The sequence below is a fragment of the Reichenbachiella sp. genome, assembly GCF_039944555.1.
In the GTDB taxonomy this organism is placed as follows: Bacteria; Bacteroidota; Bacteroidia; order Cytophagales; family Cyclobacteriaceae; genus Reichenbachiella.
The window spans coordinates 461,374-519,044 of sequence record NZ_JBDUYN010000012.1 but is presented as its reverse complement, the minus strand read 5'-3'; the positions used below and the strand labels follow the sequence as shown (position 1 = coordinate 519,044).

Below are 57,671 nucleotides of genomic sequence, written 5' to 3'. Positions count from 1 at the left end.
CGAGCTTAAAATTTGGCATTCAAAAGAAGGATTTGACCCAAATACCATTCAGAAATCATTTACGACCTTAAAAATAATTTTCAACCATTATTATGAGCGAAAAGAGGAATATAAAATTAATCTTTCCGACACTTTTAGAAATAAAGATTTTGGAAAAGTAAAAACTCACAGTTCACCGCCTCTGCCCCTCACTCCTCAGGAATTTGGTAAACTAATCGAATTTGAAAAATATAAGAAAGTCTATGGATTTTCCGATCCAAACAATATACTTCAAAAAGTCAACGATGCCTTTCTTTTTGGGTGTGCTACTGGCTTGAGGTTTTCAGATTTATTTCGTGTAAATGAAAATAATATTAAAGGTGGTATAATATATATTGAGCCTGTAAAAACTGAAACAACAAAGACTGAAAACCTTTGTAAAATCCCTTTGAATGAATACTCATCGTTCATTCTTGAAAAATACGATAATGACACTTCAAATTTGAAAATGTCGAGCCAACACTATAATCGACAATTAAAAAAACTGTTTGAATACTTAAAGTTTAATACAAAAATAAAAGTGAAGCATTATAAGGGGATAAATGAGCCAGAAGAGAAAGAGTATTTCAAATGGCAACTATTGTCTTCTCATAATGCTAGAGACACTTTTATCACCTTCGCCATCAAGGTGGGAATAGATATACCATCAATAATGGATATGACTGGGCATAGTTCGTATGAAGTCATGAAAAAGTATATCAAATTGGATGATATTCATTTAATTAAATCCATGAATAAATTTGAACATGCGAACATCAGCGAAGTGTTAGAACCAGAATTTATGAAAGAAGAAAAGGAGCGGAAAATCAAAAGCAAGGAGGTTAAAGAGCAAGTTGATAAAATGATGAAGCCTAATCCAAAATCATAATTTCTTACCTAACATTGGATTAATGCAATCAAACAATGGACAACAAGGTAAAAGATATAATCAGGCGGTATTCAGAAGTCTATAGGGATTTTGAATCTATTCAAAACAGCAGCAAAAAATTATTACCAACAGGTGATCAAAAAACAGGTGTAATAGCGGAATACTATGCAAAATGTTACATTGAACATATTTATCAGGTTATCGCTGAATATGCTAAACCTGGAGCTTTTTATGACATTAGCTATAAGACAAAAAAGGGAAGGCTAATTAGAGTACAGGTAAAAGGAGTATCGGCTTATTCAAAAACCAGAACGATAGCACCTCTTAATATCAGGAGTAAGAAGAAAACAGGTGCATTTGATGAATTGTTCTTAATTGATCTAGGCTTGGATTTTTTACCTATTGCATTTTACATCAATACGTTCGATCAAATAATTCAGCAGCTAAAAGATACAAAAAGAAAAAGGGTTCTAGGTTCTAAAATGAAAGATTTGAATAGCCAAAAAAGTAAAGGTTCTAGGATTTACGATTTTTCCAACAATAAAGTATTAGATTTAATTCAGGCGTTAGAATGAATCATATTGTTGATCAACCTTTAATTGATCACAGCTATTCGATTTGGAATCTGATATTCCAATCAGCATTTTTGAGACAGTTTTTTTAACTGATAAATTAGAAGGAGTATTAGTTTAATGAAACTAAACAACCAGGCTTAAAAAAATATCATGATAAATTTCGAAACTCCTAAGCATCATTGGAATTACTTTTTGGCAATTGAAAAAGACCTTGAAAATATCGCAAGATACATTGAGTTTTCAAATGAAAATCTCACGACCTACTCTATTGAATTGACACATATTTTACTCTCAGCCTCTTCAGAGGTTGATGTAATAATGAAGCAATTGTGTTATCTACTAGACTCCACTCAATCAGCAAACAATATAAATGATTACAAGAGTGTTATTCAAAAGCACTTGCCATCATTAATATCTGAGGAAGTTGTGATTGACAGATATGGTCTAACCTTGAAACCTTGGGATAATTGGTCAGGTGAAAACAATCCGATTTGGTGGAGAAGCTATAATAACGTAAAACATCAACGAAATGAACATTTCAATGAGGCTAACTTAAAAAACACAATTAACGCAGTTAGTGCATTATTGCTAACCGTAGTTTATTACTATAGGTTAACATTTTCTAAAGAAGGAGGCAATGAACTTACATTCAGAGAAACCACAAGAATGCTACAACCTGAAGCTAATTTTCTGAGAATAAATGCTGACTACTACTACCATAACTTAATTGGTTAAATAAGTATCATTTCACAGGACTATTAGGCAAACGAGAGATGGTGATAAGATCAATTATTCTGATTCGTTGAAAAGGACTTTAATAAGATTGATATGCTTGATTTGCTTTCCTTATTTAAAGAAAGACCTGTGAGCTGGCATGACGACTTTTCAGATACCGTTGTGATTGATATTAGCAAAGAATAATCAGTAAACAGGAATTTTCAATCCATTAATTCTGGATATAAGTCCGTAAAAACGGAATCAAAATCGAATAATTGAGATGGCATTAATGAATAGAACTTTTCTACCTTCTTTTGAAATGTGCCTTTCTTGTCCAATGGAATTAAAACTTCCCAAAGCCCATAATGCCTAAAGGCTATTTCAATGTATTCCCAATGTTCTTGGTGATGTTGGATAGCGTTGTTGGCAAATGCAATCCACTCCGTTTTTTTGTAATTAAATCCAATAATTTCACGGCATTTGGCTGATTCAATTATGTAAAGGAGAGCATAGTGCCTAAAAACAGCATCAATTAAATGTCTATTTTTCAACCTATTACAAAAGGTGTAAATAATCCAATCATTTGTACACTCAGTATTATCATTCACCCATTGGCGATATATCTGTTCATCTTCTTTCGTTAACTGATAGTTCCTTTGGAATAAACCCTTAACAGGTAAAGTTTTGTGCAATTCATTATTTAAAATGATTTTTTGAAAAGCTGTAAATCCGTTTTGATCAGTTTCATTTACATCAAATCCGATAGGAGTGCAATTCAAAAGGAAACGGATGAATGCCAAGCCATCATTTGTGGCATTACTGATCCATTGATGTAATGCAGGCTCTCCTTTATTTCTACCTTCTAAATCGAGTATCTCATTGAATCTAGCAATTTCGTAGTTATCTAATTCTGAAATCAATTCAAATGCAAGATCGAAATTTTGAGATTCTCTATTTTTTAATGTTTTTATTTCTTGAATTATTTGTTGGGATTTAAAGTCGGCTCGCCTACTCCTATTCTTTTTTTCTTCCTCAATCTTTTCCTTTTTAATCGCATCACTTACTCTTTTTTGATACTCTTCTTCCTTTTCCTTTTTAAGAGCAAAATTGAAATAGTAGACCTGGTAACATTCTTTATCAAAATTCAATTCTTTGAGTGAGATAGACCTTTTGAGCCATTTTGTACGAAGATCATTATCATCTGTTAAGAAAGGATATTTGTAGTCGCATTCAAGCTTGAATTCCTCTAACCCTTCATCCAGCTTAAAGAAATTTTCATAATGAGAAAGATATTTAATATCTCTTTCTAACTGTCGTTGGTTATGTAGATCGAAATTATCTAAAATCCATACTAGGTAAATTTCATGCTTTTTGTAGAACTCATATCTACTGAGTATGTATCGAAGTGACAGGTCTGATAGTTGAATTTCAAAGACTATCTCCTTATCATGGAATTTACAATAAACATCAGGTCTTCTTTTTTCACCATCTTTAATAATAAATTTATTGTCAACGGCAATGGATGAAGTAATAATGCCTTCCGTTTTGTATAATCTATCTGCGATTTTTTGTTTTAATTCTTTATGCCTTGGACTCTCTTTAGAGTACAAGATATTATTGAATTGTTCGATTTGCTCAGGAGTCAGATTACCATCTTTAAGTATGCAATAGTCCGAACCTATCTGATGTTTGAAGTGCAGCCGATCATACTTGCTGGTCGATACATTCAATTTTTGCTCACACTCACAACAATATAGCTCTACATCATTTTTATGAAATTGCCGCCTGACCGCAAACGCATCTTTCGGCTTTTCAAAAACCTCATCAGCTTTTAAGATTTCTCCTGAGAGTTTATCAAAAGCAATTTTTATTGAACGTTCAAAACGAGCCATATAATTCAATGTTGAGAATTTCTATTTTTCGGGTTTTTCTCAATGCTATTTGAATCTGCGTACAATTCCAATTCTCTGTATAATTTGAATGCATTTTGGTTGGTTTTTCAAAAGAACAAGATGTAAATTATATTGTATAACCAACCATTATGCCACTAAGAGCAATTATTGATAATCTAGAAGTAATATCAGTTGATCTTTCGTCTGAAGAATGGACTGAATTGAAAGCCCTCAAAAGGAATTCTTCAAAGACCATTATCCTACCATGCTGCAATCAGGAAGGTAACATGCGCACCTCAAAACTTGGGCTAAATCATTTCTATCACAGAGTCACAGACGGTTGTAATTACAAAGCTGAAAGCCCTCAGCATCTAAAGTCAAAGATGGAAATAATCAAAGCTTGCAAAAAGAACAATTGGAAAGCAATTCCTGAGTTTGCTGAGAAGGATTGGATAGCAGATGTCCTTGCTTGTAATGATGATAGAAGAATTGCGTTTGAAGTCCAATGGAGCAAACAAACGACCGATGAAACTCAGAGAAGGCAAGAAAGATATAAGGACAGCAATGTAAAAGGGTGCTGGTTTATGAAGACAATTCCTAAGGAACTTAGATATTGGGACAGGCATCCAAAACCTAGTCAAGAACTTCCAATTTTTAGAATTTATGAATCAGATAACAAGGTCTTAATGGTTGACCTTGAACTCGTACAACTTACGCTATTAGAATTTGTGGATTCTCTTTTTAATGGTAAAGTTAAGTTTTGTGAGGTGCATTCCACTCAACCCAGACAATCAATGAGTATTAAGTTTTACGAAAAAAGTTGCTGGAAATGCCACAAAGAACAACACTCTTATAATATAGATCGTGGACTAATCACGAAATGCGGAGATGAACTACATGTAGATTCTGACCTTTGGGATGGTGGTTCATTGGAAAAACACCCTTCAATTATTGAGGCTATAAAGAACTTTCAAAAAACAGAGCGAGGAAAGCACTTGAAGATTGGCGAGGTAAAAGGGAGGTATAGTAAAACAGCGAACGAAACGTATTTGTCATTTGGATGTTATTACTGTGATGCAATTTTTGGTGATTGGTTCAGGATGGAAGAGTCTTTGGAAACCCAGTATGACGATAACTTATTAACTTTTGAAACTGTTATTGAACTCGAATCTTTCAAAGATGACCACGAACACTGGTGTTATTCTGAAAGTAAAGATTTCTGCGGTGATAAATAGCAGTTTAGAAATTGAAACTTAATGTGTAAGACAAATAATAGCAAAAATGAGCTTGTTTGACCCTATAGAAAGAATTGGAATACACCGATCAGCTTTAATATTCTTAGAACAATTTGGATGGATAGAAAGAGAACAACCAATTTCTGATTTTGGGATAGATATGCATGTTGAAATTGTGGACAATGGTGTTCCGACAGGTCAAATATTTGCGATTCAAATTAAAAGCGGAAGTAGCTACTTTAAGGAAGAAACCCCTACTGGATATACATATAGAGGAAAAAACAGGCATTTGGAATATTGGATGAGCCAATCTCTTCCTGTTCTCATTCTTATCTATGAACCCAATTTCAATAGTGTCTTTTGGCAATTGGTAGATGCTACAAATATTGTTAAAACTGAAGAAGCTTGGAAGATGGAAATTCCAAAGAAACAATTGCTTGAAAAATCAAAGTCTGAACTTCGTAGAATTTATCATAACCCAAATCACTACATAATAATGCATGTAGGTGACAACTCTCATGCTGGTGCTAGGCGAGTTGAAGTCAAAATATTGGTTGAAAGTACACATGCACAAAGCAGAAATGCAATGAAAAAAATGATCCCAAAGGTCATCAAGAAATATAAGAAGAGTGATTATCACAGGAATGAAATAACAAAACAGCAATATGAAGAAAAAGATGCTGATGTAGTTTTCGTCTTTTTCTATGACAGCATTCAACATGTCGACAGGGGATTAACATTTTGTAGAGCAATATGGAATAACAGTGAGTGTGAATTCAAATTACACCCTTTTACTGCTGATGAAAAACTAGATGAGATCGAAATAAAATGGGATATGGAATTTTCTGCCATATCAAATCTTATTAATGATAATGAGTTTTCGAAGGGTGAGTATTTAGAAAAGGCAGATAAGGTTTTCAATAACATTAAAACACTTTTCATAGAGAGTGGTGAAAGTTTTGATAAATATGAAAAGAGCGGAAATTATATTGATCTATTAAAATTCATCGGCTCTAAGAGAACTCAATTTGAGCAATTGACCAGTAGTCCATTAGAAGAAGGGTTTCCTCCTTTGGAATGTCAGGAGTTAGATAATGTGATAAGAGAAGCAGAGGCATTGATTCACAATATATGGATCGTTTCAAATGATAAAAATAGAGATGAAAGCAATATCACGTATTTAATAAAATATTACCTTGGATTGGCTTCACCAAAAATTGCTCATTATGACTATGAGCTACAAAAAATAAAATAGTTTCCATAAAATATACCTTTCAAATTATGTACCTACCTTAAATAGTAGACCGTTCTTAGAACAGGTTATTTTGGCGACTAAGCAATATACTTGTGGAATTCAATCTTCTTAGTTAGTTTGCTAAAACTATCGAATTCAGCACTTGATAGCTCCGTTAGTGTTTTGAGAAAAGTATGAAAGTGTTGGCATTATAGGCTAATCACTGAAGCATAATACATGTTAGTTGACTGTAAACGAAGTGGAATATTTCTACGGTTGAAGTATTTTTTTCAGAAATTTGAGAATAGGTTCAAAACACATATTGACGACTTTGGCGTTAGCCATTGCTATTAACGTACAAGCATCTGATTACTACGTTGCTACGACTGATTTGAATATTAGAAGTGGAACTAGAGTCTCATTTCAAGTATTACATGTTCTTGAGAAGGGTGACACGGTATTAGTCCTAGATTCAATTAATTCAGTTTGGGCTAAAGTTCAATATAAAGATGTTGTGGGGTTCTCTTCAACAAAATACCTTCAGAAAATTGATTTTTTGGAGACGCCCAAAGTAGATAACAGCAACATTCCTTCAATTTCATCGATTGCATTTCTTGTCTTTTTAAGTGGTGTAATGATGTTGCTAATACTTGTGAATTCTTACAGAAACAAAACACTAGCATCTTTAATTTCATTATTCTACGGAGCTTTTGGCTTTCAAAAGTTCTACTTGGGGCAAACGAACAAAGGCATTCTGTCAGTTCTATTTTGTTGGACATTTATCCCAATGGTAATCGGGCTTTTCGATTTTATCAGTTTAGCGGCAATGAATAAAAGCACATTCAACTATAAATACAATAATGGGGTCGCAGGAAAGAAACAGACATTGAAAAAAGAGAACGAAATCGACAAAAATGACGCTGATTTTACTATAGAAATAAAACCCTCAAGTCTAACTGTGAAAAGAAGAGGTATCAATTTTGATGATACAATTATTGACGTGAGCTCAACTTCTTTTGATACTTCTATAGACCAATTGGAATTCTCAGAGGAAGATGACAAAGAAGTACCCCATTGGGATCATACATACATTTATTCTAATAGTGAAATTGAATATGCGAATAGAGAACAGAAAAAATTCTATCAGAATTTTCGCACCAAATTTTTAAAATTTGAAAAGACTGATATCCAGGGTTACACTAACTATGCATTCATACTCTACTTCGATTTACTTGAGGACTTTGAAAAACATCAGGATATTAAATTGCTTGAAAAACAATTTGAGCTTTTGGTCTCAATTTGCCCAGAAACGGGTCACTATGCTTTTGCATCTTTGACTGAAAAATTGAGAAGCCGTTCCGATCAATATTCAAATGATAGGTTGAAGGAGTTTCTAGAGCCGAGTTATCAATTTGAGCACGGATATTCACAGTACGATCCAGATCTGTATAAGTTAGGTAACAGATACAAAGACAAATTGAGTTTGAGTAAGCAGGAGATATCTTGGCTAAATAAATTTTATGATCCTACCAATGTGTTTACCTCAATTCAAGGCTGCTCAGTAGCAGTAATAAAATTGTATTTAAAAACTCTTAATCAATTGAACGACACGAATGGGTTTGGGGATTTGTCACTAAACGAAAACCTTGATGCACTTTTTAAAGAAGTTATTATTGAGGAAAAACTAAAATTTGATCCTCAATATGAAGTAGAGGATAGAGCCTATTCATTTCACAGAATGGAAGAAGCTGTTTTCCTATCTATTTTTAAACTTGTTGAAAATGAGGTTAGATTGAAATTTCGGCATAAAAGAAAGTTATCAATTGATTCGTTCTATCCGTATCATAATTCCACTCCAATATTTGAAAAGAGGTTTGCAGAGCCAATAAAGAAATGTCTTTCCGAAAACCTTGACACCATAGACAAACCCGATTCACAAACGGAAAGTGCACTTAACGCCTTAAACGTAACTCGGTGGAAGGATGAATTTTTGATTATTACCGATTCGTTTCATCCTGATAGGGTAGTACAATTCAGAAAGAAGGTTGGCAAATTATTAGATGTCAATAAAGACAATCCCAATATTGAGAAAATTCTGTATGAATCAGCTAAGTACATTGCAAAGTATAGCAAAGTTGACGCATTAAAATATTACGCTATGTATCACTTATCGAATTTTACAGTCAACAAGTTTTCCCCTAAAGAATTACCAAAATCAGTTAATAAAATTTTATTTGAAAAAGAGGGGCAGATTGCAGAGTTTAAGTTGGTAATAAAAGAGCTACTAAGAACTTCAAACACAAAAAAGGCTTTTGCCTCTCTTTCTCAATTCTATGTTCCAAAAAGAAAAATAATAGAACTAGACAAGACAGAAATCAAAAGGGTTGAAGAGAAACACGAAGGCACGGTGAATCTACTAAGTGAATATATGGAGGTCGAAGAGGTCGAAGAAAATGTTGAGATATTAAAAGAATCCAACTCGACTTATAGTTCTCAAATTATTCGAGGAATAGAAATGAACGAAATTCAAGAGGAGCTTGTAAAGAGGATAATTAGCAATTCATTTCAAATACATCAAGATGACGTAGCTGAGTTAGCCTTAGAAAATGGGATGTTTAAGAATCAATTAATCGATAGCATTAACGAGTTATGCTCAGAGTTATTAGAAGGAGAGGCTTTAATAGAGGAAGATGAGGAGAATTATATCATAGAAGAATCTTATTACAAAGAGATTGCATTGTAAGTTTAAAAAATTATGGCACTAAAAATTAAGGCAAAGGAGGCAACGTCAATAATAAATTCATTAGCAGGTGGAGTAGTTCCAAGGATTGGAGTACAACACATTACTGTTGGTAGAAAGCTAGAGATAGAGGCTTTTACTGCTGCCTTAGATGATGTTGTAAATGGGCACAGCATTGTGAAATTTTGGATAGGCGATTTTGGTTCTGGCAAATCCTTTATACTTCATTTGTTAAATACGGTTGCTACTAAACAAAAATTTGTAGTTTCCAATGCTGACTTTACTCCCGAAAATAGACTATATGCGAATGATGGTAAGGCAGTTGCATTATATAGTGCCATTATGGATAACGTTGCTATTCAAACTAAACCAGAAGGTGGGGCGCTTCCAACATTATTAGATAAATGGATAGAACAGGTAGTTTCCAAGACCGCTTTAGCTAACAACATATCAATTACGGAAATTAGGGAGGAGAGATATTTTGAGCTAATTCAAAGAAATATATCAGAGACTATAAATGAAGTTACAGATACAGGAGGATTTGATTTTGGAGTTGTAGTTATCAAGTACTATGAAGGCTACATTAAAAATGATGATCATCTTAGACGAAGCGCCTTAAAATGGCTTAAAGGTGAATATCGTACCAAGACTGAAGCTAGACAAGACCTAGGTGTAAGAGAGATTGTTAATGATCTGAATTACTACGATATGCTTAAAAACTTCTGTCGCCTTTTTGTAAGTATTGGGTACAGTGGTTTTATGATTAACCTAGATGAAGCAATTAACTTATATAAGATATCAACATCCACCATGAGGGCGAAAAATTACGAAAAAATTTTAACAATTTTCAATGACTGCTTTCAAGGAAAAGTTTCAAATCTGTTCATCAATTTCGCAGGAACAAAGGAATTTTTGGATAATGAGAGAAGAGGATTATTTAGCTATGATGCCTTGAAAACTAGGCTAGAAACAAATCGGTTTGAAACAACAGAGTATCGAGACTTAGCCCAACCAGTTATTAAACTTGTTCCACTTGACCATAATGAAATATTTGTATTGCTAAAGAAGTTAAAAGAAATTTTTGACTTCAATTTTAATATCAAATCAAATATCACAGAGCAAGATATCCATACTTTTATGGAGGAGATGTTCAATAAAAATGGTGCTGACGAATTTTTAACCCCACGTGAAGTAATTCGAGATTTTGTGAATATCCTTAGCATCCTGAGACAAAATCCAGATATTGATAAGTTAAAATTGATTTCTGAAATTGAAATTTCTGATGAAAGACCGAATGAAAGCGTTTTTGATTCTATAGAGGAGTTGTAATGTCTTACAACCTTTTATCCGAACCGATTCGAAGATACATTCGTAACAAGCGATGGGAGTCGTTACGCCCCATTCAGGCAGCTGCTATCTCTAAAATTATATCGACTGATAATAATTACATACTAGCATCTCGAACAGCATCAGGCAAGACAGAAGCAGCGTTTTTACCCATTTTATCAAAAACCGACTTCAATCAAGAAGGTGTGCAGATTTTATATATCTCTCCGCTAATTGCTCTCATAAACGATCAGTTCTTTAGGGTCGAAGAGCTTTGTAAGAATCTTGAAATTAAGGTTACTAAGTGGCACGGAGAAGCAAAGAAATCACTAAAAACGGACTTAATTAAAAACCCAAATGGGATTGTTCTTATAACCCCAGAATCAGTAGAAGCAATGTTGGTGGGTGCTCCTTATAATGCATTAAGGCTCTTCTCTAACCTAAAATATGTAGTCATAGATGAAATACATTCTTTTTTAGGAGTAGACCGAGGGCTTCATATGATGTCGCTATTGTACCGTGTCCAAGAATTGAATAAAAATAAAATTACAACCATTGGCTTATCGGCTACTATAGGAGATGATAATTATGAAGAGGTAAAAAGGATCACTGGTGATGTTTCTAATACCAAAGTGTTATTGGATAGAACGGCAAAAGAGACTACAGCCAAAATCAAATTCTATGACAATAAATCTAAAGATCTTTCATTAAACTTATTGAAGGACTTGTATAAGGAAACATGCGCTAACAAAGTCCTTATTTTCCCGAATAGCCGTGGTAGAGTCGAAGAAGTTGCTGTTAAGCTTCGCAAAATTTCTGATCGTGTTAAAGGTCATAAATTCTACTATGCACATCATTCATCAGTTGATAAACAAATCAGAGAAAACGTTGAACATTTCGCAAAAAACAATCAGAGATTTAACTTTTGCATATCATGCACTTCTACTTTGGAATTAGGCATTGACATTGGTACAGTAGATAAAATAGTTCAAATAGACTCAACGCACTCTGTTGCTTCATTAGTTCAAAGAATTGGGCGGAGTGGAAGAAGGGAAGGAGAAAAGAGTATAGTTAACATATATGCAACGAATCAATGGAGTTTTTTGCAGTCGTTGGCATGCTGGCAATTGTATAAATCAGGTTTTTTAGAACCAATTAAAACTGCCAAAGTTCCTTATGATATTTTATTGCACCAGATGCTTTCAATTGTAAAGCAGTCATCTGGATGTAAAAGAAATGTCTTAGTACAGAAGCTTAAAAATAATTTTGCTTTTGAGTCAATTGAATTGGAAAGTATTAATGAAATCCTTGACGAATTACTTTCATCAGACCACTTGGAACTTGTTCAGCATGAAATCATATTAGGTCTTGAAGGGGAAAATATCGTTAATTCAAGGGATTTTTATAGTGTATTCAAGACTGAACCCAATTACAATGTTCATAGTTCTGGAAAAAAAATTGGAGACATACCATTTTCTCCTCAAGTTATAGTTGGAGAAAACATCTTACTTGCAGCTAAAATTTGGAGGATCAAAGATGTAGATCACAAGACTGCGAAAATTGAAGTAATTCCAGCACAGGATGGAAAAAAACCAAAGTTCTTTGGAGGGGGTGGAAATATTCATCCAAAGGTTAGAATTGAAATGTTAAGAATTCTCAAGTCTGATGAATCATATTCCGAATTGGACGAAGCATGTAATCATGTTTTGGAAAAAATGAGACATGAATTTAAGGGGTTTCACATTGTCAATTATGAGCATGACCGACCTTTGATATTTAACGAGGGAAAAATCAATATCTATTCTTTTACAGGCACAAAAGTCAATAAGAGCATAATATTTTTGGCTAGATCATCTGGCTTTGAAATATTTATGGAGGATCGAAGTAGTTTTTTGGAGATTCACACTACAGATCTTCAGACATTTATTGAACGAATTAATGAAACATACTTGAATTTGGATTATCACCTCGAAAGTGAAATTAAAGAGAATGAAGCTCTGTTAGGATTCTCCAAATGGGGTCAGTACTTACCGTTGAAATACAAATGTGAGATTATAAAGGAAAGATTTTTCGATTTTGAATCAGCGATTTCATTTGTTAATAGTCTGAATATGGTAGTATGTCACTAGGCAAGAAAGAATGCAAGTATTGTGAAAATGAATATTCTGAAAACAAAGAACATGTTTTTCCTTATGGTTTAGGAGGAGAGAATATCTATGTAGATTTTGTTTGCAACAATTGCAATAATCTTTTTTCTCGTCTTGAAGGAGAGTTATACCAAAAATCGATAATCTCACTTATGAGAAGTGCTGAAGGAATCGAAGGCTACAAACCTACAAAAAGCAAACCTTCTCCATTGAAGGCTTCATTATGTTTAATCCTTGACAAGGAAAATGGAATAATTTATGAAGGTGGACAGTTTCAAGAATTTCAGATTTACTTGAGACCTCAAGTAATCGATATAGAAGGTAAGTATTATGCGGAAGGTAGTTCAAATAAAGACATTGAAAAATTAGCAAGGCAGTTCCATAAGTGGAAAAAAACCTCACTCCGAGCAATTAACGGAAGCAAAATTCAAAAAGGGTACGTCAAAGAGTACTTTGAGTGTGAAATGGAGGGGGGTGAGTTTGAAATTAAAAGTATTAAAGGAAGTCTTAAGGTTAAAAGTGAAATCCGAATTGATGTCTTGCCGAAATCGAATAATCTTCATGATATTCTAACAGCAAGATTATTTCTGGATGATCGTGATCCAAAGAACAATAGACTACGAATCAGGGCTCAAAGTGTTAAGCAAGCTATTGAATTTCTAAAAGGATTTTTAGATTTCACATCAGTTAAAAGAACGCTAAACTGTTATCCTCAAAAAAACCTCGATGATTCAATTATTACTATTGGATTAAATTGGGACGAATCAAAATTAGAAAGAGCATTAGCTAAAATTGGATTGAACTGCTTAATGCATTACTTCCCTGAATCTAGAAATAGTGATAAAATAAATAGTCTTTTAGAGTTTGTGTTTAGTGGCACTTCTCAAATGAAAGGTCAATTAATCAACAGAAACACTATAATAGACTCTAATCCAAAAACGCACAACTTATTATTTTTTCAAAGCAAAACGAATTTCAGTATAAGAATAAGCTTGTTCAATGGGTCGTTTACTTTCGTAATATCAATCCCTGAATTAGAATTGATTAAAGAAGGTACGTACAGGAGATTAGTAGTTGACTATAAAAACAGGATTAATAAATTCGAGGATCAAAGTGAATTTATTAATTCCTTCTCCCCAAGAGACAAAATGTACTAAAAGGGCAGTTTTATATCTTGTTGATTGCACCAAAAAATCGTTCGTTTATTTGGTGTAAAATTTACAATGGAGGATGGTATGTTTAGGAGACAGATTGCTACTCCTATTTATTTGGGGGACGATTGTTTGATAGATTCAATTTTTTTGTTGTATTCACGCAATACATACCCATCCGTCTTCCTCTTCTTCCTGTCCTTGCTACCAACTGGTCTACCCAATTTTTTTGTCTTACCAATTCTAGCCAGCGCAGATTTCGTTCGCTCTGAGATCAATGACCTTTCGAATTCGCTGAACGCTGAAAGAATGTGAAAGTGTAGTCGTCCCTGCGCAGTTGAAAAATCCAGGTTATCTGTCACACTGATAAAATCAATGTCTTTTTTGATCAGTTCATCAATTTCTAATAGTAATTCCCTGCTTGATCTTGCCCAACGATCCAACTTGTATATCAGGACTCCTTGGTATTCACGATCTCTTAGCTTCTTCAATAAGGCAGCTTTAATAGGTCGGGTTTTTCTACTGCTTTCCTCTTCATTATAAATGTCAAAATCCCAACCTTTAGACCTACAGTGATCAGTCAATATTACTACCTGATTTTCATTCGACTGGCGACCGTCATTGGTTGAAACTCGGCAGTATATAGCGTATTTTTTCATGTCTACATATTTACTTAATGTATTAAGTACAACGTAAAAAATGGTGTTTTGTTAATACATTAAGTAAGTTTGGTTGTGACAAATAAGAAAAGTACCAGATCGCAAGTTGACATCTCCCAATTTGATAAGGAGCAGTTGATCAAAATCGGTCAGCATGTTAAGAAACTGCGGGAAGCCACTGGTGATTCTTATGCGGTCTTTGCTGAGAAGTATGGCATTAATAGAATCAGTCAGTACCGAATTGAAAAAGGCGAGAATTTCCTTATGAATAATCTATTGAAGATATTGAAGGGGTTGGATATTACATTAGGAGACTTTTTTGCGACAATGCCGAAAACAAAATCAAATGCTTGAATGTATCGATAACTTCATCAATTGGTTCAAAAAGTATATTCTTAAAAGAAAATCTAGCACTGTGGAATTAAAAGAACTAAGAGAAAAATACTCCTACTTGATGAGAGCTGATTCTATTGAAGCTTCAAAAGAGGTATTGGATATTTTTCTGGAATACCTATTCCTAGTAATAAGAAAACATGCCAAAGACAAACTATCATCTCAAGCAGAAGCAGACGCTCAGATGGTTAATCAAATGATATTCACAAAAGCCAATAGTATAAAAAAAATACTTGAGGGTACTGAATATAAATCCAAAGATGGAGGTGTGCTAAACAAAATAATTGATCCAATTGTTGTTGCCTCAATGGTCAGGGCTGTTTATGAAACCGTTTGTATGTTTCATATTGTTTACACCAAACCTGCGACAAAACAAGAGCATGATTTGATATATAAGCTATGGGTTATTGGCGGATTAAAATATCGTCAAAATTTTCCAGTGAGCCAACCGAAAAATGTTAAAAAATTAGAATTCGAAGCTAAACAAATTGAGAACCTAGAATCTCAAATTGAATCATCCGAACTATTCAAATCTCTCATCGAAACTGATCAGATAAAGTTGAAGAAACAAATTAAAGCAAAAGAATACAAGATTTACTTTGAGGACAACAAACTTAAAATCGCTTATTGGAAAGATAGTTGGAAATTATTAGGAATTCGAAACGATCTATTCGAAGGCATTTACGCTGATCTTTCCCTTAAATCTCATCCTTCGTACGTATCAGTGTTTCAATTTGAACAAATGTTTAGCAAAGACACTGAAGCATATAAAAGGATAGTATGTACAAATATGAAGAACTGCTTGGCTTTGCTGAGCATATTTGTGGCAGACTATATAAAGCTTTTCCCAAATATTCTCAAGACTTACAATCAATTGGATACTATGAATCAACTAATGTTGGATTGTCACAATACTTTGTTCAGGGGTACAGAATTTTCAATCAATGATTCGTGGAAGAAATTAGGTTAAAGTTCAACCTTACAATTCCCTCAAATAATTCAACCTCAAAGGAGATTGGTTTATATCTTCAAACATGCCAATTCTATAGGTCATTTCCTCCATTTCGTAGGTATCCAAATTTAAGTAGACATGCGTAAAGATGGTGGCGTAATATCCTGTACCATGCCCTTGATGATCATCGATTTCGATGTTTTTATATTCAACAATTTCCTTCCTTTCAGCCAATTCGCCTTTAAGTAGCACCAGGGTATTGTTGTTGGCAAGGATATCGATTATTCTGTAAATGGCATTCGGTGAATCTGTAGCCATAGGTAGAAGCTTTGTAACTTTTTTGGATTGGATGTCATACTCATAGACACCTTCAAAATTGCCGAAATGGAATTTGGTATTTTCCTTGTTGAAGTATCCAATCTTGTATTGTGCAAAAACATTTCCATTGGTATATTGATCCAATCTAATTTCATCATACTTTAATGATTCATCATATACGGTTATGAGGTGATCATCTTTATCAACGGATAGTATTTTTAATAAAACATTCCCTCCCGTTACATTTCTCGTTTCAATTTTCTGACCAATACTTTTGCCATAGACAAGTACTAGTAGAAGTAAATATAATGGTTGATATTTCATCATTCAATCTCTAATGGTTGCAGCTTAAAATCTTCTTCATCAAGTCCGAAGGTCACATCATAGGTTTTACCAGCAATTGTAACAATGCCATAATCTAGAAATTGATTCCAATTCATACTCTTAGAAAATGATTTCTCACTTCCATTGGAATCTAGGATGTGATAAGCAAAACTCGGCTCATTCATTATGTCTTCTTGATAAGAGAGTCCTTTTACAATAAGTTTATATTCTCGGAAAGTGAAGTCTAACAATTGCGGTGCTTTGACATTTGTGTTCAACTGGGTTTTCAATATTTTTTGTTGTTTTAGTTCTCCAAAATTGTCAAAATTAGCTACTCCATATGAATCCAATCTTGGCTTGCCCCAACCAATAGAAGTATCTAAGTTTCGTATTTCAATACATTCGGCAGCGCATGGCAAAAGGACAACAAACCCAAATTTGGAAGGTCTGAAAGGCATTCGTTCTGCGTAGGTGTCTGGTTCTTTATAGCCGAGTGGAAGGAAGAAGATTTTTTCGTTTAGGACTTTTGATCCTATCTCATCAAATATTAAAAATTTGTACATCTCTTGTACTCCTGAAGCCTGTGAAACTTTGCCATAACCACCTTCTCCAAAGTGATACATTTGACGTGATGTGTTGAAATCATATTTGAACTTGAAGACCACCAGAATGTTATCGTTGGACAGCCTTTGGGTGTAGGGCACAGAATAACCATATGTATTTGCTTGCTTGAATTTTTTAAGATCATGATAGTTCGAACCTGTTGATTTACCATTCATGAACAATTTGAAATATAGGTATGCTATCTTGTCATAGCCAGAAGTGGCAAACCCTACGGCTACGCTCTTCCTTTGGTCTTGAACATCCTGATGCAGGTCAAAACAGTCAAATTCAATCCTTTGTTTTACCCCGCTAATGGTTGCTACTTCACTTCCCTCTAATTGGTCATTTAGCTGTGTTCTACGGGGTTTCTTTTCGTGATCCAGTTCGTAGACAGCAAAACTCTTTTGATGAAATTTACCCCTTAAAAGTGGGTATCTAAGTGAAAGTGTTTCGTGGTTTTGAAGGGCATATCTGTAAGGGTTATAATAAAAATAATTCTTCAACACTTCTTCCTGTCTTTGCGAGAGAAGCTGCTTCGTTAGAGCATCATAGTTGTAGTTTTTGAATAGCTCCTTTTTCTCATTTTTATACCTGAACACTTTATCTTTCTCAAAGGAAATTTCTAAGTACTCATGATCCTTTAATTCGGATGAAACGCTAACATAAGAATTAGCCTTGACCAAGGTAATCAGGGATGTATTTCCTCTGTTAAGGTCGATTTTCAGGTTGCTATAGCCAGATGCCTGGAGTTCATAGAATGAGGAATTGACTTTTAGGTAAATATTACCTCCGTATTGAGATTTTGTTACATAGATATACTCAGGTCTGACAAGCTCATTGTTATGATTTATGACTGACAATTTTGAATCATTTAAACTGCTGAACTTCCAATAGCCTTCATACCTCACTTTTAGTTTTCGGTTTGTCTCATTATAGAGACTAATAGGATCAAATTTCTTTTCTTGATAGTCATTAAACTTCTGAGCATTTAGAGTACTCTCAGAATGGAGGAAAAAGGATATTATAATAAATAAAGCAATTTTTCTTAGGTATTTAGAGAACATGGCTTGAAAAGTTTAGTACTAATTGGGCATACGCAATTATAAGCAAGTGTGGTCATAATCTATAGCACAATTTCGATTAAATGCTGATTGATTTGACCTTCAATGGCAATCAATCAAGAGTTATCTATAAAGTTCGGTAAACAAGTAAGGCGGCTTCGTGAAGCTCGTGGTTTGTCAAGTGCTGATGCCAGCAGATTACTTTTGATGGATAGAAGTAACTGGTCGAGAATTGAAACAGGCAAAACAAATATCACAATCAGTACGATGAATGAAATTTGCAAGAAATTGAACATTACTTTTCAAGAGTTATTTGAAGAATTCAATCATATAGATTAGTTTTCGATAGTCCTGTCGATGGTTACAAGAAGAAAATAAAGTGCGACTATAATTTTTTATAAAATTTTATAATCCTAAAATTTCAAATCGGCATATATAAATTATTAGTTCTGTTGCGCCCCATGCCTATACTACCCCCTCCCCATACCCCTCAGTCCAAAGGGGGGATACCCCGTACATCTCGTAAACTCCAAGCATCTGATTTCAGTACCTGTCTGACATTTGCCTTAATCCCTAATAAGTAGTCATACAACCAAACTATTTATTCATATATTTTTCGGCTACTTTATCAAGTAAATTCCTTATCAAGTAAGACAGAACTATACCATCCTTTTGAATTTCTTTTATTAAATGGGTGTGTTCATCGGTAATTCTTATGCTAATTCTATTTTTCATAATCGTCATACATTTTTATTATAAATACTGTTCAATGACCTCTAAATATATGCTAAGAAGTGTTTTTTTGAAATTTCCAATTGAAAAAGGGATTTTTAGGGCGTGTAAGGGGTGCAACAACCCTCTTGATAAAGGTTTTACCGTTTTAGCTTCTCAAACCCTCCTAATTATTGGTTCAAATTGAGAATTAATTCAACTAAAAAGTACAATAAAGTCGCATTACATGATATTTATGTATCATTTTTCCGAAAATGCTGACTAGTTTAAAAATTGAACATATCTAATAAAACAAACTTGAAAATCATTAGCTCATACTCATTTAAATTGGCTCTCTAGATCTCAATATCATGCTTATATTATCAGAATTCGAGACTTTTATTTTTAATTAAAACAATTGGCTCTTGAATAGTCTTAATTAAAAATATATAGTTGTATTATTCTAATATTAGAATCGTTTTAGGGCATATTAATTACATGTATATATTATTATTTTAATTTACGTTCGGTAACAAATAGTTAAAAACAACGTATAGACATGCAAGGCTCTGTGCACTGTTTAGACGAAATAGTAATTGAGCACATAAGAAATAAATGGCAGGGATAATCCTTGCCATTTGTCGTTTAAGGAGTTCTAAAATTTTTAATTAAAAAAAGTATGAAAAAAGAAGAGAATCAATTCATTATCGTTCCATTTTCAATTGTCGGAGATGAGAATTTAGGCGCTAACGAAAAATTGTTATACGGGTTACTTTTAAGCTATTCAAAGCAACAGGGTTATTGCTTTGCAAGTAACGCACACTTGGCAGAAAAAGTCAACCTTGGAACAAGTACAATTTCATCTCTAATCAGCTCGCTGGTTAAGAAGAAATATTTGAAGCGAAAATTAATCTATCATGAAGGGTCAAAAGAGGTTAAACAAAGACATTTGACCGTTGAAAAATCTGGTGCTCAAGTGGACGATATAGGTAGTGAATTAAAACAAAAGGGTAATCATGAGAAGGCTAGCCCTAGTCATATTCCCGTTTCGGGTACTGCTTCAAAAGTACTGGGTACTCTCGATAGAGTACAAGGTGATCTGCAGTCAGCCAAGATAATAGATAACAATAATAGAGAATTAGAATTAGAAAATAGAAATAGAAAAGAAATAATAGAAACTAAAAATACCTCTTCTAATCAATTGAACTCTTTAGTTGAAGGCAATTATTCAGATGTAGAAATTGAGAAATATTTTAATAATGATTTATTTCAACTGTATTGGGTAAATGCACAAAAAACGGGTCATAGTAACGGTTTTTTAAAAAAGGAAGAACTTCTCAATGTAGAATTACATGAGAGGGCTTATCATGAATCCTTCAAACATTTTGATAGGATTAAAAAAACTGTAAATGAAAAAATGCAAAACAATATGTCATGAGAAGTACACATATAGAAATAGATAATATTGAAAATTCACTTTCAATGATTTCAACATTAATGATTATTGAAGATGAGAATATCAATATAGATTATCTACATCTCATCATATCCAAAGCATCAGAAATTGATTACAAAGAAAGAATTAGTATAAAAATTCCTTCTATTAAGGATTACTTTTTTGATGAAAATAATTTGATAATATTGACAGAAGAAACTGAATATAATCCAAAGTTCTGGATAGCTTTTGTCCTTCTTATTCATGTGGATTCCAATATCAAATTACTAATCCAGGATAAAGAACTAGAACAAAATTCAGTCTTCAATTTTTGTTTGGATGAAGTAAATGGTCAATATGGATTCTCTTGCGCAGGTGATTTTTCTACTGATGATTTCGACTACTTTTCCGAAATAGGAAAAATGAAATATCTGTATCATAACTTAAGAAAGATGCAGTTCAAATTAGAAGAATCAATAGCCCAATTGACAAAATTACGTCCTAACGAAAATTAATAGTTCTTATCTAAGAAGAAATTAATTTGTCTTAAATTTCAGAAATTACATAATTCGAAAAATTGGTTTTATTTTGGCTAGGTCACAAAACCCTTTAAGCTCGTCTTTTGACAAATTATTGGGAGTTCTAGTAAGTGGTACTCTTCCTAATATTGATTTGAAATCATTTGTAGTTATTACAGGAGGTTCAATGTTTAAGGTAATCGAATTGAATAAAGATTTAGCGATTATAAAAGTTGACCATCTTTCAGATTTTTGTTGATATTCTGAATTCCATTTTTCAACTATTCTGTCTCCAATTATTTTTTGCTTGTTAGCAGGTTTGTTCCAATAATCCAACATGTTTTTTTTGGATGTATATCGTGATTTGGTCATGTCAAATGTTTTGGGAGGATTACCCTTGACCATGCAATTATTTGGTATCAACTCATTTTGACTGTCATACCACATTTTACCCAAGTAATGCGTGTCACACCTTTTCTTGACTTTTAATATAGACACTAATCTATATTCCGAATTTGTTTCATCACTTTTCAGTGCCATGTAAACAACTACGTCATTTGGGTAGAGTTTAGTGGCAAATGAATCCTGTCGACACAATGAACTAATAGAAGGGTATTTGTTTTCTAAATCTGGTTCACGTCTGCACGAGCCATCTATATAGGGGTTAAGGTGATACTTCTTAATTGCCTCCCTACCAAATAAATTAGAACATAACGGTTGATATGAGTTCAATTTTATTTTACCAACGACACCAAAATTTGCTTCCTTCATAATCAAATGTCATTTTGCGTCTTTCTCAAATTCTATTAAGGGCTTCAAAAGGGTATATATTCCGTATTCAGGCGCAATAGAATTATTACCACAGCTAAACTCAAGATTAAATATTGATTCGGTCAAAGCGTTGTTGTGAAATCTAAATAAATTCATCAAAGCAGTTTTGATTCTACTTTTTTCTTTTTCCGAAGACTTAGCTTATCAAGCCTTGAAGTATTCGCACATTGCTCTTTTCCCCATTTTACTCAATACGGTTATAAAACATACAACAAACGAAGTTATAACTCCGATTTCAACATTACCCACTTTAGTAGCTATTGCAGCAGAAACACCAGTAATCAAAACATTTATATTCCCACCAATCGTAGATCGCTCTTTCTTGTAGTAATCTGATTCGGTACACATAAATTCATAGAACTCCTTTTTGATCAATTCGACAAGTTTCAAGCTTTTCCCCTTATTAGCAACATGCCTTTCATGCGCCTTTTCAATCATATTCTCAGCTTCATCATCTGCGCAAGCATATATAGCTGGTGGGTTTACAATGTAAGAGTACATTTCATCAGTGATTTTCTGATTTTGTTTTAAAGCAGGAGCAATAACCAATTGCAGGACTGAGTAACCGTATGCTCCTATATCCAGATCACCTAAGTTTATATCATCTACATTTATTTCCATATCAACAAGATAGAAATTTAACCCATTGAATGGGATTTCTTGCACTCCTAAAAGAAACTGGTACTGTAATTAAGTTGTTGATAACTTTCATATATACCAAGCTGGTAATCTGAATGATATAACTACCTTTATAGTACATGGAGTTCCTAAAAGACATATCTATCAATTTGATTTCTGATGCAATCTGGGCGTTGGGAGGAGCTGCCATTTACCACTTTATCATTTTAAAAAAAATCTAATTTTTGGTCTTGACTTTTAATATAAAGTTTCACTTAAAGATTAAGTCCTCTCAGATCCCCATTTTCTTTAAAAAGTACAATGCCCTCTGAATGTACTTTTAACTTATTCACATTTGAACTTTCACCTGAGGTGACAAAGAGATATTTATATTTTGTGAATTCTAAGTCCAAACACAAAATCACACTCCCATCAATTGCGAACTAGAAATCAACATTAATTAGGAGCTAAAATTCAATTTTCATAACTTTAATTCCATGCTATTTTCTACAAAGTTAGTTGATGAAGTCTGGGATCATTTAAGTGATTTGAAAATCAAATCGACCGAATTGACTAATGAAAAGGATGTTGAAAACATAATTGCTGATAGTCTTCGGTCTGAATTTGAGGATGTGCAACAACAATTCCATGTCGGAGGATATTTAGGTCTGAAAGTAGACATAGATATTAAGGAAGAAGTGGGTATTGAACTTAAGCTTGCAAAAGACCTTGATACTGCGGATAAAATTCATAGGTTATTTGGTCAAGCTATCTACTATGATAATCGCAAGTACGTTGGAAATCTCATTGTTCTTATCGCAGGAACAAAATCTGAAAGAGATAGTCCAATGCTAAAGGAAGTGATGAACTTCTTAGAAGACATCAAAATACCATCTTTGTTTTTGAAAACGAAAGGAAAAGCCTAACGCCAAAGTCTGATTATAGTGGTTGGGTTAGTATTAATTAACAGTTGTTATGGGCGCAGAATTGATCCGTGGGATTGATAAATCAAGTGGAAAGGTCAAACACATTGATGAAGTACCTAATGGATTGAAATGCAATTGCAAATGTCCAGATGAGAACTGCCTCGAAGACCTTATAGCTGTTAACGGTGGTGAAAGAAGAGAGCACCATTTCAGGCACTCTGTTGATACTAATTGTTTGGGTGAGCAAGAGAGTGCCCTTCACTTAATGGCAAAGCAGATAATAGCGGAAAGCAACGAGCTTCTTATTCAAGTAAAAGAGTACTTCTCATATTCAAAATCAATTATTGAAAAACCACTTGAAGGGGTAATTGTAGATGTCCAGATCGAAAATCAAGACGAGGTTATTTGGTTAGTTGAAATTGCTGTGACTCATTTTGTTGACAATGAGAAGTTAGAAAAACTTCAAAGACTAAACCTAAATGTGTTGGAAATTGATCTTAAAGATATAGATCGTAGGATAAAAACTGAGAAACTCAAAGATGTCGTCCTTATCAATTTAAATAATCGTGAAATATTGTTGCGTGAATCCAGTGACAAAGTTGTATCTAATGAGAATGAATCAATATTTAGTTGGACAATCGGTTTGCTTTTAATGATTTGGGGAGGATGCAAAGCTCTTAAAGCATATAAAGCAGGAAAAATTAATCGAAAATATGGAATAAAGCCTCGAAGACGATCTAAACATTCGAGAAGACCTAACAGATAGTAGAGAGTATTTTGGTACTTACATTGGTACTATCTACAAAAAAACCTTCCATACATAATGTATGGAAGGTTTCTGGTCGGAATGACAGGATTTGAACCTGCGACCCCCACGTCCCTAACGTGGTGCGCTACCGGACTGCGCCACATCCCGAATTGGGTGGCAAATTTAAGTAAAAATTCAGGTGTTTATCAAAACACATCTTAAATTCTATAAGATAGTTTTATGCTTTTCTTTTAACGATCATTTCACGCAAACAAAAGCTGACTCCAGGATATGCAAACGCCCCTGCGTATTGGAAACCACCACTTGATAAATGCGGTTGTAGATGCTTTCGTCAAATGAACCCATCTCTTCTCCTACCAACAGACCTGCTAAGACTGCGGTCGTATTGCTATGCCCTACCACCAGAACATCTTGCCTTCGGTCGAGCAACAATTCGGCAAAGTCTTTCAGCGCTCTGGGATCATACATTTTTAACTCCATCCCTTTGGCACTCGCGGTGGGTTGAGCGGTGTCTCTCGTTCTGGTATAATCCGTGCTATAGATTGATGCCAAGTTTACCTGTCTTAAAAAACCTGCGAGGCTTTCAGCTCGCTGCTGACCACAAGGTGTGAGCGAAGGGTCTTTTGATCCGTCAGCCGATACCTGCTTCTCGGCGTGTCTGACTAAGTAAATAGTGAATATTTGATTGTCTTCCTGGGCATAAGAGCCAAACCCAGTAGCCATGAAGAGAAAGATAATTACATAATATTTCATCCGTTAAAGCTACTGGATTCTTTGAACTTCTTTTGGTTAAAACTCTAGCCGGTAGCTCAATATCGGTATCAGCCCGATCTGATTATCTGCCACGACTTGCTGTAGCCCACCATCGTAGACCTCACCTCCATAGTTGAATCTGTTGGTCATGTTCTGGATATCCAAACGCCACTCTGTGGTAGTCCTGGGTCTGTTTTTCCTATAGCTGATCTGCACATCCATTCTGAAGTACTCTCGCACCCTGTCTGCATAAATTCTGCTATAGTCCAACCTCTCTCTGCTATCAACTATCGACTGTTCCAAATCTATGGGAATATTACGCTGGTTTCCGGCATAGGAAATCTTTGTACTCAGACCGACGATATTGTTCTTTCCATTTTTGCCCACTTTCCACTCTTTGCCTCCCAAGACATGAAAATTGAAATTGCCATTGAAACGACTGTCGCGTTCGATACCATCACCTCCTTTGTACTTAGATTCGAAGAGTGCGCCATTAACCATGAAATAATAATTGCGAGAGAACTTTTTGTCCAGTGTCATTTCTATTCCATAGTTGGTAGCGGTGCCTTCGTTTACCAAAGGAATGGTGGCGTATTCATCGGTAGAATTGATGGAGGAATACCAGCCGAAGGTAGGATCCGGAGATACCGGAATATTATACAGATGCTGGTAGTAGATTTCTGTTTTGAAATACAAACTCGGACTGAGTACGCGATCGTAGCCCAGCACATAGTGATTGGTTTTGGCCATTCCCAAATCAGGATTGTTATCCACCGTAGTACCGTCAGAATTAATATGATTGCCCAGGTAGTATTCCAATGATTCTATGCGGCTGTGCACACCAAAACCGGCCGTGATCGATTGATTTTCGCGAAACTGCCATTTCAGACTTGATCGGGGTTCATAAGACTCCTCACCGGTAAAACTGAACCTGAAGTAATGCAATCCATTCACAAGACTCAATTGTTCATTGATGCGGAATTTCCATGATAAAAACGCTTGCTGAGTACCTGAAGCCCCTTCATCATTGAAGGATACAAGGTCTACAAATGGCTCGGTTCTCTTAATGTCGTGATCCAATTCCGTAAAATTGTAATCCAACCGGCTGATCGTAACTCCTGCTTCTAACAGATGCTGTGAATTGAATTTTTTGTTAAATACCACCGCACCTCGGGTGTAGCTCTTTTTGAAGGATTCTTTATTAAAAAAATCTACCGTGTCCCGGTTGTTTTCAAATTTTACGAATTCATCATTTGACACTTCTGTTGCAGATACGGAAAACGTGGTCTTGATAAAGGTATTCTTATTGATCACATAATCATTCGAAATACCCACCACTCCCATGTTGTACTTTTCTTCATCATCCGCATTCCTAAAACCCTGGGTGTATTTGCTCAGTCCTCCCATACCAAATAGGGAGAAGGTTCCCAGCGATCGGGTAGGAAGGTTAACCTTTAGTGCTAAATCCTGAAAGGTGTTTTTTTCATTTTCTCCCAACTCTATTATTCCCAAATCACCCAACATGCCGAGAGTCGAATACCTGTAGTTGAACAAATATGAGCTCCCCATTTCTTTACTTATGGGTCCTTCAGAAGAAAAGTCCAGACCGAGCAAACCTGCTTGAATAGTGTGTTCAGCCTTTTCGTTGTTGCCTTTTCTTAAGTTGATATCAAACACTCCTGAGAGCGCATTTCCATATGCCGGTGCAAATGCTCCGGTATAAAAATCAGATCTGGAAATAACCTGCGTACTGAACATACTGATACCTCCGGAAGAAGCTCCTTCGCTTGAAAAGTGATTAGGGTTTGGGATTTCAACCCCTTCCATTCTCCACAAGATTCCTCTGGGTGTATTCCCGCGAATGATGATTTCATTAGAACCATCATCCGTGCCCATAACCCCCGCAAAAGAGGAGGCCAGTCTCATCGGGTCACCGATGCTGATGGGATAGCGCTTGGTTTCTTCTACCGTAAAAGAACGGCCACTGATTATGCCCATCTCATTGAGCGGTTGGGAACCAATACCTACAGCGCTCACTACGATTTCTTCCATTTTGATCACGGACTCCACAAGCTCTGCGTCTAGAATTAACTCCTTACCTGAACCAAGCAATGCATTAGGGATAATGCCTTCTTCATATCCTAAATAATTATAGCGAAGCGTCTTGCGTCCTACCTTCACGTTAGGAATCCGATATCTCCCCTGCTCATCTGTAGTCGCCCCTTGAAGAGGGAATGAACCTACCACTATAACTGTGGCTCCAAAAATGGGTTGCTGGCTATCTTTATCACGTATGGTTCCCCTAATCGTCTGGGTGAGTTCATTGTATTTCAATACAATATTGTTATTCACAATCTCATACGTGACCGGCATATATTTAAACACCTCGTCCAGCGCTGTCCAAAAAGAAATGTTTTGTTCTTTCAGTGTTACTTTTTCATCCAAGGGAATGGTATTAGAACTGTAGGAAAACGTGTAGTCCGATTGTTGTTCGAAATACTCCAGCACCTTGGCCAAAGACAGTTCATGAAAAAAAGTATTGATTTTGATCTCTTGCTTCTCTTGAGCTACCAGTCCTGTACCAGATAGTAGATACAGGAAAATCAGGCAATAAAACTTATTCATTGTTCTTTTGATTTGAGTTTTTTAAGATTTTGACTAATTGGCTGGAGAGCACCCCTCTCCTTGTATGGTATAGCTGTTGTTTTCTTTTGTAAAGGATACGCTCGCCGAAATTGAGATAACTTTCAAGACCTCGTTAAGACTGGGTTCTTTGAACTCTCCCGTAAATCGGCAGTTTTTTATTTTATCATTGGCCATGAAAATATCCACGTTAAAGTATTCCTGCAGGTCGGCAAATACCTTGTCCAAAGGAGCGTCATCAAATTTTAATGTTTTAGAATGCCATGCCAATGCGTTGTATTCATCAGTATCGAGTGCTAGCAAATTGCTCTCCTTAGTAAAGTTGGCTGCCATTCCCTTAGTCAGTATCAATTCTGCTTGTTCGGTCGAGAAAGAAACCTTGCCGCTTACTACGTATATTTCTACATGAGGCTCCTTTTCTATAGCCTTGATGTTGAAAGAAGTACCTAATACGCGAGTGGTAGCTTTATCAGTTTGAATGATGAATGGACGCGTTTCATCTCTGGCAATTTCAAAAAAGGCCTCTCCTTTGAGTTTCACATTTCTTTGTTCCTCATTAAAATCTCCATCTATCGTCAGCAGCGAGGATTCGTTTAGTCTGATTCGACTGCTATCAGCCAATACCACCCATTTCGTTTCTCCTTCAAAAGTGGCGTAATAGAAGGGCTCCGATTTCCCGAATTCTCTAAATAAGAAACCCAAACCAATGGTGAGAATAACCATAGCTGCAAGACGATAGGCAAAGTGAACCCAACGAACCGTCTTTGGTTCGTGATCAGATTTCAATTGTGAAAATTTCTCCCAGGCTGTCTGGGGATCATTCTCATATTTGAGTCTCAACTGGCCACTGACGTTCCAGTGTCTTTCCAGCTCTTGAAAAGCTTTGTTTTGATCAGGCTGATCAGCCAGGTAGTTGGTCAGTTCAAGTTCTTCTTCGGGCGTAATTGTACCCGATAACCGCTTCGCACTAAGGTCAAAAAATTTCTGATCGTTCATGTCTTTTTACTGTTGGATTCAGCTTAAAGACGTACGAATTATAAAAACACGTAGTAATTAGAAAATAAAATTTGACGGCTGGTCAATGAGGTAGTATCCGATCAATATTCCCCATCCCAAAAATTCGATGAAATAATGTCTAAGGTCGGTTCTGAATAATTTTAAGGCATTGGATATCTGTGTTTCTACAGTTCTGATAGATACATCCAGATGTTCGGCTATTTCAGGATTCGTAAGGCCTTCGAACCGGCTGAGTGAAAAAACCAAACGGCATTTTGGGCTGAGCTGAGCCACTGCACGCTCGATGGCCACTCGCATTTCTTCGCTTTGAGAACCGTTATCAGCGGCGTGATCAACAAATTCCAGGGGAATATATTCTTCTCCCAGATTGTCGTCTTTCTTAAGCGTGTCCAGTGCGCCATTTCGGGCCATTTGTGCTATGTAGGCCTTGGGGTTGTTGAGATCGCTTAGTTGGTTTCGTTTATCCCATAGTTTTAGAAACACATTTTGCGCCACGTCTTCTGCAGCATCCTGATTTTTTAGAATATAGATAGCCGTACGGTGAGCTACCGAGTAATATTCAAAATAGAGTCGTTTAAAATTTTCATCCGATATGTCCTGATCAGGATTGAGAGACATTGGTTTGCTAGATATTTAGGGCAAAAATCACGAAAAACAAATTCAACATCAACGCAGACACCAAATTTAATCGCATAGTATGTCTGAAGTCAGCCTGATAGATATCCTTCCTGACCTTTACAAACCAATAGCTGAAATACAGGCACACAGGAGACAAAAGTGCGACAAACAAGAGACCAATCTGAATGGAAAAGGTTTCCTTAAAGTATAGGAAAAATCCTACACTTGAAACTAAAAAAAATAGCCCGGTAAAATAAAAGGTACCCCTCACACCCAAGGTTAAACTCAGGGTGATATCTCCTCTTCTCATATCTTCGTCATGTTGATAAATTTGTGTCATCGGATAGCTTCCTAACAATAGTAATGAACTAAGTAAGGCAGGAGATTGCCAGCTCCACTCAAAAAGTGAAGCAATGGTAATGTCCAGCACTCCGTATACCGTCATCAAAAAAGTGAAATATCCCTGAAATACACCTACCGCAAGCCAACCCAGTATTGGGCGCCTTTTTAATCGAACGATCGGATGGCTATATGCCTTAGAGGCCAAGCCATAAATCAAAAGCATCGCGCTAAACTTCCAGTCGACCAATAAACCTAAAAGCAAGGCGGCACTATCAAGTATGAGCGCCCACCTATACAAATTCTTTGTGGTAGCAGGAGGGTGCTCCAATCCTCCGATACTCTCTTCGTCTTTGTCGAAATAAGAGTTATAACCATTGCTTGCCGGATATAACAAGAAATGCAAAACGAAAAAAACCAGGCCCAACCTCATCCAATTCTCGGGTTGCGCGACTGCAACTCCAAAAAGAAAAACAGGCAGGAGATAAAATGAAAACGGAAATCTGAGGTGGAGAAAAGTCGATTTTTTCATTGAAAAGGCATAATTCAACAATTTACCAAAAAAGGAAGGAATACAATTCTGATTCAAACATTTTATTAAATCGTTCGAATCGATAAAAATTTCTTATTTTCAGGTTCAGAAAATGGGAGCCTTCATTACAGCTATAGGAACAGCCAATCCGGCAAATCGATATGCGCAAAAAGATCTTGCGCAGTTTATGTGTGAGCATTTGGCACTAAGTCAACCCGAGCAAAAAAAACTCCAGGTCCTTTACCGAGCTACTGGTATCAACCATAGATATTCGGTTTTAGATGATTATAAAAAGAAACCGGGCTCATTTACCTTCTATCCAAACCAACCGGAAAATGAGTTCTTTCCAAGTACGCAAAAACGAATGCTCACTTATCGTGAGAAAGCCCTGCCGTTAGCTATTTCTGCTGTTACCGAATGTCTCGGAGGCAAGCATCAATTGTCAGAATTTACACATTTGATAACAGTCAGCTGTACAGGCATGTATGCCCCCGGACTGGATGTAGACCTGGTGAAAGCACTCAATCTTTCAGCTGACATTCGTCGCAACAGCCTCAACTTCATGGGGTGTTATGCCGCAATGAATGCCATCGGGATAAGTAAAGAAATTTGCAATAATCAACCTGAGGCTAAAGTGCTCATCGTTAGTGTCGAGTTGTGCAGCCTGCACCTTCAAAAAGAATTTACCGAAGATAATCTGCTTGCACATTCTTTATTTGCAGACGGTGCTGCAGCAGTTGTCATCTCAGGAGAAGAAAATGCCAGTCATCCCTCTCTGGAAATTGTATCTTCAGCCAGTCAGCTCCTAATGAATGGAAAAAATGACATGGCCTGGCAGATAGGAGACTTTGGCTTCCAAATGGCACTAACAGCCTATGTGCCAAAAATAATAGAAGGCGGTATTCAACAACTTGCTACGAAGTTGTTTCATAAGACTAACTTGAAAATAGCCGACATAGATGCTTTCGCCATTCACCCGGGTGGCAAAAAAATCCTGGAAGCCATAGAAAACGAATTAGGAATATCCAAAGAGCAAAACTGTGCAGCCTATGAAACTCTCAAAAACTATGGAAATATGTCTTCACCGACTGTTCTATTCGTTTTGAAAAAAGTTTGGTCTGAACTCAAAACTCAACCAAACAAAAAAATCCTGTCTTTTGCTTTTGGACCCGGGCTCACACTTGAAAGCTTATTATTTAAAACCACCTAATCTATGCTCAGTTTTCTCAATCAGCGTTCGCTAAAAGAAGAAATTATGGACGATTTCTTCTGTCAGGGCGAAGTGGTGGATCAAACCTTACATGAAATTCATCAAATTAACACCTATCTGGGCGGTGACCAACTCTCACTCAACGGAGTCAAAAAATTAATCGCAAAGGGCCCACAAGAAAAATATAGTCTTGTAGATCTGGGTTGCGGAGGAGGAGATACACTCAAATTATTTGCCAGATGGGGGAAAAAACACAAGCACAATCTGCAGCTGACAGGAATAGATGCCAATGAGTACATAATAGATTACGCTAAAAAAAACTGCAGAAAATACTCCAATGTCAATCTCATTTCTGATAACATACTGAGTGACACTTTTAGAAATCAAAAGTATGATATAGCACATGCCAGCCTATTTCTTCACCACCTGCAGGAAGAAGAAATCATAGAATTGCTTAGACAGTTGATCGGTCAGGTTGATGTAGGTATTGTCATCAACGACTTGCACAGACACTGGGTGTCTTATTTATTTACCAAGCACTTAATCACCCGTTGGTCCAAATCAGAAATGGTTAAATACGATTCTGTACTATCTGTCGAGCGGTCTTTTGTAAGAGAGGAACTCGAACGGTATTTGAATTTAGCCGGGATTGTAAATTATGCACTTAGCTGGCGATGGGCCTATCGCTGGGAGCTGATCATTTGGAAATAGATTATTTCTTAATCCAACGCACTTTTTTATCAATGGCTTTGCGTTTGCCTTTTGGCCATTTGCCCTGCTTGGGCATACCTATATATAAGAATCCCATCAATAAATCTTTTTCGCCAAGATCGAAAAAAGAATTTGCCTTCTTATCATATGTTACCCCACCGGTACTCCAATAACAACCCACACCATGGGCAGTTGCCGTCAAATGCATATTTTGTACCGCTGCCGCAACAGCCGCTATTTCCTCCATTTTGGGTATGGACTTATTTCTCTTCATCCCAATGGAGATGATATGTGAGCACATCAGAGGTTTGGACTTCAACTTTTTTATTTTTTCCTTATCAGGATTTTTACCCGCTGACTTCAAATAGCGCTCAGCCTGATAGTTGGCAAACACTTCAATGCCTTCATCACAGAATATGGTAAATCTCCATGGCTCCGTCATCTTATGCGTAGGGGCCCAATTAGCATTTTCAAGCATTTCAGTAATCACCTCATCTGCCACTCGTTCTCCGGAATAATTCTTCGGAAATACTGATCTACGATTTTTGATTAGTTCAGATATTTGTGCTACGTCGTAAGTCATTGGTTCAAAATTGGGATGTAACGCTGGCGTAAACTACGCTATCAACTTCCGGTTGCAGATAAATCTGATCCAACCTCTGCTGCCAAACCAACCTTATAGAATCGAAGGTGGCCATATGTGTTTCCAATATTGGCTCCGAAGGAGGAAGCTCAACCTTAAGCGCATCAACTTGTACTCCATTTTTCCAAAATCTGTAGCACAGATGAGGCCCATTAGCCAGGCCTGTCGAGCCCACAAAACCGATGGTTTGTCCTCTTTTCACCTTTCCACCATATTTTATACCACGAGCTATTTTCGACATATGAAGGTATTGAGTGGCTATATTTCCATTATGCTGTATTTTCACAAAATTACCATTGAATCGATGATACTTCGCAGCGATTATTTTTCCGTCAGCCACAGCGCGAATGGGTGTACCGCGAGGAGCTGCATAGTCCGTACCCAAATGGGCCTTGTACCTTTTTTGTACCGGATGATATCTACGGCCTGTGTATCTGGAGCTAATTCTGGTAAAACTTAACGGTGCCTTCAAAAACTCCCTTCTTAGACTCTGTCCCTTTTCATTGAAGTAGTCCCCTCCACTGCCCTGATCAAATCGAAAGCCATAAAAGGAATCACCCACGTGCTGAAAATAGGCCGCTTTAATTTCACCTATTCCGACCAGCTCCTCATCTACATATTGCTCCTCATAAATAAGTTTGTAATTATCACCTTTCTGAATTCCAAAGAAGTCCACTTGCCAGGCAAATACATCAACCAATTTATTTACCAAATCTGCGTGGCCTCCCGATTCAAGCATATCCACGTACAGCGAGGTATTAATTTCACCCGCCATTTCAGTCTCCTTCAGCACGATTTCCTTACTTGCCTGGTACATGTTTACGGAATCCTGAAAATCTATTACAACATAATCAATCGCATTGGGTCTGTAAATAAAATGCGTAGCTTCCTTCAGGCTATCACCTTTGTAAAGCATAGAATAGGGCTTGCCTGAAACGAATTTTCTTACATCAAAAACAGTCTTGGACTGTTTGGCGACCTGATGGATCTTTTCGTAGGGAACGTTGAATGGTTTAAGGATATCAGCCAGGTTTTGATTCCTTTTAATTTTCCCCTCCTCAATCTGAAGTGAGTCTACTATTATTCCGAAGTATTTCTTTGGAATATAAGCCTGAACAGTGTCCTGCTCAGGAGGTAATTCTACCAGCTCAGCCTTGGATATTGGCTGATATAAAAAAGCGAAATAAATCGATGCGGGTATAATACCTGCAAACAACACTATTCCCCAACCCCACTTCTTCAAAAACTGCATGCTATTTTGTTTTTCACTTTCTGTTCAAAAATTCTGCCTTGGCTTCATCTAAAAACGCGACAAAATTAGCAATTTTTAAGTCATATGCCTTAATCGGAGGAATAAGCTCTCCTTCCATGTCTAGAATTACATAGTAGGGCTGTGCATTATTATTGAATTTGGTAATTTGAAAATCAGCGTTTTGCTTACCAATCGATTTTTTAATTTTTTGATCGTAACTCGATTTGTACCATGCCGATTCAGGCAACTCAGTTTTATCGTCCACATAAAGTGCCACTACGACAAAATCCTCTTTCAATCTTTTAAGTACCTGCGGATCCGACCAAACCCTCGCTTCCATTTCTCTACAGTTCACACAACCATGACCTGTAAAATCAATAAACAGGGGCTTATTCTGTTCTTTGGCGCAAGCCAATGCCTGATCATAATCGAAATATCCTTGTATCCCATGTGGCAGGTGAAGAAAATCCGCATACTTGGGTGCCTCACAGATCGAATTATCTTCTTGAACGTACTGACCCTTCGCTGTCAAATCAAAATCTAAGGTTGTCTGCGGTGGCAAGTAGCCTGACAAGGCCTTAAGCGGTGCACCAAACATTCCCGGGATCAAATAGACCACGAACGAAAAAGTAAGAATCGCTAACATCAGTCCTCCAACCGTCGTTTTCTCTGATTGACTGTCATGCGGTAGATTGATTTTACCCAAAAGATAAAAGCCCATCAAAGTAAAAATCACAATCCATACGGCTAAGTAGATTTCTCTATCCAAAAGGTTCCAGTGATAGGCCTGGTCAGCAATACTCAAAAATTTGAACGCAAAGGCAAGCTCCAAAAAGCCTAATACCACTTTCACGCTATTCAGCCACCCACCAGATTTTGGAAGATTATTCATCAAGCTTGGGAATAGCGCAAATACCGTAAATGGTAACGCAAAGGCCAAAGAAAAGGCAAACATGCCTAGTACCGGCTTGAGAATTAGTCCACCAGCAGACTCAACCAGAATGGTACCCACCAATGGGCCCGTGCAAGAAAAAGATACCAGCACCAAAGTAAAGGCCATAAAGAAGACACCAACCAATCCACCTTTATCGGCTTGCTTGTCGATGTTGTTTACAAACTTGCTTGGAAGTGTTATTTCGAATAGCCCTAAAAAGGAAAGAGCGAATATGACAAAGACAGCAAAGAAAATCACGTTAGGAATCCAATTCGTTGCCAATTCATTCGCAGTTTCAGGCCCCATAAACGGTGCCAGGAGAGAGCCAATCAATGTATAAATGATAATGATAGACAAACCGTACAAGACACCCAACCCTTTTGATTTTTTGCCGGTAAAAAAACTTACCGTCATGGGAATCATGGGAAACACGCATGGAGTGAATATGGCAGCTAAGCCTGCAATAAAGGCTGCAATCATAAATGCCAATAAACTGTACGGATCATTAACTCCTCTTTGTTTGAGGATGCCGCCCTCGACAACTTCTGTCTTTGAATCACTTGTTGAATCTGATGATTTCTCTACTTTCTGCCCTCCTGAAGAAAGTAACTTCCCGAAATCAAACTCATCATCGAATGGAATGCACTTGCCATCAACATCGGTGCATACCTGATAAGCATAACTACCTTTGATCTCAGGATTCTGGCTCAGAATCTTAATTTTCTGTATGAATTTTGCCGTATGTCTAAAATAGGTATATTCTCCCTCCCAGAGCTCATCGTACTTCTTCTTTGCCCCGATTGGAGCAAGTGAATCTATAAGTTCGTAACTGGAATCCGGAATGAATTCAAACTCTGTGACCATTGGTCCCAGGTCAGGGTCGAAATCTGTTGAATACAAATACCAATCCTCATCTATCTTAACATTAAAGATGAGGTCAACTGTTTCCCCAACCTGGGCGGAAGGATTGGACACTTCTATAGACCATGTAGCAGGCTTTAATATCTGTGTCCAACCTTGGGTACCTACGAGAACAAGTACAATTGCAATTAATTTCTTCATTTCTTTAATTGTGTTATCAAATCATGTAATCGCAATTAGTACCAGAAAGGTTCAAATTACCCTACAATCCGAAGGATTGTTTTACCTGATCCACGTAATCTAACTTTTCCCAGGTGAAAGTTTCTACCTCTTGAGTAGTGTTGCCAGCCGGACTTGTAAAAGAAACTGATTTTACCTCAGGAGTACGACCCATGTGGCCGTAGGCAGCCGTTTCCGAATAAATCGGATTCATTAGTTTCAATCTTTTGATCAATGCCGCTGGACGCATGTCAAAGATCTCTGAGATTTTACTAGCGATTTCTCCGTCTATCATATCCACTTTTGCAGTTCCATAAGTATTTACAAAAATACCCATTGGCTCTGCTACTCCTATGGCATAAGAAACCTGCACTAAGATTTCGTCTGCAACACCAGCTGCTACAAGGTTCTTTGCAATATGTCTGGTCGCGTAGGCCGCAGACCTGTCAACCTTTGAAGGGTCTTTGCCTGAAAATGCTCCTCCTCCATGTGCACCTTTTCCACCGTAGGTATCCACAATGATTTTTCTTCCTGTCAAACCTGTGTCACCGTGTGGTCCGCCTATCACAAATTTACCAGTTGGATTGATATGATATTTTATGTCTTCGTTGAATAATGCCTGAATTTCCGGTTTCAGTTGAGCTACAACTCTAGGAACTAAAATTTTTACGATGTCTTCTTTGATTTTAGCTAGCATAGCTGATTCCTCGTCAAAATCATCATGTTGAGTTGAAACGACAATCGCGTCAATTCTCACTGGCTTGTTATCGTCATTATATTCGATAGTTACCTGTGACTTCGCATCTGGTCTCAAGTATTTGATTGCCTCATCTTCTTTCCTCAGTTTCGCAAGTTCTATCAACAACATATGCGAAAGCTGAAGCGCCAAGGGCATATAGTTTTCAGTTTCGTTAGTCGCATAGCCAAACATCATTCCCTGGTCACCGGCACCTTGCTCTTCTTCATTGGCCCTTTCTACTCCCTGATTGATATCCGGAGATTGTTCATGAATCGCAGATATCACGCCACATGAGTTTCCATCAAACTGATATTCTCCTTTGGTATAGCCAATTCGGTTAATTACCTCCCGTGCCACATTTTGAACATCCACATAGGAGTTTGTTTTTACCTCACCGCTCAATACTGTTAAACCAGTAGTAACTAAAGTTTCACAGGCTACTTTTGATTGATTATCAAATGCTAGAAAATGATCTAACAGCGCGTCAGAAATTTGATCAGCTACTTTATCTGGGTGTCCTTCGGATACAGATTCCGAGGTGAATAAATATGGCATATTGTATGTGTTTTCTAATTTTAAGTCGGCAAATTTAGGATAAATGATTTGTTTCCAAAAATAAGACTCTTTTGGTCACGCATAAAGAGAAAAAATAGTTGGTGTTTTGTGCAGGTTTATTTTTTCTTTTCTCCAATCAGCTATCATTTTAGTGGAAATAAACTCTTCATCTCCTGTAATGCCTTTGGCCACAGAAAGTAAAGTGTTGGGATGGCAAGCTTTTAGCAGATGTTCATATAATTTTTGATTGCGATAAGGTGTGTCCATAAAAATTTGTGTCTGGCGCAAACGAATGGCAGATTCTTCCATGACCTTAATCTTTCGCTCTCGATCCATTTTATCAATCGGCACATAACCATGAAAAACAAAAGATTGACCATTAAATCCCGAACCCATCAAGGCAAGAAAAATTGAAGACGGCCCACTTAGTGGCACCACCCTTATGCCCTGGCCATGGGCGACTGAAGCAGCCACTGCACCTGGGTCCGCTATTCCCGGACATCCCGATTCGGACAGAATTCCAATATTTTTTCCTTTCGCCTTATCGAAATACTCTTTCACTAGCTCAGGTTTGGTTTTTCTGTCAAGGATGTCAAATTCTAAATCTTCGATGACCAATCCCAATCTCAACTTACTAATGTATCGCCGCGCTGTACGAACATTTTCTACTAAGAAATAGTCTAATGATTTGATTACATGTTTGACCTGATCACTAATGACAGTTTGTTCTGTATTATCAGCAATGACCATTGGTACCATGTACAATTTTGTTTCACTCATACCAGAAAGTTAGTTACTAACTCATAAAAGCGCTGAGGATTCTCGGCATGAAGCCAATGCCCTGCATTTTCAACAGTCACCAAATTAGCATTCGAAAATATTTCTTCAATATCTTCCCAGTCTTCATCTGGAATATAACCAGAACTTCCGCCTCGGATAAACAAAGTTTCCGTCTCGATGGGCAAGTGGTAAATCAACGGTTTTCCCACTTCATTTATTTTTTTTGTCAAAACGGGTAAATTCATTTTCCAATCAAAACCATCAAATGTTCTCTTTAGGTTTTTCAAGAGAAAAACTCTTGTGCTCGCAAATTCAACATATTTCGACAATATTTCATCTGCATCCTGTCTCGAGTCAATTTTATCTATTGGTATTTCTTGTAATCCCCTTAGAATCTGATCGTGGTGAACTGGGTATGCTTTCGGACCGATGTCAGCAACGATTAATTTATCAATCTGCTGAGGATAAAATGCTGCATACTGCATTACCGTTTTTCCACCCATAGAGTGTCCTAACAAGATCGGGTCTTCTAATTTTAAATGATCTATTAACTGTTCCAAGTCGGCCACCATTACTTCGTAGCCGAACTCATTCGAGTGAAAAGATTTACCGTGATTTCGCTGATCTATTAATATAACGTCAAAGTTTTCTGAGAACTTTTTGGCAAGCGTTAGCCAATTGTCCAACGAACCGAGAAAGCCATGAAGAATGATTAAAGGTTGTCCCTCACCAAACCGTTTATAGTTCAGGGTTTCCATTTATTTCAATTGTCTTCTATACATCTGAATGGCATTTTCAAGGCCGAGATAAAGCGCATCACATACTAAAGCGTGACCGATTGACACTTCGTCCAAAAAAGGCAACTGGTCTTTTAGATATTTGAGATTATTAAGATCCAAATCGTGACCAGCATTGACTCCAAGACCTAAATCCTTGGCTAAAAGGCCCGTATTTGCATACGCCCTAACTGCCTCTTCCTTGCCCGTGAAATAGCCACTCGCAAATGCCTCAGTGTACAATTCTATCCGATCTGCTCCAACCTTCGCTGCTCCTTCTATTCTTTCTGGTAATGGGTCTATAAAAATAGAGACTCGAACTCCCGCGGCTTTGATTCTGTCGATTGTTTCCTTTAAAAATGCGTCGTGAGCAATTGTATCCCATCCTGCGTTAGAAGTTAATACCTCAGGTGAGTCCGGAACCAAAGTGGCTTGTGCTGGCTTCACTTCTTCTATAATTCTCAAATATCGCTCGTCGGGGTATCCTTCAATATTATATTCTGTGGTCACCACTTCCTTCAATTCATAAACATCCTGAGTAGTGATATGTCTTTCGTCTGGCCTGGGATGCACGGTGATCCCTTGGGCTCCAAATTTCTCACAATCTTTAGCCACCTGAATTAGGTCAGGATTGTTACCCCCTCGGGCGTTTCGGATGGTAGCGAATTTATTTACGTTTACGCTCAATTTTGTCATACGTCCTATTACGTGCCTTTTGTAACTTAGGCTATTCATTGGGTTAGAATTCTTTCTGATTAAATTTGCCGCAAAAATAATCAATTCACTGATTAAAGAAACGAAGAATATGAGCTTGAAAGACCAAATAAATGAGGACATCAAATCAGCCATGCTGGCCAAAGAAAAAGAAAAATTAACTGCCCTGAGAGCAATTAAATCCATGATTCTTCTAGCTGAGACTGAAAAAGGAGCTAGTGAGGATATTTCTGAAGATGCTGAAATGAAGCTTTTGATGAAGGCAGCCAAGCAACGAAAGGATTCCGTTGATTTATTTCGCGAACAAGGAAGAGATGATTTGGCTGATAAAGAACAAGGTGAATTGGAGGTAATTAGTCAATACTTACCGAAGCAGCTTTCTGAAGATGAACTGAAAGCCGAATTACAAAAAGTAATTGATCAGGTTGGGGCCTCCGGTCCGCAGGACATGGGAAAGGTGATGGGCATGGCTACAAAAGCCCTGGCAGGAAAAGCCGACGGTAAAACAATCTCTGCCATGGTCAAAACTTTGCTTACCTAAGGTGAATACCATTGATATCATCATTCTGATTTTCTTGTTAATTGGCGCCTATACCGGTTTCAAGAGAGGCATGCTAATGGAGGTAATTTCACTGCTTGCATTTTTTGTTGCCTTAATAGCTGGTATCAAGTTATTAGATTGGGGTATTTCGTTGTTATCGGATTACATTGAAGGTTATGATTCGTTACTTCCCATTATAGCCTTCAGCATTATATTTATTGGCATAATAATAGGCCTAAATTTGGTTGGCAAAGCCGTTAAGAAAATTTTGGACTTGACCCTATTAGGAAGTCTTGATGATGTAATTGGAAGTTTGATGGGTATTATAAAGTGGGCACTCTTTATTAGTATTTTTCTTTGGATATTTGAGTCGTTTGGAGGAAGTATTAGCCAAGATACTGTCAGTGATAGTATCTTGTATGAGCCAATTGCATCCTTTGCTCCAAAATTATTCGATGTCTTTTCCGGATTGTTCCCTTATTTTATGGACTTTTTCGAACAATCTAAAGAATTAGTAAATCAACAAGAACTTAAGGTTTGATTCGTTAGAATTTAATATATTATACCTAATATTAGTGAAACTATAATTACAGTATGTTGCAAGTACCCAATATCATAGAAGAAGGAGAATTCAAGTACATAGAAGAGGGCGAAGGAAAAGTCATGCTCTTGCTTCATGGCCTATTTGGTGCTTTGAGTAATTGGGAAGCCGTGGTGGACAAATTTTCGAATCAATTCAAAGTAGTAATTCCAATGCTACCTATTTATGATCTTCCAGTTCGAGAGACCGGATTGACAAAATTGACAGAGTTTTGCGAATCTTTTATTGACCACAAGGGTTATAATAATTTTGATATTATGGGTAATTCTCTTGGAGGTCATGTAGCTCTTATGTACGTTTTGAAACATCCGGAAAAAGTAGACAGAATGATATTAACAGGAAGTTCTGGCCTTTTTGAAAATTCAATGGGGGGATCCTATCCAAAACGGGGTAACTACTCGTACATAGAAGAGAAAGTACGGTACACTTTTTACGACCCAAATACAGCCACTAAGGAATATATAGATGAAATTTTTGAAACCACCAATGACATTCCAAAGTGCCTGAGAATAATAGCTATGGCAAAGTCGGCGCAGCGAAATAATCTTTCTGAGGAATTATCCAAAATTAAAAACGAGACCCTATTAATATGGGGGCTCAATGATACAATAACGCCGCCTAGGGTAGGCCATGACTTCAACCGGCTCATAAAAAATTCAACTTTGCGCTTCATTGATGAGTGCTGCCATGCACCTATGATGGAGCAGCCTGATAAGTTTAACGAAATTCTAGACGAATTTTTAAATCAAACAGTCGCAGTATGAGAGCAAAGGATTTAATCAATTATACGATACCACCTTTAAAACCTGACGATAGTATTGAAAAAGCACAGTCATGGATGGCTGAATTTCATGTGCATGAACTTCCAATCGTCCAAAAAGGTAAATTCTTAGGCTTTTTTAATGAGAATTTGCTTTTCGACCACTTTACTGGTGCACAAAAAATTGAGGACTACCAATTTATGGGCACAGGACTATATGTAGATCAAAACGAGCACTACTATGAGCTACTCAAAAAAGCTTATGAAGCAGGTTCAAATCTTGTAGCCGTTCTGGACGAAAATGAAAGTTATCTTGGGGCGGTTACAATTCAAGACGTCGTTGAAGCATTTTCTAAAATGTCCTCAATAAACAGCCCCGGTACTATTATTGTCCTTTCCATGCCTCAGACCGACTATTCTATGACAGAACTTAGCAGAATCATAGAATCTGAAGGTGGGAAGATATTAAGTAGCTTTATTGAAAATCACGAACAACAGCCTGGGAAAATTCGGGTTACAATCAAATTGAATCTTGAAAACGGATCAGCAATTATATCCGCATTAGAGCGATTTGGGTATACAATTAGTTCTATCTTTGGAAAGGGGGACGAGGAGCTAGTCGAAAAAGAAAGACTAGACACACTTCTCAGATATCTCAAAGTTTAAATCCAGGTAACACATGAGAATAGCGCTGCATGGAAGGAGGTTCTCGAAAGAGTCTTTCCCATATGTTCAAACCATTGCAAAAAAATTGCTCAATCTGGGCCATGAAATTTATATTACCGATGTATGTGCCAAAGAGAATCAATCAGAGACGAAAGATTTCTTAGCAGCTTATCCGCAGATAAGTATCCTCGAAAATCTAGACCCGATAGACTTCTTCTTTAGTCTTGGGGGAGATGGCACATTGCTAGAGACTGTGTCTTTAGTAGGCCCTTTGGAAATTCCTATTTTAGGGATTAACCTAGGGACGATGGGATTTTTAGCAACCACGGCCAAAAACGATATTGAAAGTGCATTAAACCTTTTTTTTGATAGCCAATATGAACTGGAAGAACGCTCATTACTTCATCTTAAAAGTAATACCCAGTTATTCAAAGATCAGAACTTTGCACTTAATGAAGTAGCAATACTCAAACGAGATACTTCATCAATGATTATTGTTAGATGCTACATCGACGGAGAATTCGTTAACACTTATTGGGCTGACGGCCTTATGGTATCTACTCCTACAGGCTCAACGGGATACTCACTTAGCTGCGGTGGACCTCTTGTGCTTTCACAGTCAGCCAGTTTTATTATTACACCAGTTAGCCCTCATAACCTTAATGTACGCCCTCTTGTGGTGTCGGACAACAGTGAAATATCTTTTGAAATTGAGGGCAAGGGTCGATCATTTTTAATCTCTCTTGATTCCCGTTCACACACTGTAAATAGCACCGTCAAAATATCTTTGACAAAGGCAAGTTTTTCGGCAAAACTTGTAAAGATTTCCGGTTCTAGTTTTTTCGATACACTTAGGAATAAGCTAAATTGGGGTCAAGACGTTAGGAATTAGAAGTTAAAAGCAATAATTTTAGCGTTCAAATAAATTGCGCCTAAGTATATTATAAAAGATTTTTGGTCGTTTGATTATTGGAAATGCGTAAATATTTACTGACTTCATTTATTCTGGTGCTGTTCTTTGCATGTGTAACTGACTCCTATGGCCAGAAGAGACGCTATGGGTACAATAAGAACCGTAATAAAAAGTATTCAAATTATAGTGGTGGAAGAACGAGCTACAAAGGTGTAGGAAATACGAAATATTGGACTGCAGGTTTTAGCCTCAATGCCATGAACTATTTTGGTGACCTTGCTCCGACGCCTAAAAAACTAAGTACAGATTTGAGTTTCACTCGTGCCGGTTTTGGCATCACTGGCTCACGGATGATTTATCCGGGCATATTCCTTCGGTTAGGTTATAACTTTGGTTCAATAAAGGGTGATGACTTTAGCGCAGCGGATGCTTCTTCTGATGACGCAAGTACTAGAGGCAGATACCTTCGTAATCTGCATTTTAAAAATAATATCCATGAGCTCTCTTTGGGTTTCGAAGCCGATCTTATACCTAATAATGGAGGTGCGCGAGGAAGATTCCCTATCAACCCGTACATGTTTGTTGGAGTTGCGGTTTTTAGTCATGCACCCAAGGCTAAAGCACCAGCCACAGACCAAGCTGGTAATGCACTTGAGCAAGCTGGGGAATGGGTTGACCTAAGATCTTTAGGAACAGAAGGTCAGCAATTGGATACCTTGGGACTCAAACCTTATTCAAAATTCAACCTTGCCATACCAATAGGAGCTGGAGTAAAAGTTCGACTTCCTGGCAATTTTGATTTAAATTTTGAGGTTGGCTTAAGAAAATTATTTACCGATTACATTGATGATGTAAGCAACGCTTACGTTGATTTTGATTTATTCACTGACCCTCTAGCACGCGCCATGTCCGAAAGGGGGGCCGAGGCTACGAGTGCTTCAACAGGTCAAGATAGAGGGCTAAATCTGACCAATGGTGGAGGTGATATTGCAATTACTGGACCATATACACACGGGTCTGGCTATGGTCCTGGGGTGGAAAACTCAAGAGGCGGGTCATCCGACAAGGATATGTATTTGGTCACCCAACTTAGGATTGTATATATATTTGATCAAAAAGGTGTGACCCGAGGCAAATTCAGATAAATCTTTCTATTTGAACAACTCACCACTACATATTGTATATAAAAAATTGCCGATTCTATCGGCTTTTCTTTTAATACAAACTTTGTGTTTAGGGCAAAAAACTGAATACGGAGTTGCAATTGGAGGTGTAAGCTATGCAGGCGATTTATACAGAGGTTATGAATTGTTTAATCAAAGCCTAGGTGTTCAAGGTCTCTATAGAATAAACTTTGAAAAAGATGTGAGTTTTAAATTGGCCTTACTCTATGGTAAAGTATCAGGAGACGATAGCAAACCATTCGATGCTCTTGGAGTAATTCGAAATGCTTCCTTTAGTAGATCTTTTGTGGAAGCCTCGGCCACTTTTGAATATCACTTTTTAGATTACAAAAACCAAAACTCCACAATCAAGTGGACCCCTTATTTCTTTGCAGGGTTTGGATTAACTAAATTTCTTAATCTTGATGAGCAAAATGACAATTTTAGTAGCATCCAGCCAGTGCTTCCTTTTGGCGGTGGCATTAAGCATTTAGTTGGCAAACAGTTCAGTGTCGCTGTCGAGTTTGGAGCTCGAAAGACTTTTTTTGACAAACTTGATGGGATATCAGATGGAGATGTATTCGACAAAACCAACACTCAGTTTGGTAATCCCAACGACAAAGATTGGTATCATTTTTTTGGGATTTCACTCTCCTACTTGATATATAAAATACCCTGCCAGTATAAGTATGTTCCTAACAATTCCCTGTACAAATAATTAAATCCAGCATAAATTCCTTTTGACTAAAAAAAAGCACAAATTTGCGGTTTGGTTTTGGCTAAAAGCCAGCAAGAGGGCATGAAAGAGAAGATTGATCCAGCAAAAATTCCAGCACATATAGCCGTAATAATGGACGGCAACGGGCGATGGGCAAAGAAACGAGGGGCAGCTAGGCTGTTCGGTCATAAGAACGCCATTAAGGCTGTCCGCGATGTAACGGAAGGTTGCGCTGAACTTGGGGTTAAGAATCTTACATTGTATGCTTTTTCAACAGAAAATTGGAATAGACCGAAGCTGGAAGTAGAAGGACTTATGTCACTTTTAGTTTCCACAATTAAAAAAGAAATTCCAACGTTGGTGAAAAACAATATTCGCTTGCAACCAATAGGTGATATTGAGCATTTACCAATTGACGCGCAAAAAAACCTTCAGCTGGGTGTGAAGCAAACAGAACAAAATACAGGTATGATTCTGTCTCTTGCTCTCAATTATGGAGGTAAGTGGGAAATCAGCCATGCGGTTAAAAAGCTGATTAATGAAATAGAGGAAACTAAGGTTGAAGTTGATACAATAAGTATTGACTTCATAAACAAGTACATAGATGAGCACACCACACCCGAGGTAGAGTTAATGATCCGAACAAGTGGTGAGCATCGAATTAGTAATTTTTTATTGTGGCAAGCCGCATATGCGGAGCTGCATTTTACAGAAACGCTTTGGCCAGATTTCAGAAAAGAACATTTATACCATGCCATTTTAGACTTTCAAAACAGAGAAAGGCGACTTGGCATGACCAGTGAACAACTGATTCAAAAATAGACTAAGGCAATAGATACTACATCAGGAAAAAATGATGAAATCCAAAATACTTTTACTTTTTCTTTGCATCTCAACCGCTGCTGTTGGCCAGATTAGATTTGGGAATCAGAGCAAAACGTCTTCAAACAACGTTAATATCAGCTACTCCAATCCTCAAGAATTCACTATTGCGGACATAGAAGTCGAAGGAGCCGAATTTCTTGACAAAATTGCATTAATCTCCATTTCGGGATTAAAAGTGGGGGATAAAATTAAGATTCCTGGAGATGATATTACCGCAGCGATAAAAAAGCTCTGGAAGCAGGGACTCATAGGTGATATTCAAATTTATGCATCAAAAGTAGTAGGAGAAGACGTTTATCTTACCATTTCTCTTGCAGAAAGGCCTCGGTTAAGTCGATTTGAATTCACAGGAATCACTAAGAGCCAGGAATCAGATATAAGAGAGAAGATCAACCTCATCAGAGGAAGAGTAATGACCGATGCAATAAGAAAAAATGCAGAACTCACAATAAAAAAATACTTCTACGAAAAAGGTTATCTAAATACTGAAGTTGATATTAAATACAAGAAGGACACCACGATTCACAATAGCGTTCTCTTAGACGTACAGATTGACAAAAATCGAAAGGTGAAAATCAGAGATGTGAATTTTGTTGGTAACGAGCACTATTCTGTTACCAAATTAAAAAGCAAAATGAAAAACTCAGGCGAAAGACCACGGTTTAAACTCCTTGGTGCCGCGGTTGCAACAGCTTCTAGCGTCTTCGGACCAAAAGACGATCGAGTTCAACTTCTAGATGACAGTATTCGTCATAATGTGTCTAAATCTCTAATCGAAATCATTAATGAGAATGTAAAACTAAATGTTTTCAAATCTTCCAAATTCGTTAAGGAAAAGTACATTGAAGACAAAGAGACCCTTCTCCAATTTTATAATTCCAAGGGATATCGAGATGCTGAAATACTAAAGGATACAATCGTGTTTGCCGATCACAAATCGGTTGATATTAATATCAAGGTAAATCCAGGTAGACAATATTACTTCAGAAACATCAACTGGGTAGGTAATTTCATCCACTCTGACGAAACTCTGGATCAGATACTAGCCATTGAAAAGGGGGATATTTATAACCTTGAATTGGTTGATAAAAAATTGAACTTCAACCCCAATGGCCCAGACATAAGCTCTCTATATATGGATAATGGCTATTTATTCTTTAGCGTCACACCCGTAGAAGTGAAAATAGATGGTGACTCGGTAGATTTAGAGATGAGAATCTATGAAGGTGCTCAGGCAACCATCAGAAAAGTATATGTTACCGGGAATGATAGGACTAATGATCATGTAATTATGCGTGAGCTCCGCACTTTACCGGGCCAAAAATTTAGCAGAGCTGAACTCATTAGAACGCAAAGAGAACTTTCACAATTAGGATATTTTGACCCTGAGCAAGTCAATCCGAAACCATTACCCAATCCAATCGACGAAACAGTAGACATTGAGTGGGAACTGGTGGAGAGGCCAAGCGATCAAATTGAGCTCTCTGGGGGATGGGGAGGAACCTTTGGTTTCGTCGGCACCTTGGGTCTTACATTCAATAACTTCTCATTAAGAAATATTCCTCATTTTGATAAATGGCGACCCCTGCCTGTTGGAGATGGACAAAAACTTTCATTGAGGCTCCAGGCCAATGGAAAAAGATACCAGAGCTATTCTGTTAGCTTCTCTGAGCCTTGGCTTGGAGGCAAAAAGCCCAACTCTTTCGGAGTGAGTTTCAACTACTCAATCCAACGATTGATCAACTTCGCAACAGATGTAACAACAGGATCTTTACAGGTTCTCGGTGCAACGGTTAGTTTAGGAAGAAGGGTGAAGTGGCCTGATGATTATTTTACACTAAGTAATTCTATTTCCTATTTGAGGTATAATCTTTTCAACTATGGAAACACTTTAGGTTTCAGCACCGGAACAGCCAATAACTTTACATTTAATACAACTTTGGCCAGAAATAGTGTTGACAATCCAATGTATCCAAGATCCGGATCTTCAGTTTCTCTAAGTCTTGCCCTCACACCACCTTGGTCTTTGTGGAATGACGTTGATTATGAAACGGCTGAGAATAGTGAAAAATACGAATTTGTAGAGTACCACAAATGGATGTTTGATGCCAAGTACTACATGCAGTTGGCAGGAGATTTAGTCCTTGCTGCCCGAGCACATATGGGATTTATGGGATCCTATCAAGATAATGTAGGAGTTGGTCCTTTCGAAAGATTTCAACTAGGCGGTGATGGGTTAACAGGGACAAACTTTTTGCTTGGTAATGATGTAATCGGGCTGAGAGGATACGATAACAACTCAATTACACCATATGATCCTTTAACAAACATCACTGGAGGCAACATTTACAATAAGTTCGTGATGGAACTAAGATACCCTATATCCCTCAACCCATCTGCCACCATTTATTTACTTGGCTTCTCAGAAGCAGGCAACAACTGGAATGGCTTTGACAACTTCAACCCCAATAAATTGTATAAGTCGTCCGGATTTGGAGTAAGAATCTTCATGCCCGCATTTGGGTTGTTAGGTATAGATTGGGGTTATGGATATGACAAACTTCCTGGAGCGACATCGAACCCAGGTGGCCAAATTCATTTCTCTATTGGTCAACAATTGAGATAAAACAATAATATTGGACAAGATTATTCGAAATAATAAAGTGCATAGCCTAATTTTAGTGGTATGAATATTGTAGTTCGATACACATCAGTAACCTTGGTGCTTTTAGTTTTCATTTTAAATGATACATTTGCACAGAAATTTGGATATGTGGATACTGACTATATCCTCAGCCAAATGCCTGAATACAGCGAAGCAAAAGGTGAAATAGAAAAGATTTCAAAAGCCTGGGAACTTGAAATTCAGGAAATGTATAAGTCCATAGAAGAAATGGAGACCTCCTTAAAGGCAGAAGAGGTTTTGCTGACTAAAGAAATGAGGGATGATCGATTAAAAGAAATCGATCTAAAATGGGATGAAGTGAAGACTTACCAGAAAAAGGTATTTGGATTCGAAGGCCTATTTTTTTTAAAGAAGAAAGAATTGATCAAACCTGTGCAGGATCAAGTGTTTGATGCTGTGGAACGGGTAGCCAAAAACCATCGCTTGCAAATTGTATTTGATAAGTCTGGCGACTTGGTAATGATCTATACCGACCCGGTTCATGACTATACGGACTACGTGCTGGAGGAACTTGGACTCGGAGATAAAAATGATGTAATAAGTAACAACTAATTAGAACTGAATTATGAAAGTTAAATCGATAATTTTTGCAGTTGTATTGTCTGCATTTAGCCTGACTGCAAGTGCCCAGGGTGTAGTTATGAAAATAGGCTATACCAATGTAGAATACATTCTTAGCCAAATGCCAGAAGCCAAGCAAGTAGATTCTGAATTCAAAGCCTACGAAACACAGCTTCAAAACCAATTGCAATCGAAAGGCACAGAGCTACAAACCAAATTGCAAGAATACCAGCAGGGAGCTGCTACTATGACTGACTTGGTAAGAGCTGACAAGGAGGCTGAATTACAATCTTTGAATCAAAGATTCGAAGCATTTCAAAAAGAGGCACAAAACTCTTTACAAAAAAAGCAAGGTGAGTTGTTTGCTCCACTTTTCGAAAAAATTGGAAATGCTGTGAAGGCAGTTAGAACTGAAAATGGTTACGACATGATTTTCAGTACAGGTGTACCCGGTGTGGATATCCTATTGGATGCTGATGAGAAATATGACGTTTCTGATTTAGTTTTCAAAAAAATGGGAATCACTCCTCCTGCAAAACTTAACTAAGTCCCAGCTGAAAAAACTGAAAGCCTCAACTACCTTATAGTTGAGGCTTTTTTGTGTCCATCTGAACTATATTCTATTGCCCTATTGGTGCTTCATTTACCTGAATCACAGATAGTTATGAATGGAGTTTTAATTTTTCTGAACCTGCGTAATCTGAGTAACTCAAAACTTGGATAATCGAAACATAGTATTTACTAAACTATAAGAGAACGCCCAGAAGTAATCCAGTAAGAATCAAGAAAGGAGTTGGAATTTTCTTTAACATCATCAGTCCAAAAGTACCTATCATAATGAAGTAATTAAGGTAGTCACCCATCAAAGGCTGAGAAAGTAAAATCACGGCGGCGAGTATCATACCAGAGCTGGCCGCATTTACTCCGTCGAGAGAAGCCTTAACAATTCTAAATTTTTTTAACTCCTCCCAAAATCGGATGACAAAAAAGATAAGAAAAGTACCTGGTAAAAATATGCCAAGTGCGGCCATAAAACCACCCATTATTTGACCCATCATGCCATACTCTTTCATTGAAATTGAGCCCACATATGAAGCAAATGAAAAAACAGGACCAGGCACAGCCTGTACAAGAGCAAAACCAGATAAAAACTCCTCCGAAGTAAGGTATGCTTTGAATTCGACAAACTCTGTATACATAAATGGAACAAGCACCTGCCCACCACCAAAAATCAAACTTCCAATTCGATAGAAATTTTCAAAAATCCTAATCCCGAGCCAATTCACAGAAGCACCTATCAAAGCTGCTCCAATCAATACACCTCCCCATAAGATAAAGTTGGACCATTGAATATTTATCTTTTCTTTTTCTTCTCTTTCGTGACGTCTGTAATCGAATGCTGTAACACTGCCTCCAACTAATAAAATTACTGGAAATACAAAAGGCGTACGCACTAGATAACTCGCCACCGCAGCTACCAGCATGAGAACTACGGCAAGCTTGGTAGTAACTACCTTTTTAATTATCACATAAGCCGAATAGGCTACAATACCAACTGCCATGGGCTTAATAAACCGAGCAAACTCCATGGAAATATTATACTCTTCCAGGGTGGAAATAAAAATTCCAGCCAGGGTCATAATTAAAAAAGCTGGGGTTATCCAAATCAGTAAAGTGAGATAGGCCAAATTTGGCCCGCCTACTTTAAAACCAATAGCGGTTAAAGTTTGCGTGGAAGTAGGTCCCGGTAAAAATTGACATAGTGCTGTCAATTCAATTAGCTCTTTTTCATCCAGATATCCGCGCTTATGCACCAGCATATCAAGCATCATGGCAAAATGAGCCTGTGGGCCCCCAAAGGCAGATACGGTCAAGAGTATTACATCTTTTAAGAAAATGTAGTATCGAACCTTCCTGACCATTATTTTTTAAGCCCTATTTCTGCTAGTCGCTGATGTAAAAATTCTCCTGCCGTAATATCCTCAAATTGTTTAGGATGGTCAGCATCGATACAGCTTTCTAAACACGTCAAGTCCATGTCTGACCTTGGGTGCATAAAAAAAGGAATGGAAAACCTTGAGGTCTTCATCTGCTCCTTAGGTGGGTTGACCACACGATGGATGGTGGACTTTAACCTGTCGTTGGTATGCCTGGCCAACATGTCTCCTACATTGACTACAATTTGATTAGGTAATGCCGTAATGGGAATCCATTTACCATCTCTCCTTAATACTTGCAACCCATCTGCGCTAGCACCCATTAGCAGCGTTATCAAATTGATATCCCCATGTTCGGCTGCCCTAACAGCATCATCTGGCACTTCTTCAGGATTTTCAATTGGAAAGTAATGAATTGGCCTCAAAATGCTATTGCCATTGTGCACGCGGCTTTCAAAATAGTCCTCATCCAATTCGAGATATAATGCAATCGCTTTTAACATCTGCCTTCCTGCATTCTCGAGTGTCTGATAAGCTTCTAAGGCGATCTTATCAAAATCTGGAATTTCATCTGGCCAAATATTATCCGGGTACTCAGACTTTATCGAATCTTCATCTGTAACTTCTTGACCAACATGAAAAAATTCCTTCAAGTCTCCCGTAGCCCTACCCTTGGCATGTTCTTTACCTTTACCAATATACCCCCTTTGCCCAAAAAGTTCAGGGATTTCATATTTCTGTTTTATCTCATCTGGCAATGCGAAGAAATCCTGAATCGTCTTATAAAGCTTCTCACAAAGTTCATCAGACAACCCATGATTTTTCACTGCCACGAATCCTATGCTGTTATAGGCCGAACCAAGATCTGTTACAAAATTTCTTTTTCTTACCTCATCACCTGAGTTGAAATCTGCCAAATCAAGTGATGGAATTTCATTATACAATTTTTCACTCATATGAATAAGTTTAAGGCCTGCGGTTACTCTACTGTGACTGTGATCGAAGTCGCCATCTTTTTCCCGTATGAGGAGTGTACACCATCTGCAAATTGAAGAGATAAGGTATAGACCCCTGCTTTCAATTCCAATGTAGTATCTGTTTGACCTTTACCAAAATGTATTGTTGAATCTGACATTGGAATAACTGTACCTTCTGGCCAACTAGATTGATTGATTAAAATATGGTGATGGCCATACCCTTCTTTTACAACGCCTGCCGGTTCAATTTGCATTCCTGAAACACCCATTTCAATATATACGGGGCTTGGCACTGTGGCTCCATCGGCAGGATGTTTAAAAAAAACATAAGTAGAATCTGAAGTTGATTTTTCCACTACTGCCGTTTGATCTTCAACAGGTGCGGATTGTTCGGTTGATTTATTTGGCGAAGAACAACTGAGTACGATTAGGCTCATTAAGGCCAATGATAGATTTTTCATCTGCTTATAGTTTGTTTTTAAATTGGCATTGAACTCGCGATCCAAACTTCTCCTTGATCAAGAAATTTTTACTATTGGCTCGTTTCATAAATTGCGTGTAGAAAAAGTTTTAGATAAATTTAGAGATTCTTTTGTGAACATTAGATTGACTAACGAAATATTTGAGTGAGCACATCCAAAGATTTTAACTCCTTGAATCCAACAACATGAAGTCTGTAGTATTCAATTAGATAATTTAGTGTATCCCGCCTCAATCTACTTTTTAGGTTGAAATTTGCTAACAAATCACTTGAATTAAGATCGACGATGACTTGCCGTACTTCTTTGTAACTAATACTTAAATCATATAGCAATTCGTCATTTTCCAATTCCTGACCATCATTAATACCAAAACCAATAAAGTGGGTAAGTTGGACCATCAAAAAAAGATGCAAACACTCGTAACCCTCCTTTTTTTGATCTAAAGCAAGAATGAATTGATACAAAAACTCGAAGACTTGCCCCTGATCATCTTCCTCCTTGAGCACTTTGCTCAATAATTCTGTTACAAAAAGTGCCATGGCTGATTTCTTTACATCAAACGGTATGGATGAAAAACTATAAGCAGGTTTGTATTCAGAAATCCGTTGTAACCCGTCTGACTTTTCGCCTTTATAGTAAACAACCATGTCCAAAACAGTCAGGGGTTGCAGCAGTGCCAAGCCTTTTTTTGAACGCTGGCTTCTTACACTATTTATGATATATGACTGAATTCCAAAATTTTCTGTATAGACCCGTGCGATGATAGATGATTCCCGATATTTTATATAGCTCAATACTATTCCCCTTGTCTTGTAGAGCATCAGTCGATCACAGCTATTTTCCCAACGAACGTCTCGCTTCCATCTTGAGAGGCACTGAACACTAAGTATATACCCGCATTTACTCGACGCCCCGTGAAGTCCGTTAGGTCCCATGAAGCGCCACCTCCAGGAGCGTTAATTTCACGAATTAGCTGACCCGAAACAGTGGTAATCTTTATCCCCACATCATTTGCAAGGCCCGATAGTCCTACCCAGCCCTCGAAGTTGGGCAATACCGGATTTGGATATATTTTGACTTGTTGATGCTTGTTGGTTGCATCTGTTGCATCCGTGCGATAGGAAACCAGACCTTGTTCAGTAGCCACAAAAATCTCACCCGTTGCAGGATGTATGGCAAGATCATTCACCTTATTTGAAGGGAGTGGACTGTTGTCAACGGTAAAATGGTAAATCAATTTGCTAATATTTTCTCCGAACAACCACAACCCTTCATTTGTTCCTATCCAGATTCGGTTTCCTCCATCTATAGCTAAGGCAAAAACCTCTTTATCCTCAAATAAGAAACTTTCATTTAATATCGGCAACGTGACGTTTATAGATTGATCTTCGACCACGCCTATGGAAAAAGGAAAGTAGGCCACTCCTTTGTCGGTTGCAAACCATATTTCATCCTCCTTTCCGAAGACGATATCATATACATTGTTCGATGGCAAATCGGTCGACGTTGTGGTTATATACCTACTTAGTCCTGATCCGATGTCATAGGCCAAAACTCCTCTTCCACTCAAGTGTCCAAGAGTCATCCAAACCTGATCATTTGAGTCTATACAGATTGACGTTGGTTCGGCAGCTGCCGAAGTGCCAAAATCGAACTGTTGCCACAATTCTTCACCATCCCATTTCAACAAAGAGTAGGTACTAAAATTAGAAACCCATATGTTTTGTTCTCGATCCAATGCCATCCCAGTAACTAATGTGTTACCTGTGCCTGTTTCGTTTTCACCTAAGGGACTATTCGTATAATTTGTAATTTGACCGCTTCCCATATTCAGTATACCTTGCCCAAAGGAAGAAATGAACACCTGATCATTAGTTACAAGCGCATCCGTGACATTAGATATTCCTTGCAGATCACTCGGACTCATTGTTGCCCAAATTCCTTCTTTAAAAATTGAATAACCTAAGCCATTTGACAACGGACTCGAATAATCTGTGGCCACCGCCGGAAATGCGTAAACATTTCCACTTTCAATTTTTACTCTAGAAATATTATTGGAAGGTCCATCCAACACGAAGTGCTCTATATTTGAACCGTCAAGTTTGGACAGACCTTCCAACTGATCCGCATACCAGAATACGGCATCACTATCTTGTAATAGATCATTGATTTCTGCGCTAGCAGGCCGGTATATTTCAGAATAAACATCAGATGAACTAACTACAAAAGTCCTTTGATTGGTTTGTACCAATAGCCCATTTAAGCCGTCGCGGATTTTTGTTATAACTTCTCCTGAACCGAGGGTAAATGCCACTTCCAGCCAGGATGTTCCGGACAACTTAAACACTGAAGAAATGGAAGCTGCATACACGTTACCATTTGCAGATGCCACGGAAACAATATCTGTTGCATTTACTAAGCTCCCCGAAAAACGTTCCCAGTTGTTAAAATCTTGTAGGTTATCTCCTTCTGTTAATTGGCCAGCCAGCACTCCATCCTTAGTGGCCAAGTATATAACATCTCTAATTATGGTGGATGAGTGAACCTCAATTGTTTGTCCTGTCTCACCTAGATTTTGATAGGCCTCTTCAACCCTATTCTCTGAAGTTAGTACCAGTAGACCAAAATCTGTTGACAAATTGATTTTTCCATTGTAAAATGAGATGTGGTTAACGGTCTTGTTATCAGTAACATCGCTATTGAGTAGTATGGGTAAATTTTGAATGCCTTCCCCAGTAATAACGTCAACATTTCCATTTTTATAACCCAAGACCAAGTATTCTTCACTTGAGTCGTACGACATAGCGGTGATCTCAACATCACTAAGGCCATCTACTTTTGATAATTTATTGATACTTTGATCTTCTAAATCGTAGAAAATTAGCCCATGAGATGTCGCGGCAAATACCTTTGTGGCTGTCCTTTCTACAAGAGTTGTCGTTTCATAATTGAAATGTGAACGCCAGGCACCCATAGGAATTAGCTCTTGCGCTCGTGCTAATGAACTAAGAAGCAAAAGAATGATAAGGCAGTTAGCTCGTAAGGTCATCTTTGAAGTCTTCGTAAAAGCAATTTCTACAACGCGCCTCATAGGCATCATGCTCTCCCAACAACACTTTCTCGTCGGAAGTATTCAAGCGAAAAGAGTAAGAGGCCACACCTCCACATTTCATACAAATGGCATGAACCTTAGTCACAAACTCGGCTATGCCCATCAAGCCAGGCATTGGACCAAAAGGTTCTCCTTTAAAATCCATATCAAGCCCTGCCAAAATTACTCGTTTACCCTTATTAGCAAGTGTCCTGGCTACCATCACTAATTCCGGATCAAAAAACTGGGCCTCATCGATACCAACCACATCACAATCTCCCGCCAACAATAGTATGTCGTTGGCAAACTGTACAGGTGTGGAACGAATATACGAATCGTTATGCGAAACCACGTTAGTCTCATCGTAACGAGTGTCTAAAGCGGGTTTGAATATTTCAACGGCCTGTCTTGCTATGAGTGCACGGTTGAGTCTTCGAATAAGTTCTTCCGTTTTTCCGGAAAACATAGAACCACAGACCACTTCGATCCACCCAACACTCTTACCATCAGCTTTAAACTTATCAATTCGTGGTTCGACAAACATTCAACTTAATCTGAGTAATTGATGTGACTGAATTTATTTTCTGGTGCTACTTTTACCAAGACATCACCGTTAATATGACATTGACAGGCCAATCTTTCGTTCGCTAAAAGACGCTTCGCTTCTCTATATTTCAACTCCGCTGGAGTTTCAGGCGAGAAGCATTCCGAACCATCTAGAATTTGAACTTTACAGGTAGTGCATCTACCCTTACCTCCACAAGCATGCATCCAATCGACGTAATTTTCATGTATTACATCCAAAAGATTTGTATTTTCGTTTCTGATGAAAATCTCCTTGTTGTGAAGGTTTTGTATAACGATTTTCGGCATATTCTATAACTTTACAAAAGAAGCAAATATTATGCACGGTAGCAAATTAAATCAAGAGGCCACTAATACTTACAGTAGATCCTATTCAGCCAAAATCATTGAAGACTTTTTTAGCCGTAACAAGGAGATTTCTGGTCAACAAATTATCTCATTAACGCCGATTAAGCAAGTTAATTTTTTTGTATTAAAGGCACTGTTCGAGGAATGGCAGGAGGAGATAAAAAAATTCAGAAGTCCATATTTTGACTATAAAAATGATGATGTTAACCAGGCATTAAAATCCTTCATTAATACCTTGTCAAAGCATATTCTTATTCAAAAAGAGAACTTTCAGCCCTTACTTGAAAAAGCAGTTATTGCCACACTGGAATTGCTTAACGACCCTGCAAAATACTATACTCAAGAACTAAGTAGAACAAATGCAGCTGATAAAACACGTGAATTAAAAGGTATTAGCAAGTACATCAAGCTACATAAGGCCTTATTCGATGATTTGCTGATCAAATTAGATAAGGCTGACAATATTAACCTGGCAATACAACAGGCAGTTCAAGAGCACAGTCCATCAGATTCAGAGACAGAGCAAATTGTTGACCACTTTAATGGAACATTGACATTGGATGTTCTTGAGAAGCAACCTGAAATAGATGAAATTTTAATGCCAGAACCGTTGGATGAATTGGGTGAAGATTCGAGAGTTAATGAATCCTCTATGATTGAAGACATTAATGATGAATTCGACCCTGTTGATGAAAGCCAAGGTGAAGGAGCTTCTCATTCAAATGTCAACCAACAATATAAAGAAGACATCAAGACTCTGAATCAACGCTATGAGGAGAAGGAAAAGGTAAAAAACCTTGCGGCGGTTCATGAAACAAAGTCTATGTCCGATCTCAAGAATAATATTAATATTAACCAACGTTATATGTTCGTGAATGATCTCTTTGAGGGCAACGAAAAGGATTACGAACTGGCCATGGACGAAGTTGAAAGTTGTGATTCTTTTGATTCATCGGTAGAGTTGTTGGTGCAGAACTATGCCAAAAAATACGCATGGGACATGAATGCGGATGAAGTCAAAGAATTGCTGAAGGTAATATTCAAGAGATTTAGATAGAGTTACTAAGCGTTTGTTTACTATATTGTTTCAAATATATGCTCAATTCTAAACTTAAACTCCTTCTCTTTTTATCTCTTTATGGTTGCTCCCAAGGCAAGGATACCACCTCACTATATTCAATAATATCGAAAGCTAATTGCAAAGGACCGTCTGGCATGTATCATACTGAGTTACACGCGACCACTGACGGCTATACTAGATTTCATCAGAGTTTTTCAAACGGTGATCAAGACTATGATGCAGTAGCGTATAGTGATACTCTCGGTTTTGTTGTATCCAACGGCAGCGTAGAAAGGAAAACTGAGTCTGCTGAAATATCAGTCGGCAAAGGACATTCATTTCATATGATTGCTTTATCT

56 protein-coding genes and 1 tRNA gene (2 of these 57 only partly in view) are annotated in these 57,671 nt (G+C 37.4%); 31 read left to right on the top strand and 26 right to left on the bottom strand.

The window, feature by feature from the left end:
* From ABJD64_RS19840 to ABJD64_RS19830, 3 genes are all read left to right on the top strand, one after another.
* Positions 1-907: the 3' portion of a tyrosine-type recombinase/integrase gene (locus ABJD64_RS19840; protein ID WP_348195344.1), read on the top strand. 434 nt of this gene lie to the left of the window's left edge; only the last 907 of its 1,341 coding nucleotides appear in the window; the start codon falls outside the window, past its left edge; its stop codon occupies positions 905-907.
* Positions 908-942: 35 nt separating this feature from the next.
* Positions 943-1,482, top strand: coding sequence for a hypothetical protein (locus tag ABJD64_RS19835; RefSeq protein ID WP_348180509.1), 540 nt, complete (start codon positions 943-945; stop codon positions 1,480-1,482).
* A 150-nt stretch (positions 1,483-1,632) separates the two neighbouring features.
* Positions 1,633-2,217, top strand: a complete 585-nt coding sequence (locus ABJD64_RS19830; protein WP_348180510.1) for a hypothetical protein — start codon at positions 1,633-1,635, stop codon at positions 2,215-2,217.
* Between the two features lie 203 nt (positions 2,218-2,420).
* On the opposite strand, the gene ABJD64_RS19825 is transcribed toward ABJD64_RS19830, so the two are convergent.
* Entirely contained in the window at positions 2,421-4,091 is a 1,671-nt protein-coding gene (locus ABJD64_RS19825) for a DUF6035 family protein (protein ID WP_348180511.1), read from the bottom strand.
* Positions 4,092-4,240: 149 nt separating this feature from the next.
* Here ABJD64_RS19825 and ABJD64_RS19820 point away from each other — a divergent pair, with 149 nt between their 5' ends.
* The 6 genes from ABJD64_RS19820 to ABJD64_RS19795 all read left to right on the top strand — a co-directional run bounded on the left by ABJD64_RS19820 (position 4,241) and on the right by ABJD64_RS19795 (position 13,930).
* Entirely contained in the window at positions 4,241-5,326 is a 1,086-nt protein-coding gene (locus ABJD64_RS19820) for a competence protein CoiA family protein (protein WP_348180512.1), read from the top strand.
* Positions 5,327-5,372: 46 nt separating this feature from the next.
* The gene (locus ABJD64_RS19815) at positions 5,373-6,581 is read left to right on the top strand and encodes a DUF4365 domain-containing protein (RefSeq protein WP_348180513.1); all 1,209 of its coding nucleotides are present in this window, start codon (positions 5,373-5,375) and stop codon (positions 6,579-6,581) included.
* 310 nt (positions 6,582-6,891) lie between these two features.
* Positions 6,892-9,303: a tellurite resistance TerB C-terminal domain-containing protein gene (locus tag ABJD64_RS19810; RefSeq protein ID WP_348180514.1), complete on the top strand. Its 2,412-nt coding sequence runs from the start codon at positions 6,892-6,894 to the stop codon at positions 9,301-9,303.
* A 12-nt stretch (positions 9,304-9,315) separates the two neighbouring features.
* Entirely contained in the window at positions 9,316-10,629 is a 1,314-nt protein-coding gene (locus ABJD64_RS19805; RefSeq protein WP_348180515.1) for an ATP-binding protein, read from the top strand.
* The gene (locus ABJD64_RS19800; protein WP_348180516.1) at positions 10,629-12,755 is read left to right on the top strand and encodes a DEAD/DEAH box helicase; all 2,127 of its coding nucleotides are present in this window, start codon (positions 10,629-10,631) and stop codon (positions 12,753-12,755) included. The genes ABJD64_RS19805 and ABJD64_RS19800 overlap by 1 nt, the downstream gene beginning before the upstream one ends.
* Entirely contained in the window at positions 12,746-13,930 is a 1,185-nt protein-coding gene (locus ABJD64_RS19795; RefSeq protein ID WP_348180517.1) for an HNH endonuclease, read from the top strand. Before ABJD64_RS19800 ends, ABJD64_RS19795 begins: the two co-directional genes overlap by 10 nt.
* A 107-nt stretch (positions 13,931-14,037) precedes the next feature.
* Here the strand turns inward: ABJD64_RS19795 and ABJD64_RS19790 are convergent, their stop codons facing one another.
* Positions 14,038-14,583 (bottom strand): recombinase family protein, encoded by a 546-nt coding sequence (locus ABJD64_RS19790; RefSeq protein WP_348180518.1) that lies wholly within the window; start codon positions 14,581-14,583, stop codon positions 14,038-14,040.
* A gap of 75 nt (positions 14,584-14,658) precedes the next feature.
* Here ABJD64_RS19790 and ABJD64_RS19785 point away from each other — a divergent pair, with 75 nt between their 5' ends.
* Both ABJD64_RS19785 and ABJD64_RS19780 read left to right on the top strand, forming a co-directional pair.
* Positions 14,659-14,937 carry a helix-turn-helix transcriptional regulator gene (locus ABJD64_RS19785; RefSeq protein WP_348180519.1) on the top strand — a complete coding sequence of 93 codons (279 nt, stop codon included), beginning with the start codon at positions 14,659-14,661 and terminating at the stop codon, positions 14,935-14,937.
* Positions 14,930-15,946, top strand: coding sequence for a hypothetical protein (locus ABJD64_RS19780; protein ID WP_348208206.1), 1,017 nt, complete (start codon positions 14,930-14,932; stop codon positions 15,944-15,946). Before ABJD64_RS19785 ends, ABJD64_RS19780 begins: the two co-directional genes overlap by 8 nt.
* A gap of 9 nt (positions 15,947-15,955) precedes the next feature.
* On the opposite strand, the gene ABJD64_RS19775 is transcribed toward ABJD64_RS19780, so the two are convergent.
* Together ABJD64_RS19775 and ABJD64_RS19770 are read right to left on the bottom strand one after the other, a co-directional pair.
* Complete coding sequence (locus ABJD64_RS19775; protein ID WP_348180521.1) at positions 15,956-16,573, bottom strand: hypothetical protein; 618 nt, start codon at positions 16,571-16,573, stop codon at positions 15,956-15,958.
* Complete coding sequence (locus tag ABJD64_RS19770) at positions 16,570-18,033, bottom strand: hypothetical protein (protein ID WP_348180522.1); 1,464 nt, start codon at positions 18,031-18,033, stop codon at positions 16,570-16,572. Before ABJD64_RS19770 ends, ABJD64_RS19775 begins: the two co-directional genes overlap by 4 nt.
* 306 nt (positions 18,034-18,339) lie before the next feature.
* Here ABJD64_RS19770 and ABJD64_RS19765 point away from each other — a divergent pair, with 306 nt between their 5' ends.
* The 3 genes from ABJD64_RS19765 (at position 18,340) to ABJD64_RS19755 (ending at position 20,895) form a co-directional block, all read left to right on the top strand.
* Positions 18,340-18,573: a helix-turn-helix transcriptional regulator gene (locus ABJD64_RS19765; RefSeq protein WP_348180523.1), complete on the top strand. Its 234-nt coding sequence runs from the start codon at positions 18,340-18,342 to the stop codon at positions 18,571-18,573.
* Positions 18,574-19,624: 1,051 nt separating this feature from the next.
* A complete protein-coding gene (locus ABJD64_RS19760) occupies positions 19,625-20,383 on the top strand; it encodes a helix-turn-helix domain-containing protein (RefSeq protein WP_348180524.1) in 759 nt (252 codons plus the stop codon).
* Positions 20,380-20,895 carry a hypothetical protein gene (locus ABJD64_RS19755; RefSeq protein WP_348180525.1) on the top strand — a complete coding sequence of 172 codons (516 nt, stop codon included), beginning with the start codon at positions 20,380-20,382 and terminating at the stop codon, positions 20,893-20,895. Before ABJD64_RS19760 ends, ABJD64_RS19755 begins: the two co-directional genes overlap by 4 nt.
* 45 nt (positions 20,896-20,940) lie before the next feature.
* On the opposite strand, the gene ABJD64_RS19750 is transcribed toward ABJD64_RS19755, so the two are convergent.
* Both ABJD64_RS19750 and ABJD64_RS19745 read right to left on the bottom strand, forming a co-directional pair.
* On the bottom strand, positions 20,941-21,669 hold the full coding sequence (locus tag ABJD64_RS19750; RefSeq protein ID WP_348180526.1) for a hypothetical protein: 729 nt from the start codon (positions 21,667-21,669) through the stop codon (positions 20,941-20,943).
* Between the two features lie 204 nt (positions 21,670-21,873).
* Positions 21,874-22,350 (bottom strand): hypothetical protein, encoded by a 477-nt coding sequence (locus tag ABJD64_RS19745; protein ID WP_348180527.1) that lies wholly within the window; start codon positions 22,348-22,350, stop codon positions 21,874-21,876.
* A gap of 494 nt (positions 22,351-22,844) precedes the next feature.
* Between ABJD64_RS19745 and ABJD64_RS19740 the strand changes: the two genes are divergently transcribed.
* Together ABJD64_RS19740 and ABJD64_RS19735 are read left to right on the top strand one after the other, a co-directional pair.
* The gene (locus tag ABJD64_RS19740; RefSeq protein ID WP_348180528.1) at positions 22,845-23,273 is read left to right on the top strand and encodes a hypothetical protein; all 429 of its coding nucleotides are present in this window, start codon (positions 22,845-22,847) and stop codon (positions 23,271-23,273) included.
* A 49-nt stretch (positions 23,274-23,322) separates the two neighbouring features.
* Positions 23,323-24,039 (top strand): hypothetical protein, encoded by a 717-nt coding sequence (locus ABJD64_RS19735; protein ID WP_348180529.1) that lies wholly within the window; start codon positions 23,323-23,325, stop codon positions 24,037-24,039.
* A 73-nt stretch (positions 24,040-24,112) separates the two neighbouring features.
* Here ABJD64_RS19735 and ABJD64_RS19730 read toward each other — a convergent pair.
* The 6 genes from ABJD64_RS19730 to ABJD64_RS19705 all read right to left on the bottom strand — a co-directional run bounded on the left by ABJD64_RS19730 (position 24,113) and on the right by ABJD64_RS19705 (position 29,944).
* Positions 24,113-24,189: transfer RNA gene (locus tag ABJD64_RS19730), tRNA-Pro, on the bottom strand.
* Positions 24,190-24,279: 90 nt separating this feature from the next.
* Entirely contained in the window at positions 24,280-24,795 is a 516-nt protein-coding gene (locus ABJD64_RS19725; protein WP_348180530.1) for a histidine phosphatase family protein, read from the bottom strand.
* A gap of 36 nt (positions 24,796-24,831) precedes the next feature.
* Positions 24,832-27,420, bottom strand: a complete 2,589-nt coding sequence (locus ABJD64_RS19720; RefSeq protein WP_348180531.1) for a carboxypeptidase-like regulatory domain-containing protein — start codon at positions 27,418-27,420, stop codon at positions 24,832-24,834.
* Between the two features lie 33 nt (positions 27,421-27,453).
* Positions 27,454-28,434, bottom strand: a complete 981-nt coding sequence (locus ABJD64_RS19715; RefSeq protein WP_348180532.1) for a FecR domain-containing protein — start codon at positions 28,432-28,434, stop codon at positions 27,454-27,456.
* Between the two features lie 57 nt (positions 28,435-28,491).
* Complete coding sequence (locus ABJD64_RS19710; RefSeq protein ID WP_348180533.1) at positions 28,492-29,073, bottom strand: RNA polymerase sigma-70 factor; 582 nt, start codon at positions 29,071-29,073, stop codon at positions 28,492-28,494.
* Positions 29,074-29,080: 7 nt separating this feature from the next.
* Positions 29,081-29,944, bottom strand: a complete 864-nt coding sequence (locus ABJD64_RS19705; RefSeq protein WP_348180534.1) for a UbiA family prenyltransferase — start codon at positions 29,942-29,944, stop codon at positions 29,081-29,083.
* A gap of 112 nt (positions 29,945-30,056) precedes the next feature.
* Here ABJD64_RS19705 and ABJD64_RS19700 point away from each other — a divergent pair, with 112 nt between their 5' ends.
* Positions 30,057-31,154 carry a type III polyketide synthase gene (locus ABJD64_RS19700; RefSeq protein ID WP_348180535.1) on the top strand — a complete coding sequence of 366 codons (1,098 nt, stop codon included), beginning with the start codon at positions 30,057-30,059 and terminating at the stop codon, positions 31,152-31,154.
* Positions 31,155-31,157: 3 nt separating this feature from the next.
* Positions 31,158-31,865, top strand: coding sequence for a methyltransferase domain-containing protein (locus ABJD64_RS19695; RefSeq protein ID WP_348180536.1), 708 nt, complete (start codon positions 31,158-31,160; stop codon positions 31,863-31,865).
* A gap of 1 nt (position 31,866) precedes the next feature.
* On the opposite strand, the gene ABJD64_RS19690 is transcribed toward ABJD64_RS19695, so the two are convergent.
* The 7 genes from ABJD64_RS19690 to ABJD64_RS19660 form a co-directional block, all read right to left on the bottom strand.
* Positions 31,867-32,448, bottom strand: a complete 582-nt coding sequence (locus tag ABJD64_RS19690; protein ID WP_348180537.1) for a nitroreductase — start codon at positions 32,446-32,448, stop codon at positions 31,867-31,869.
* A gap of 4 nt (positions 32,449-32,452) precedes the next feature.
* Positions 32,453-33,760 (bottom strand): peptidoglycan DD-metalloendopeptidase family protein, encoded by a 1,308-nt coding sequence (locus ABJD64_RS19685; protein WP_348180538.1) that lies wholly within the window; start codon positions 33,758-33,760, stop codon positions 32,453-32,455.
* A 13-nt stretch (positions 33,761-33,773) separates the two neighbouring features.
* On the bottom strand, positions 33,774-35,756 hold the full coding sequence (locus ABJD64_RS19680) for a thioredoxin family protein (RefSeq protein WP_348180539.1): 1,983 nt from the start codon (positions 35,754-35,756) through the stop codon (positions 33,774-33,776).
* Positions 35,757-35,817: 61 nt separating this feature from the next.
* Positions 35,818-37,068 (bottom strand): methionine adenosyltransferase, encoded by a 1,251-nt coding sequence (gene metK / locus ABJD64_RS19675; RefSeq protein ID WP_348180540.1) that lies wholly within the window; start codon positions 37,066-37,068, stop codon positions 35,818-35,820.
* A 75-nt stretch (positions 37,069-37,143) separates the two neighbouring features.
* Positions 37,144-37,848 carry an SAM-dependent methyltransferase gene (locus ABJD64_RS19670; RefSeq protein WP_348180541.1) on the bottom strand — a complete coding sequence of 235 codons (705 nt, stop codon included), beginning with the start codon at positions 37,846-37,848 and terminating at the stop codon, positions 37,144-37,146.
* The gene (locus ABJD64_RS19665; RefSeq protein WP_348180542.1) at positions 37,845-38,606 is read right to left on the bottom strand and encodes an alpha/beta fold hydrolase; all 762 of its coding nucleotides are present in this window, start codon (positions 38,604-38,606) and stop codon (positions 37,845-37,847) included. The genes ABJD64_RS19670 and ABJD64_RS19665 overlap by 4 nt, the downstream gene beginning before the upstream one ends.
* The gene (locus tag ABJD64_RS19660) at positions 38,607-39,320 is read right to left on the bottom strand and encodes a pyridoxine 5'-phosphate synthase (protein WP_348180954.1); all 714 of its coding nucleotides are present in this window, start codon (positions 39,318-39,320) and stop codon (positions 38,607-38,609) included.
* Positions 39,321-39,429: 109 nt separating this feature from the next.
* On the opposite strand from ABJD64_RS19660, the gene ABJD64_RS19655 reads away from it, so the two are divergent.
* The 11 genes from ABJD64_RS19655 to ABJD64_RS19605 all read left to right on the top strand — a co-directional run bounded on the left by ABJD64_RS19655 (position 39,430) and on the right by ABJD64_RS19605 (position 49,379).
* Positions 39,430-39,879, top strand: a complete 450-nt coding sequence (locus ABJD64_RS19655; protein ID WP_348180543.1) for a GatB/YqeY domain-containing protein — start codon at positions 39,430-39,432, stop codon at positions 39,877-39,879.
* Position 39,880: 1 nt separating this feature from the next.
* Positions 39,881-40,420 carry a CvpA family protein gene (locus ABJD64_RS19650; RefSeq protein ID WP_348180544.1) on the top strand — a complete coding sequence of 180 codons (540 nt, stop codon included), beginning with the start codon at positions 39,881-39,883 and terminating at the stop codon, positions 40,418-40,420.
* 53 nt (positions 40,421-40,473) lie between these two features.
* Positions 40,474-41,244: an alpha/beta hydrolase gene (locus ABJD64_RS19645; protein ID WP_348180545.1), complete on the top strand. Its 771-nt coding sequence runs from the start codon at positions 40,474-40,476 to the stop codon at positions 41,242-41,244.
* Complete coding sequence (locus tag ABJD64_RS19640; protein WP_348180546.1) at positions 41,241-41,906, top strand: CBS domain-containing protein; 666 nt, start codon at positions 41,241-41,243, stop codon at positions 41,904-41,906. Before ABJD64_RS19645 ends, ABJD64_RS19640 begins: the two co-directional genes overlap by 4 nt.
* A 13-nt stretch (positions 41,907-41,919) precedes the next feature.
* A complete protein-coding gene (locus tag ABJD64_RS19635) occupies positions 41,920-42,798 on the top strand; it encodes an NAD kinase (protein ID WP_348180547.1) in 879 nt (292 codons plus the stop codon).
* Positions 42,799-42,881: 83 nt separating this feature from the next.
* Positions 42,882-43,964 (top strand): DUF6089 family protein, encoded by a 1,083-nt coding sequence (locus ABJD64_RS19630; RefSeq protein WP_348180548.1) that lies wholly within the window; start codon positions 42,882-42,884, stop codon positions 43,962-43,964.
* A gap of 10 nt (positions 43,965-43,974) precedes the next feature.
* Positions 43,975-44,700, top strand: coding sequence for a DUF6089 family protein (locus ABJD64_RS19625; protein WP_348195914.1), 726 nt, complete (start codon positions 43,975-43,977; stop codon positions 44,698-44,700).
* A 57-nt stretch (positions 44,701-44,757) separates the two neighbouring features.
* The gene (locus ABJD64_RS19620; RefSeq protein WP_348180549.1) at positions 44,758-45,522 is read left to right on the top strand and encodes an isoprenyl transferase; all 765 of its coding nucleotides are present in this window, start codon (positions 44,758-44,760) and stop codon (positions 45,520-45,522) included.
* Between the two features lie 31 nt (positions 45,523-45,553).
* A complete protein-coding gene (locus tag ABJD64_RS19615) occupies positions 45,554-48,211 on the top strand; it encodes an outer membrane protein assembly factor (RefSeq protein ID WP_348180550.1) in 2,658 nt (885 codons plus the stop codon).
* Positions 48,212-48,271: 60 nt separating this feature from the next.
* The gene (locus tag ABJD64_RS19610) at positions 48,272-48,823 is read left to right on the top strand and encodes an OmpH family outer membrane protein (RefSeq protein ID WP_348180551.1); all 552 of its coding nucleotides are present in this window, start codon (positions 48,272-48,274) and stop codon (positions 48,821-48,823) included.
* A gap of 13 nt (positions 48,824-48,836) precedes the next feature.
* On the top strand, positions 48,837-49,379 hold the full coding sequence (locus ABJD64_RS19605; RefSeq protein WP_348180552.1) for an OmpH family outer membrane protein: 543 nt from the start codon (positions 48,837-48,839) through the stop codon (positions 49,377-49,379).
* Positions 49,380-49,578: 199 nt separating this feature from the next.
* Here ABJD64_RS19605 and chrA read toward each other — a convergent pair whose 3' ends face one another.
* The 7 genes from chrA to ABJD64_RS19570 all read right to left on the bottom strand — a co-directional run bounded on the left by chrA (position 49,579) and on the right by ABJD64_RS19570 (position 56,192).
* Entirely contained in the window at positions 49,579-50,754 is a 1,176-nt protein-coding gene (chrA, locus tag ABJD64_RS19600) for a chromate efflux transporter (RefSeq protein ID WP_348180553.1), read from the bottom strand.
* Positions 50,754-51,725, bottom strand: coding sequence for a 2-oxoglutarate and iron-dependent oxygenase domain-containing protein (locus tag ABJD64_RS19595; protein ID WP_348180554.1), 972 nt, complete (start codon positions 51,723-51,725; stop codon positions 50,754-50,756). The genes chrA and ABJD64_RS19595 overlap by 1 nt, the downstream gene beginning before the upstream one ends.
* Positions 51,726-51,748: 23 nt before the next feature.
* A complete protein-coding gene (locus ABJD64_RS19590) occupies positions 51,749-52,207 on the bottom strand; it encodes a DUF4399 domain-containing protein (RefSeq protein WP_348180555.1) in 459 nt (152 codons plus the stop codon).
* Between the two features lie 149 nt (positions 52,208-52,356).
* Positions 52,357-53,049, bottom strand: a complete 693-nt coding sequence (gene recO / locus ABJD64_RS19585) for a DNA repair protein RecO (RefSeq protein WP_348180556.1) — start codon at positions 53,047-53,049, stop codon at positions 52,357-52,359.
* A complete protein-coding gene (locus ABJD64_RS19580) occupies positions 53,049-55,277 on the bottom strand; it encodes a hypothetical protein (RefSeq protein ID WP_348180557.1) in 2,229 nt (742 codons plus the stop codon). The genes recO and ABJD64_RS19580 overlap by 1 nt, the downstream gene beginning before the upstream one ends.
* Positions 55,261-55,863, bottom strand: a complete 603-nt coding sequence (locus ABJD64_RS19575) for a thymidine kinase (RefSeq protein WP_348180558.1) — start codon at positions 55,861-55,863, stop codon at positions 55,261-55,263. Before ABJD64_RS19575 ends, ABJD64_RS19580 begins: the two co-directional genes overlap by 17 nt.
* Positions 55,864-55,868: 5 nt before the next feature.
* Positions 55,869-56,192, bottom strand: coding sequence for a 2Fe-2S iron-sulfur cluster-binding protein (locus ABJD64_RS19570; RefSeq protein ID WP_348180559.1), 324 nt, complete (start codon positions 56,190-56,192; stop codon positions 55,869-55,871).
* 31 nt (positions 56,193-56,223) lie between these two features.
* Here ABJD64_RS19570 and ABJD64_RS19565 point away from each other — a divergent pair, with 31 nt between their 5' ends.
* On the top strand, positions 56,224-57,309 hold the full coding sequence (locus tag ABJD64_RS19565) for a hypothetical protein (protein WP_348180560.1): 1,086 nt from the start codon (positions 56,224-56,226) through the stop codon (positions 57,307-57,309).
* Between the two features lie 38 nt (positions 57,310-57,347).
* A protein-coding gene (locus ABJD64_RS19560) for a hypothetical protein (protein WP_348180561.1) crosses the window boundary here: on the top strand, positions 57,348-57,671 show its 5' portion. 288 nt of this gene lie beyond the right edge of the window; only the first 324 of its 612 coding nucleotides appear in the window; its start codon is at positions 57,348-57,350; the stop codon falls past the right edge of the window.

Excerpts from the sequence above, each read along its gene's own strand:
- ABJD64_RS19775 (WP_348180521.1), bottom strand. The coding sequence starts at position 16,573 with ATGATGAAATATCAACCATTATATTTACTTCTACTAGTACTTGTCTAT.
- ABJD64_RS19755 (WP_348180525.1), top strand. The coding sequence starts at position 20,380 with ATGAGAAGTACACATATAGAAATAGATAATATTGAAAATTCACTTTCA.
- ABJD64_RS19610 (WP_348180551.1), top strand. The coding sequence starts at position 48,272 with ATGAATATTGTAGTTCGATACACATCAGTAACCTTGGTGCTTTTAGTT.
- ABJD64_RS19590 (WP_348180555.1), bottom strand. The coding sequence starts at position 52,207 with ATGAAAAATCTATCATTGGCCTTAATGAGCCTAATCGTACTCAGTTGT.
- ABJD64_RS19665 (WP_348180542.1), bottom strand. The coding sequence starts at position 38,606 with ATGGAAACCCTGAACTATAAACGGTTTGGTGAGGGACAACCTTTAATC.
- ABJD64_RS19735 (WP_348180529.1), top strand. The coding sequence starts at position 23,323 with ATGGGCGCAGAATTGATCCGTGGGATTGATAAATCAAGTGGAAAGGTC.
- ABJD64_RS19815 (WP_348180513.1), top strand. The coding sequence starts at position 5,373 with ATGAGCTTGTTTGACCCTATAGAAAGAATTGGAATACACCGATCAGCT.
- ABJD64_RS19745 (WP_348180527.1), bottom strand. The coding sequence starts at position 22,350 with ATGGAAATAAATGTAGATGATATAAACTTAGGTGATCTGGATATAGGA.
- ABJD64_RS19790 (WP_348180518.1), bottom strand. The coding sequence starts at position 14,583 with ATGAAAAAATACGCTATATACTGCCGAGTTTCAACCAATGACGGTCGC.
- ABJD64_RS19800 (WP_348180516.1), top strand. The coding sequence starts at position 10,629 with ATGTCTTACAACCTTTTATCCGAACCGATTCGAAGATACATTCGTAAC.
- ABJD64_RS19655 (WP_348180543.1), top strand. The coding sequence starts at position 39,430 with ATGAGCTTGAAAGACCAAATAAATGAGGACATCAAATCAGCCATGCTG.
- ABJD64_RS19605 (WP_348180552.1), top strand. The coding sequence starts at position 48,837 with ATGAAAGTTAAATCGATAATTTTTGCAGTTGTATTGTCTGCATTTAGC.
- ABJD64_RS19725 (WP_348180530.1), bottom strand. The coding sequence starts at position 24,795 with ATGAAATATTATGTAATTATCTTTCTCTTCATGGCTACTGGGTTTGGC.
- ABJD64_RS19690 (WP_348180537.1), bottom strand. The coding sequence starts at position 32,448 with ATGACTTACGACGTAGCACAAATATCTGAACTAATCAAAAATCGTAGA.
- ABJD64_RS19805 (WP_348180515.1), top strand. The coding sequence starts at position 9,316 with ATGGCACTAAAAATTAAGGCAAAGGAGGCAACGTCAATAATAAATTCA.
- ABJD64_RS19670 (WP_348180541.1), bottom strand. The coding sequence starts at position 37,848 with ATGAGTGAAACAAAATTGTACATGGTACCAATGGTCATTGCTGATAAT.
- ABJD64_RS19695 (WP_348180536.1), top strand. The coding sequence starts at position 31,158 with ATGCTCAGTTTTCTCAATCAGCGTTCGCTAAAAGAAGAAATTATGGAC.
- ABJD64_RS19700 (WP_348180535.1), top strand. The coding sequence starts at position 30,057 with ATGGGAGCCTTCATTACAGCTATAGGAACAGCCAATCCGGCAAATCGA.
- ABJD64_RS19825 (WP_348180511.1), bottom strand. The coding sequence starts at position 4,091 with ATGGCTCGTTTTGAACGTTCAATAAAAATTGCTTTTGATAAACTCTCA.
- ABJD64_RS19715 (WP_348180532.1), bottom strand. The coding sequence starts at position 28,434 with ATGAACGATCAGAAATTTTTTGACCTTAGTGCGAAGCGGTTATCGGGT.
- recO (WP_348180556.1), bottom strand. The coding sequence starts at position 53,049 with ATGCTCTACAAGACAAGGGGAATAGTATTGAGCTATATAAAATATCGG.
- ABJD64_RS19635 (WP_348180547.1), top strand. The coding sequence starts at position 41,920 with ATGAGAATAGCGCTGCATGGAAGGAGGTTCTCGAAAGAGTCTTTCCCA.
- ABJD64_RS19645 (WP_348180545.1), top strand. The coding sequence starts at position 40,474 with ATGTTGCAAGTACCCAATATCATAGAAGAAGGAGAATTCAAGTACATA.
- ABJD64_RS19660 (WP_348180954.1), bottom strand. The coding sequence starts at position 39,320 with ATGACAAAATTGAGCGTAAACGTAAATAAATTCGCTACCATCCGAAAC.
- ABJD64_RS19575 (WP_348180558.1), bottom strand. The coding sequence starts at position 55,863 with ATGTTTGTCGAACCACGAATTGATAAGTTTAAAGCTGATGGTAAGAGT.
- chrA (WP_348180553.1), bottom strand. The coding sequence starts at position 50,754 with ATGGTCAGGAAGGTTCGATACTACATTTTCTTAAAAGATGTAATACTC.
- metK (WP_348180540.1), bottom strand. The coding sequence starts at position 37,068 with ATGCCATATTTATTCACCTCGGAATCTGTATCCGAAGGACACCCAGAT.
- ABJD64_RS19830 (WP_348180510.1), top strand. The coding sequence starts at position 1,633 with ATGATAAATTTCGAAACTCCTAAGCATCATTGGAATTACTTTTTGGCA.
- ABJD64_RS19740 (WP_348180528.1), top strand. The coding sequence starts at position 22,845 with ATGCTATTTTCTACAAAGTTAGTTGATGAAGTCTGGGATCATTTAAGT.
- ABJD64_RS19680 (WP_348180539.1), bottom strand. The coding sequence starts at position 35,756 with ATGAAGAAATTAATTGCAATTGTACTTGTTCTCGTAGGTACCCAAGGT.
- ABJD64_RS19630 (WP_348180548.1), top strand. The coding sequence starts at position 42,882 with ATGCGTAAATATTTACTGACTTCATTTATTCTGGTGCTGTTCTTTGCA.
- ABJD64_RS19750 (WP_348180526.1), bottom strand. The coding sequence starts at position 21,669 with ATGAAGGAAGCAAATTTTGGTGTCGTTGGTAAAATAAAATTGAACTCA.
- ABJD64_RS19580 (WP_348180557.1), bottom strand. The coding sequence starts at position 55,277 with ATGACCTTACGAGCTAACTGCCTTATCATTCTTTTGCTTCTTAGTTCA.
- ABJD64_RS19835 (WP_348180509.1), top strand. The coding sequence starts at position 943 with ATGGACAACAAGGTAAAAGATATAATCAGGCGGTATTCAGAAGTCTAT.
- ABJD64_RS19760 (WP_348180524.1), top strand. The coding sequence starts at position 19,625 with ATGAAAAAAGAAGAGAATCAATTCATTATCGTTCCATTTTCAATTGTC.
- ABJD64_RS19710 (WP_348180533.1), bottom strand. The coding sequence starts at position 29,073 with ATGTCTCTCAATCCTGATCAGGACATATCGGATGAAAATTTTAAACGA.
- ABJD64_RS19705 (WP_348180534.1), bottom strand. The coding sequence starts at position 29,944 with ATGAAAAAATCGACTTTTCTCCACCTCAGATTTCCGTTTTCATTTTAT.
- ABJD64_RS19765 (WP_348180523.1), top strand. The coding sequence starts at position 18,340 with ATGGCAATCAATCAAGAGTTATCTATAAAGTTCGGTAAACAAGTAAGG.
- ABJD64_RS19685 (WP_348180538.1), bottom strand. The coding sequence starts at position 33,760 with ATGCAGTTTTTGAAGAAGTGGGGTTGGGGAATAGTGTTGTTTGCAGGT.
- ABJD64_RS19570 (WP_348180559.1), bottom strand. The coding sequence starts at position 56,192 with ATGCCGAAAATCGTTATACAAAACCTTCACAACAAGGAGATTTTCATC.
- ABJD64_RS19595 (WP_348180554.1), bottom strand. The coding sequence starts at position 51,725 with ATGAGTGAAAAATTGTATAATGAAATTCCATCACTTGATTTGGCAGAT.
- ABJD64_RS19615 (WP_348180550.1), top strand. The coding sequence starts at position 45,554 with ATGATGAAATCCAAAATACTTTTACTTTTTCTTTGCATCTCAACCGCT.
- ABJD64_RS19780 (WP_348208206.1), top strand. The coding sequence starts at position 14,930 with ATGCTTGAATGTATCGATAACTTCATCAATTGGTTCAAAAAGTATATT.
- ABJD64_RS19640 (WP_348180546.1), top strand. The coding sequence starts at position 41,241 with ATGAGAGCAAAGGATTTAATCAATTATACGATACCACCTTTAAAACCT.
- ABJD64_RS19795 (WP_348180517.1), top strand. The coding sequence starts at position 12,746 with ATGTCACTAGGCAAGAAAGAATGCAAGTATTGTGAAAATGAATATTCT.
- ABJD64_RS19720 (WP_348180531.1), bottom strand. The coding sequence starts at position 27,420 with ATGAATAAGTTTTATTGCCTGATTTTCCTGTATCTACTATCTGGTACA.
- ABJD64_RS19565 (WP_348180560.1), top strand. The coding sequence starts at position 56,224 with ATGCACGGTAGCAAATTAAATCAAGAGGCCACTAATACTTACAGTAGA.
- ABJD64_RS19820 (WP_348180512.1), top strand. The coding sequence starts at position 4,241 with ATGCCACTAAGAGCAATTATTGATAATCTAGAAGTAATATCAGTTGAT.